This is a genomic window from Actinoplanes sp. ATCC 53533 (assembly GCF_003947245.1).
Window position 1 is genome coordinate 1 of sequence record NZ_QHHV01000104.1, and the last position, 56700, is coordinate 56700.

Annotated in this window: 50 protein-coding genes and 1 pseudogene (1 of these 51 only partly in view); 30 read left to right on the forward strand and 21 right to left on the reverse strand. The window is 73.1% G+C overall.

The features are described from left to right. From DMB66_RS30510 to DMB66_RS62830, 7 genes are all read left to right on the forward strand, one after another. Positions 1 to 357: transposase (locus DMB66_RS30510; protein ID WP_199752701.1), on the forward strand; the 357-nt coding region annotated here is incomplete at its 5' end. Next, positions 354 to 554, forward strand: a complete 201-nt coding sequence (locus DMB66_RS30515) for a hypothetical protein (protein ID WP_125807570.1) — start codon at positions 354 to 356, stop codon at positions 552 to 554. The genes DMB66_RS30510 and DMB66_RS30515, both read left to right, overlap by 4 nt. A 648-nt stretch (positions 555 to 1202) precedes the next feature. Beyond that, positions 1203 to 1451: a hypothetical protein gene (locus DMB66_RS30525; RefSeq protein ID WP_125807572.1), complete on the forward strand. Its 249-nt coding sequence runs from the start codon at positions 1203 to 1205 to the stop codon at positions 1449 to 1451. A 298-nt stretch (positions 1452 to 1749) separates the two neighbouring features. Beyond that, a complete protein-coding gene (locus DMB66_RS30530; protein ID WP_125807573.1) occupies positions 1750 to 2532 on the forward strand; it encodes a class I SAM-dependent methyltransferase in 783 nt (260 codons plus the stop codon). Positions 2533 to 2665: 133 nt separating this feature from the next. Beyond that, the gene (locus tag DMB66_RS64170) at positions 2666 to 3010 is read left to right on the forward strand and encodes a sigma factor (RefSeq protein ID WP_233624951.1); all 345 of its coding nucleotides are present in this window, start codon (positions 2666 to 2668) and stop codon (positions 3008 to 3010) included. Then, positions 2970 to 3710, forward strand: coding sequence for an RNA polymerase subunit sigma-70 (locus DMB66_RS30535; RefSeq protein WP_233624969.1), 741 nt, complete (start codon positions 2970 to 2972; stop codon positions 3708 to 3710). The genes DMB66_RS64170 and DMB66_RS30535 overlap by 41 nt, the downstream gene beginning before the upstream one ends. 95 nt (positions 3711 to 3805) lie before the next feature. After that, entirely contained in the window at positions 3806 to 4438 is a 633-nt protein-coding gene (locus DMB66_RS62830; RefSeq protein WP_233624952.1) for a DUF6069 family protein, read from the forward strand. Between the two features lie 229 nt (positions 4439 to 4667). Here DMB66_RS62830 and DMB66_RS30545 read toward each other — a convergent pair whose 3' ends face one another. From DMB66_RS30545 to DMB66_RS30555, 3 genes are all read right to left on the reverse strand, one after another. Then, positions 4668 to 5276, reverse strand: a complete 609-nt coding sequence (locus DMB66_RS30545) for a hypothetical protein (RefSeq protein ID WP_125807575.1) — start codon at positions 5274 to 5276, stop codon at positions 4668 to 4670. Positions 5277 to 5700: 424 nt separating this feature from the next. Next, entirely contained in the window at positions 5701 to 7035 is a 1335-nt protein-coding gene (locus DMB66_RS65615) for a jacalin-like lectin (protein WP_125807576.1), read from the reverse strand. Positions 7036 to 7038: 3 nt separating this feature from the next. Beyond that, entirely contained in the window at positions 7039 to 8271 is a 1233-nt protein-coding gene (locus tag DMB66_RS30555) for a YncE family protein (RefSeq protein ID WP_125807577.1), read from the reverse strand. Between the two features lie 138 nt (positions 8272 to 8409). On the opposite strand from DMB66_RS30555, the gene DMB66_RS30560 reads away from it, so the two are divergent. The 3 genes from DMB66_RS30560 (at position 8410) to DMB66_RS30570 (ending at position 11107) form a co-directional block, all read left to right on the forward strand. Further along, positions 8410 to 9606, forward strand: coding sequence for a CdaR family transcriptional regulator (locus DMB66_RS30560; protein WP_125807578.1), 1197 nt, complete (start codon positions 8410 to 8412; stop codon positions 9604 to 9606). A gap of 77 nt (positions 9607 to 9683) precedes the next feature. Beyond that, positions 9684 to 10352, forward strand: coding sequence for a DUF6230 family protein (locus DMB66_RS30565; protein ID WP_125807579.1), 669 nt, complete (start codon positions 9684 to 9686; stop codon positions 10350 to 10352). Positions 10353 to 10387: 35 nt separating this feature from the next. Beyond that, the gene (locus DMB66_RS30570) at positions 10388 to 11107 is read left to right on the forward strand and encodes a hypothetical protein (RefSeq protein ID WP_125807580.1); all 720 of its coding nucleotides are present in this window, start codon (positions 10388 to 10390) and stop codon (positions 11105 to 11107) included. A gap of 7 nt (positions 11108 to 11114) precedes the next feature. On the opposite strand, the gene DMB66_RS30575 is transcribed toward DMB66_RS30570, so the two are convergent. Further along, positions 11115 to 11720, reverse strand: a complete 606-nt coding sequence (locus tag DMB66_RS30575) for a TetR/AcrR family transcriptional regulator (protein WP_125807581.1) — start codon at positions 11718 to 11720, stop codon at positions 11115 to 11117. Between the two features lie 302 nt (positions 11721 to 12022). Between DMB66_RS30575 and DMB66_RS30580 the strand changes: the two genes are divergently transcribed. Beyond that, positions 12023 to 12571: an RICIN domain-containing protein gene (locus tag DMB66_RS30580; protein WP_158647416.1), complete on the forward strand. Its 549-nt coding sequence runs from the start codon at positions 12023 to 12025 to the stop codon at positions 12569 to 12571. A gap of 96 nt (positions 12572 to 12667) precedes the next feature. On the opposite strand, the gene DMB66_RS30585 is transcribed toward DMB66_RS30580, so the two are convergent. Continuing rightward, positions 12668 to 14272 carry an alpha/beta hydrolase gene (locus DMB66_RS30585; RefSeq protein WP_125807583.1) on the reverse strand — a complete coding sequence of 535 codons (1605 nt, stop codon included), beginning with the start codon at positions 14270 to 14272 and terminating at the stop codon, positions 12668 to 12670. A gap of 274 nt (positions 14273 to 14546) precedes the next feature. On the opposite strand from DMB66_RS30585, the gene DMB66_RS30590 reads away from it, so the two are divergent. From DMB66_RS30590 to DMB66_RS30595, 3 genes are all read left to right on the forward strand, one after another. Beyond that, the gene (locus DMB66_RS30590; protein WP_233624953.1) at positions 14547 to 15173 is read left to right on the forward strand and encodes a VCBS repeat-containing protein; all 627 of its coding nucleotides are present in this window, start codon (positions 14547 to 14549) and stop codon (positions 15171 to 15173) included. Next, positions 15170 to 15463, forward strand: a complete 294-nt coding sequence (locus DMB66_RS64185) for a hypothetical protein (RefSeq protein WP_233624954.1) — start codon at positions 15170 to 15172, stop codon at positions 15461 to 15463. Before DMB66_RS30590 ends, DMB66_RS64185 begins: the two co-directional genes overlap by 4 nt. A 187-nt stretch (positions 15464 to 15650) precedes the next feature. Further along, positions 15651 to 16709, forward strand: a complete 1059-nt coding sequence (locus DMB66_RS30595; RefSeq protein ID WP_125807584.1) for a pectinesterase family protein — start codon at positions 15651 to 15653, stop codon at positions 16707 to 16709. A 12-nt stretch (positions 16710 to 16721) separates the two neighbouring features. Here the strand turns inward: DMB66_RS30595 and DMB66_RS30600 are convergent, their stop codons facing one another. Then, a complete protein-coding gene (locus tag DMB66_RS30600; protein WP_125807585.1) occupies positions 16722 to 19574 on the reverse strand; it encodes a glycoside hydrolase family 3 protein in 2853 nt (950 codons plus the stop codon). Between the two features lie 278 nt (positions 19575 to 19852). Then, on the reverse strand, positions 19853 to 21034 hold the full coding sequence (locus DMB66_RS30605) for an ROK family transcriptional regulator (protein ID WP_233624955.1): 1182 nt from the start codon (positions 21032 to 21034) through the stop codon (positions 19853 to 19855). A 227-nt stretch (positions 21035 to 21261) separates the two neighbouring features. Here DMB66_RS30605 and DMB66_RS30610 point away from each other — a divergent pair, with 227 nt between their 5' ends. Genes DMB66_RS30610 through DMB66_RS30625 form a run of 4 tightly spaced genes read left to right on the forward strand, consistent with a single transcriptional unit; the run spans position 21262 to position 26891 of the window. Beyond that, entirely contained in the window at positions 21262 to 22935 is a 1674-nt protein-coding gene (locus DMB66_RS30610) for an extracellular solute-binding protein (RefSeq protein WP_125807587.1), read from the forward strand. Continuing rightward, positions 22932 to 23960 carry a sugar ABC transporter permease gene (locus DMB66_RS30615; RefSeq protein ID WP_125807588.1) on the forward strand — a complete coding sequence of 343 codons (1029 nt, stop codon included), beginning with the start codon at positions 22932 to 22934 and terminating at the stop codon, positions 23958 to 23960. Before DMB66_RS30610 ends, DMB66_RS30615 begins: the two co-directional genes overlap by 4 nt. Continuing rightward, positions 23957 to 24874 (forward strand): carbohydrate ABC transporter permease, encoded by a 918-nt coding sequence (locus DMB66_RS30620; RefSeq protein ID WP_125807589.1) that lies wholly within the window; start codon positions 23957 to 23959, stop codon positions 24872 to 24874. The genes DMB66_RS30615 and DMB66_RS30620 overlap by 4 nt, the downstream gene beginning before the upstream one ends. A 4-nt stretch (positions 24875 to 24878) precedes the next feature. Beyond that, entirely contained in the window at positions 24879 to 26891 is a 2013-nt protein-coding gene (locus DMB66_RS30625) for a beta-galactosidase (RefSeq protein ID WP_125807590.1), read from the forward strand. A 135-nt stretch (positions 26892 to 27026) separates the two neighbouring features. Here the strand turns inward: DMB66_RS30625 and DMB66_RS30630 are convergent, their stop codons facing one another. Beyond that, on the reverse strand, positions 27027 to 27728 hold the full coding sequence (locus DMB66_RS30630; RefSeq protein ID WP_125807591.1) for a hypothetical protein: 702 nt from the start codon (positions 27726 to 27728) through the stop codon (positions 27027 to 27029). Between the two features lie 221 nt (positions 27729 to 27949). Between DMB66_RS30630 and DMB66_RS30635 the strand changes: the two genes are divergently transcribed. Next, the gene (locus DMB66_RS30635) at positions 27950 to 29068 is read left to right on the forward strand and encodes a glycosyl hydrolase 53 family protein (RefSeq protein WP_125807592.1); all 1119 of its coding nucleotides are present in this window, start codon (positions 27950 to 27952) and stop codon (positions 29066 to 29068) included. A gap of 121 nt (positions 29069 to 29189) precedes the next feature. On the opposite strand, the gene DMB66_RS30640 is transcribed toward DMB66_RS30635, so the two are convergent. After that, the gene (locus DMB66_RS30640) at positions 29190 to 31499 is read right to left on the reverse strand and encodes a bifunctional diguanylate cyclase/phosphodiesterase (RefSeq protein ID WP_158647417.1); all 2310 of its coding nucleotides are present in this window, start codon (positions 31497 to 31499) and stop codon (positions 29190 to 29192) included. Positions 31500 to 31607: 108 nt separating this feature from the next. Here DMB66_RS30640 and DMB66_RS30645 point away from each other — a divergent pair, with 108 nt between their 5' ends. The 3 genes from DMB66_RS30645 to DMB66_RS30655 all read left to right on the forward strand — a co-directional run bounded on the left by DMB66_RS30645 (position 31608) and on the right by DMB66_RS30655 (position 35848). Further along, complete coding sequence (locus tag DMB66_RS30645) at positions 31608 to 32564, forward strand: LLM class flavin-dependent oxidoreductase (protein ID WP_199752702.1); 957 nt, start codon at positions 31608 to 31610, stop codon at positions 32562 to 32564. A gap of 51 nt (positions 32565 to 32615) precedes the next feature. Then, positions 32616 to 34766 (forward strand): penicillin-binding protein 2, encoded by a 2151-nt coding sequence (locus tag DMB66_RS30650; protein WP_233624956.1) that lies wholly within the window; start codon positions 32616 to 32618, stop codon positions 34764 to 34766. 71 nt (positions 34767 to 34837) lie between these two features. Continuing rightward, positions 34838 to 35848 (forward strand): LacI family DNA-binding transcriptional regulator, encoded by a 1011-nt coding sequence (locus DMB66_RS30655; RefSeq protein ID WP_125807595.1) that lies wholly within the window; start codon positions 34838 to 34840, stop codon positions 35846 to 35848. A 45-nt stretch (positions 35849 to 35893) separates the two neighbouring features. Here DMB66_RS30655 and DMB66_RS65620 read toward each other — a convergent pair whose 3' ends face one another. Further along, positions 35894 to 37468 (reverse strand): serine/threonine-protein kinase, encoded by a 1575-nt coding sequence (locus DMB66_RS65620; protein ID WP_125807596.1) that lies wholly within the window; start codon positions 37466 to 37468, stop codon positions 35894 to 35896. Positions 37469 to 37571: 103 nt separating this feature from the next. Between DMB66_RS65620 and DMB66_RS66070 the strand changes: the two are divergent. Continuing rightward, a pseudogene (locus DMB66_RS66070) lies at positions 37572 to 38546 on the forward strand (RNA-guided endonuclease InsQ/TnpB family protein); the annotation flags it as partial. A gap of 382 nt (positions 38547 to 38928) precedes the next feature. Here DMB66_RS66070 and DMB66_RS64195 read toward each other — a convergent pair. The 3 genes from DMB66_RS64195 to DMB66_RS30680 form a co-directional block, all read right to left on the reverse strand. Then, positions 38929 to 40293, reverse strand: a complete 1365-nt coding sequence (locus DMB66_RS64195; RefSeq protein WP_125807597.1) for a transaminase — start codon at positions 40291 to 40293, stop codon at positions 38929 to 38931. A 75-nt stretch (positions 40294 to 40368) separates the two neighbouring features. Continuing rightward, complete coding sequence (locus DMB66_RS30675; RefSeq protein ID WP_233624957.1) at positions 40369 to 41391, reverse strand: 5'-3' exonuclease H3TH domain-containing protein; 1023 nt, start codon at positions 41389 to 41391, stop codon at positions 40369 to 40371. Between the two features lie 9 nt (positions 41392 to 41400). Continuing rightward, positions 41401 to 42345: a YafY family protein gene (locus DMB66_RS30680; protein ID WP_125807598.1), complete on the reverse strand. Its 945-nt coding sequence runs from the start codon at positions 42343 to 42345 to the stop codon at positions 41401 to 41403. A gap of 92 nt (positions 42346 to 42437) precedes the next feature. Here DMB66_RS30680 and DMB66_RS30685 point away from each other — a divergent pair, with 92 nt between their 5' ends. The 4 genes from DMB66_RS30685 (at position 42438) to DMB66_RS30700 (ending at position 45572) form a co-directional block, all read left to right on the forward strand. Beyond that, positions 42438 to 42866, forward strand: coding sequence for a VOC family protein (locus DMB66_RS30685; protein ID WP_125807599.1), 429 nt, complete (start codon positions 42438 to 42440; stop codon positions 42864 to 42866). Between the two features lie 125 nt (positions 42867 to 42991). Then, entirely contained in the window at positions 42992 to 43186 is a 195-nt protein-coding gene (locus tag DMB66_RS30690) for a hypothetical protein (protein WP_125807600.1), read from the forward strand. Between the two features lie 146 nt (positions 43187 to 43332). Continuing rightward, positions 43333 to 44712, forward strand: a complete 1380-nt coding sequence (locus DMB66_RS30695) for an MFS transporter (protein WP_125807601.1) — start codon at positions 43333 to 43335, stop codon at positions 44710 to 44712. Continuing rightward, the gene (locus DMB66_RS30700) at positions 44709 to 45572 is read left to right on the forward strand and encodes a P1 family peptidase (protein ID WP_125807602.1); all 864 of its coding nucleotides are present in this window, start codon (positions 44709 to 44711) and stop codon (positions 45570 to 45572) included. The genes DMB66_RS30695 and DMB66_RS30700 overlap by 4 nt, the downstream gene beginning before the upstream one ends. 109 nt (positions 45573 to 45681) lie before the next feature. Here the strand turns inward: DMB66_RS30700 and DMB66_RS30705 are convergent, their stop codons facing one another. The 4 genes from DMB66_RS30705 to DMB66_RS30720 all read right to left on the reverse strand — a co-directional run bounded on the left by DMB66_RS30705 (position 45682) and on the right by DMB66_RS30720 (position 49967). Continuing rightward, on the reverse strand, positions 45682 to 46908 hold the full coding sequence (locus DMB66_RS30705; RefSeq protein ID WP_125807603.1) for a glycosyltransferase 87 family protein: 1227 nt from the start codon (positions 46906 to 46908) through the stop codon (positions 45682 to 45684). A 120-nt stretch (positions 46909 to 47028) separates the two neighbouring features. Then, positions 47029 to 48096, reverse strand: a complete 1068-nt coding sequence (locus DMB66_RS30710) for a hypothetical protein (protein ID WP_125807604.1) — start codon at positions 48094 to 48096, stop codon at positions 47029 to 47031. After that, entirely contained in the window at positions 48093 to 48785 is a 693-nt protein-coding gene (locus DMB66_RS30715) for a sigma-70 family RNA polymerase sigma factor (RefSeq protein ID WP_125807605.1), read from the reverse strand. Before DMB66_RS30715 ends, DMB66_RS30710 begins: the two co-directional genes overlap by 4 nt. A 111-nt stretch (positions 48786 to 48896) precedes the next feature. Continuing rightward, positions 48897 to 49967, reverse strand: a complete 1071-nt coding sequence (locus DMB66_RS30720; protein WP_125807606.1) for a hypothetical protein — start codon at positions 49965 to 49967, stop codon at positions 48897 to 48899. Positions 49968 to 50040: 73 nt separating this feature from the next. Between DMB66_RS30720 and DMB66_RS30725 the strand changes: the two genes are divergently transcribed. Both DMB66_RS30725 and DMB66_RS30730 read left to right on the forward strand, forming a co-directional pair. Then, positions 50041 to 50589 (forward strand): vanadium-dependent haloperoxidase, encoded by a 549-nt coding sequence (locus tag DMB66_RS30725; RefSeq protein ID WP_233624958.1) that lies wholly within the window; start codon positions 50041 to 50043, stop codon positions 50587 to 50589. Between the two features lie 115 nt (positions 50590 to 50704). Continuing rightward, positions 50705 to 51691, forward strand: coding sequence for a lamin tail domain-containing protein (locus DMB66_RS30730; RefSeq protein ID WP_125807607.1), 987 nt, complete (start codon positions 50705 to 50707; stop codon positions 51689 to 51691). A gap of 85 nt (positions 51692 to 51776) precedes the next feature. Here the strand turns inward: DMB66_RS30730 and DMB66_RS30735 are convergent, their stop codons facing one another. The 3 genes from DMB66_RS30735 to DMB66_RS30745 form a co-directional block, all read right to left on the reverse strand. Further along, on the reverse strand, positions 51777 to 53300 hold the full coding sequence (locus tag DMB66_RS30735) for a glycosyltransferase family 39 protein (protein ID WP_158647418.1): 1524 nt from the start codon (positions 53298 to 53300) through the stop codon (positions 51777 to 51779). A 409-nt stretch (positions 53301 to 53709) separates the two neighbouring features. Further along, the gene (locus DMB66_RS30740) at positions 53710 to 54333 is read right to left on the reverse strand and encodes a maleylpyruvate isomerase N-terminal domain-containing protein (protein WP_125807609.1); all 624 of its coding nucleotides are present in this window, start codon (positions 54331 to 54333) and stop codon (positions 53710 to 53712) included. Positions 54334 to 54493: 160 nt separating this feature from the next. Further along, the gene (locus DMB66_RS30745; RefSeq protein ID WP_125807610.1) at positions 54494 to 54826 is read right to left on the reverse strand and encodes an STAS domain-containing protein; all 333 of its coding nucleotides are present in this window, start codon (positions 54824 to 54826) and stop codon (positions 54494 to 54496) included. A gap of 108 nt (positions 54827 to 54934) precedes the next feature. Here DMB66_RS30745 and DMB66_RS30750 point away from each other — a divergent pair, with 108 nt between their 5' ends. After that, complete coding sequence (locus DMB66_RS30750) at positions 54935 to 55525, forward strand: dihydrofolate reductase family protein (RefSeq protein WP_125807611.1); 591 nt, start codon at positions 54935 to 54937, stop codon at positions 55523 to 55525. Here the strand turns inward: DMB66_RS30750 and DMB66_RS30755 are convergent. Next, positions 55515 to 56700, reverse strand: partial view of an NAD(P)/FAD-dependent oxidoreductase gene (locus DMB66_RS30755; RefSeq protein WP_125807662.1) — the 3' portion only. It continues 239 nt past the right edge of the window; 1186 of the gene's 1425 nt are visible here — the last part of the coding sequence; its start codon lies beyond the right edge, outside the window — the gene reads right to left on this strand; the stop codon is at positions 55515 to 55517. The genes DMB66_RS30750 and DMB66_RS30755 overlap by 11 nt on opposite strands.

Here is a 56700-nt window from a genome sequence, read left to right on the forward strand (position 1 = left end):
CTCCTCGACTCGGTCAGCCGGTCCCTGCCCAAGGTCGCCGAACACCTCGACGACGCCCGCGCCGATCTGCTCGCCTTCACCGGCTTCCCACAGCAGATCTGGCGCCAGATCTGGTCGAACAACCCCAACGAACGCCTCAACAAGGAGATCCGCCGCCGCACCGACGTCGTCGGGATCTTCCCCGACCGCGACGCGATCATCCGCCTCGTCGGCGCTGTCCTGGCCGAACAACACGACGAATGGACCGAAGGCCGCCGTTACTTCGCTCTCGACGTCCTCGACCGCGCCCGCACCACACCCACCACCATCGTGTCCACCGCGACCGCCCAGGAACTTCAACTGGAGCCAGCAGCATGACCCACCCGACCGGCGAGCACACCATCCCTGACCCGGCCGAACGCGCCGCCCTCAACACCGCTCTGATCAACGACAACATCGAAACCGGCTGGTGGGACGACCAAGGCCGGCCCGCACCCTGGCCCGACGACATCGACCAATGGCAACCCGCCACCGGTGAACCCATCACCGGCGAACCCGGTCAACCCCTCTTCTAACCAAGATCAAATCGGAAGATCACCCAATACACCACATCCAGGGACTTGACCGATGGGTGGCGGAGTCCATCTCCCCGGCCGGCCGGGGAGATGAGATGGCAGGAAACACGTACTACGCAGCGTCGGCTGAGGAACAACTCCGCGATGCGCAGCGCGCACTCGATACGCACGTCATGTCCAGTGCCACGGGCCGTTGCCTGGAGTGCGGCACCTTGGGTCCGTGCTGGCGACGGGAAAGCGCCGTCGTGCTCTTCTCCCGGGCCCTGCGGCTTCCGACTCGTCAGCCTGGGGCCAGTCAGCCGGAGTTGATCAATGCTCGACGGATGCCCGCCGCGCGGCTTCCGCTCGCGGTTTAGTGGTGCTCGGATGTCGGAGCCGGCGGCCGGGCACATGCCATCGCGGCCCGACTGGAGCTGCAAGGCGCCGGGTTGCGCAGAGCCATGGCCTTGCTCGACGCAGCGCGCGGAACTGCTGAGGACGTACCGACAAGCGCGTTCCCCGCTACGGATCTACATGGCCTCCTACATGTACGACGCGATCGAGGATGCCCTTCGGTATCCCACGGTGGACGACATCGACCTTTGGCCCCGGTTCATGGGTTGGGTGTGACGGGAGCCAGCCGCCTCAAACGGAAGGGAACAACTCGCGATGATGCGGGACGAGCTGTTGCAACGGATCGCGGCTCTGCCGGCGGACTCCGACGTGGGCGTGCAGATCGGCGACGATCACCTCGACATCGCGGAGGTCATCCGGTGGGGTAACGGCACGTTCGGCGCGCTTCGATGTCATTCCAGCGATCTGCACGACATGGTGGTGGCGTGGGAGTTGCCCCAGGACTTGCGCGAGCGACTCCTGCCCGGCGGCGCCTCGACCACGAAGGTTCGCAACGCGGAATGACCAGCGGTCCCGACCTTGCGGTGCCATCGCATGGAGCGTTCGGGCAACCAAGACCGGCGATCAGTGCTGCGGCGAGCGTAGCCCTGCTCGTAAGCTGGCGTGGAGCTGGAACGGGCTGTTCGAATCGTGAGGAGTGACGAGCGATCAAGCGCGGACTGTACCTGACGCCGTTCGACCGGCCGGCTGATCCGCGGCTCCTGGCCGCGCCTCCGCGGTTCGGGCCGATGGTCACTCTGCCGGCCAGCTTCGAGCCGCAGCCGCCGGAAGATGTGGTGCGTGAGGCCATCGGGGCCGGCCGGTGACCGGCGGCCCGGTTGATTTCGACGCCGAGCTGATCAGGTACGGCGCCGTGCTGCGCCGATCCTGGGCGGTCCAGCCCCACGACCGCATCCTCGACGTCGGTTGCGGCGCCGGGCAGACGACCCGGGCGGCTGCGGGCATGGCCGCGGCGGGGAGTGTGCTCGGCGTCGACGTGTCCGCAACCGCCATCGAGCGGGCCCGCATGATCGCGCGGGCCGAGGGGCCGCACAACGTCAGCTTCGAGCACGCCGACGCGCAGGAACACGGCTTCGCGCCGGGCTCCTTCGATCTGGCGATCAGCCGGTTCGGCACGATGTTCTTCGACGACCCGGTCGCCGCCTTCGGCAACATCGGCCGGGCGCTGCGCCCGGCCGGACGCCTCGTGATGGTGGTCTGGCAGGCCCACGACCGGAACGAGTGGGACGTCGCCATCCGCCAGGCGCTCGCCGGATCCGACGGGCCGGCGGCGGTCGCCGGCGCCCGGCCGGATCCGTTCTCGCTCGCCGATCCGACGACCGTGGAGGGGATCCTGCTGGCCGCGGGGTTCGCCGAGATCAGCTTCACCGACGTCCACGAACCGGTCTACTACGGTCCGGATGCCACTGCCGCCCTCGCCTGGGTTCGCCGCTTCGCGAGCACGGACGCATTGCTCAAGCGGCTCGATCCTGCCGGCGCCGCTCGTGCCCTCGCCCGGCTGCACGACACCATCGCCGCGCGCGTGACTGACGAGGGCGTCTGGTTCGAATCCCGGGCCTGGATCGTCGCCGCGCGTCGCCGGTGAGCGCGGGCGGTACGAGCTTCCAGCGGCACCGCCACCTGGGCTGAAGGCCGTCCGACCGTGATCGAGTGATGAGTTGTCGCGCCCGCACCCGTCATACCTACGACGGGACATGACGAGACGGAAGGATGACGTGATGGATGCGGATACGCGGCCGGAGGAACTGGGCGTGAGCGGGCTGGGCGTGAGCGGGCTGGGCGGCAGCGGGCTGGGCGGCAGCGGGCTGGGCGAGGTCGACGAGCCGGCGTTCTCGGGGCTGGCGGAGCGGCACCGTCGGGAGTTGCACGTGCACTGCTACCGGATGCTCGGGTCGTTCGAGGACGCCGAGGACACCGTGCAGGAGACGTTCCTGCGTGCCTGGCGGCGGCGGGAGACCTTCGAGGGGCGGTCGACGTTCCGGGGCCTGGCTCTACCGGATCGCCACCAACGCCTGCCTGGACCTGCTCGCCAAGTGCCGCCCGGAGCCCGCGACCGGCGGTGAGGTGCTGTGGCTGCAGCCCTACCCGGACCGGCTGCTCGACGAGCTGCCCGCGGGCGGCGCGGACGAGCCGGAGACCGTCGCCGTCGCGCGGGAGACGATCGAGCTGGCCTACCTGGTCGCCGTCCAGCATCTCGCGCCGCGCCCGCGGGCCGTGCTGATCCTGCGGGACGTGCTCGGCTGGCCGGCGAAGGACGTCGCGGAGCTCCTCGGGGACTCCGTCAACTCCGTGAACAGCGCGCTGCAGCGGGCCCGCGCCGGCATGCGGGAGCACCTGCCCGCCGAGCGGCAGGACTGGACCGGCGGCGAGGAGGACGCCGGGACGCGCGAGCTGGTGCGCCGTTTCACCGAGGCCAGCGTGGCCACGGACATCGACGGGCTCGCCGCGATGCTGCGCGACGACGTCCGCTGCTCGATGCCACCCACGCCGGGCCTGCACATCGGCCGCGACACGGTGGTCAACGACTGGGTCGAGAGCGGCTTCGTGGGCATGACGGGCCTGCGCGCGGTCCCCACCGCCGTGAACCGGCAGCCCGCCGTCGCCTTCTACCACTGGCGGCAGCAGGAGGGCGCGTACCTGCCGCTGACGATCGACGTCCTGCGCGTCACCGGCGGGAAGATCACCGAGATCGTCACGTTCCACGACGACCAGTTCCCGCGGCTCGGGCTGCCGGAGCGCCTGCCGGCGGACGGCACGGAGTAGTCCCGGTGCGGACGCTCGCACTGCGCGGTGGCGCGCGTGCCGAGGTCGTCGCGGCGGAGTGGGACGACGCGTTCGGCGTCGTCACCCACGGGCGGGTGCAGCTGGAGCTGCGCGACGGCGAGCCCGGGCCGGTGCTCGGCCGCGACGCCGGGTTCTGGCTGCGCGGCACCGGCGTGCGCGCCCTGCGCAACCCCGGCCGTCGCACGGCGAGGGTGCGCATCGTCACGCCCAGGGCCGGGACCGACACATGCCAGTCAACACTTCCCTGGAGGAACGACATGAACAGCTTGAATGACGCCGGCGTCGTCGCAGGCCCGGCATCGGGCCGGACGACCCACCGACTTCGCGGGCTCGCCGGCATCGGCCTCATCGCCATGCTCGCGGCGGTGGTGGCCACCACCCTCGCCGCCGCGCTTGCCCGGGCCGTCGGCGTCGACTTCGAGGTGCCCGATGGTGGCGAGACGATTCCGCTGTCCGGCTTCGCCGTGGTGACCGGCTTCTTCTCGGTCGTGGGTATCGTCATCGCCGTCGCGTTTCTGCGCTGGAGCGCTCGCCCGGCCCGGCGATTCGTATGGACGGCGGTATCGCTGACCGCGATCTCGTTCGTCCCGCCTCTCCTCTCCGGGGCGAATACCGCCACCATTATCGCACTCCTCGGGTTGCACCTCGTTCCCGCGGCGGTGATGATTCCCGCCCTGGCGCGGAGTCTCCGCAGCCGGACCGATTGACGATTCCGCGACGGGACAATGCGCAACACCCTCAGCGGCACCGGTGCTGCCGTCCGGCCGGGCAGGGGAAAAGGCAAAATGACGCACTGTCGAAGCGAGGCCGGACCGAATGGCGACGGCACCCCGAAGCGGGAATGAGCAGAAAGCGGTCGCACCCGGTGGAGATGGGGGGCCGGGTGCGACCGCTGGTCAAGGGAGCACGGTGATCAAGGGAAGGCCGGGATCAGGGTCAGCCGGTGACCCTGACGCAGGCCCGCGCCGTGCCGAACCGGTCGTCGGCGGCGAGGACGCCGCAGACCTGCGATCCGTCGGCCACGTTCCGGCGGGGGGTGAAGGTCGCGGTCGCGGGGTCGGCGCAGGGGACGGTGTCGGTCAGGGCGCTGCCCTGCTGGGTGGTGGCCCGCAGGGTGACGCTGCCCCGGCAATCGCCCGGACTCGTGAGGCTTACCCGGACGCGGTCGACGCGCAGTCCGGTGCGCCGCACCGTGGTGCACAACCGGGCCTCGTCGTCGCCCTGGGCGTCGCGCACCTGGACCGCCACGCAGGCGCTGGTGTCGGCGGCTGCCCGGTCGGCGTCGACGTTCGGGTCGGCGTCGGGGTCGAAGGGGGACGGCGACGCGTCGGGATCGGCCGGCCGCTGCGTCCCGTTCGGGTCGGCCGCCCCGTTCCGGCCGGCCTGCCGGTCGGCGTCGTCGCCGCGCTGCTCCGCCGAGTTGCCGCCGGTCGCGGCGCCGTCATCGGTACGCGTGCCGGCCGAGGCCACCATTGTGCCGACCCCGGTCAGCGCGCCCAGGGTGATTACCACAATGACACCGTTGCGCAGCGAACGTTTTTTCATCGGAGTCCTTTCGGGGACTGATCGTCGACAATGCGGTTCCGGAAACCGTTGGGGTTGTGCGGCATTACCCTCGATACCGAAGCTGTGCGCACCATAAACCTGAGCTGTCAAAAACCTATGGCGCGGTCGCACTTTCGGTAAGGTCTCGGATCCGGACCGTGGTATCCGGCCCGCATATTGTCGCGGGTCAGTGACCGGCGGTCATATCGACAAGGCGCACATCGCCCGGGATGCGGACAAGCTCGAAATAACGCACGCGGCCTCGGTGCGGCGTTTGTGCGCCTGTTCCACAGCTTCCGCACAGAGCCTTCGGCCGGAATATCCCGAACGAATGTGCCGCGCCAGTGCCAGTCGTCAATGTCGACCGGGAGTGGAAACAGCGGAACCGGGTGGCGCCCGCCACCCGGTTCCGTACGGCTTCTCCTCAGCGGTTGGTGAAGATCGGGCCGATCTTGTCGAGCTCGGCCCCGGCCCGGCCGTGGAATCCGGTCAGGTGCCGGCCCGCCGGCGCCGTCCAGGTGACGCAGTCCGCGGTCGTCGTGCCGCCGGCCACGCTCGCGCCGAGGTTCGTGGTGAGCCGGGCGGAGAAGATCCGGGTGTGGCCGCCGTACTCGCCCCGGCACAGGGTCGCCGACACCACATACTCACCCGCGCCCAGCGTCAGCGACCGGGCGGTGCCGCCCGTGCCGCCGTGCCGCAGCGTGGTGCCGCCGGCCAGGGTCAGGCCGATCTGGTCGACGCGGCTGCCGGCCCGCAGCTCCACCGACGTGGTACGGGCGTCCGCCGGCACCGCGCCGATGTCGTTGAAGTGGTCGCCGTGCGGCCCGCCGAACTGCGCGCCCAGGTGGTACGCCGGGTTCGCCGTCCAGTCCAGCCGGACCGAGACCGGGTCGTGGTCCGACAGCCGGAGCCCGTCGGCGGTGAGGAAGGCCGCGCGCTCGTTGTGGTACGCCGTGGCGGTGAGGTTCACCGACCGGCTGCCCCGGTAGAGCACCTTGTCGACCACCTCGCAGGCGTCGGTCACCGCGCCCTCGGGGCAGACCAGCGCCGGGCTGCCGGCGGCCGGGGCGACGCCGCCGCGTTCGAGCTGGAGCCACGCGTCGGTCAGCCCGTTGTCGGCCGCGAACGCCCGGATGGTGTCCAGCTCCCGGGTGTAGCGGGTGTTGGTGTCGCCCATGACCACCACCGCGTTGCCCGCCGAGTGGGTGCCGATGAACGCCGTGAGCTGGCTCAGGTTCGACGCCCGGGACTCCTGGTCGCCCGCGCTCGTGCCGGCGTTGGTGTGCAGGTTGTAGACGTCGACGTAGACGCCGTCCGCGACCCGGGTCCGCAGGAAGGTGAAGCCCTTCGGGGTCAGGCAGTCGCCTGAGTCGAGCTGGCAGGAGGTCCAGCGCCCCCGCTCGAAGTCATCGGTGTCGTACGGGTACGACGACAGCGTGTTCAGCCCGCTGCCGATGCCCGCCCCGCCGCTGGTCGGCGTCCGGTACGGATGGCCGTCGGCCGCGTACAGGGCCGCGTGGTAGTTGAAGTCCTCCTGCACGTTCACGATCTCGTACGCCGACAGCCGCTGCCCGATCGCCGTCGTGCTCGACGCGCGGGGCGTCCCGGCGCTCGACAGCCCTTCCGGGAGCCCGGCGATGTTGTAGGTCAGGACGTCGAAGGCGCCGGACGGGGTGGCGGCCGCCGCGGGGGCCGCGGCGACCGGCACCGCGGCGGCGACGATCGCCGCCGCGGCGAGGTAGCTCAGCAGGGTGCGCAATCCTCAGCCCGCCACGGGTGAGGTCCAGCCGGCGGCCACGTGGCCGATCCGCACGCGCTGCGGGTGGTCGCCGACGGCCACCGTGGCCACCCGGCGGCCGGTGGCGAAGCTGATCGCCGAGACCTGGTCGGCGCCCGACTCGGAGATGACGCAGTCGCGGCCGTCGCCGCTGACCGTCGCCCAGTACGGCTTGCTGGCCGGCACCTGCGGCCCCTCGGCCAGCGTGCCGCGGTCGACGACCATGGCGTAGTCGTCCATGGTCCCGGCGACGCAGAGCTTGCCGCCGTCCGGGCTCATCGCCAGGCCGTGGTGCCGGGAGTCGTTGACGTAGGTGGTGCGGTCGTCGCTGGTGGCCGGATTCTTCGGCAGGGTCTTCACCCGGGTGATCTTGTCAGTGGCCACGTCGTACTCGATGAAACCGTTGAAGAACGAAACCTGAAAATACAGTTTCGAGCCGTCGGGGCTGAACACCGCGGGACGGATCGCGTTGGACAGGTCCTTACGGCCGAAGGCGTCGAGCCGGGCGCGCATGTCGATCGTGCGTACCGTCTGGAAGGTCGTGGTGTCCACGACCGTGATCCGCCGGTTGCCCTTGGTCCAGTCCCAGATCGGGTCGTCGAGGGCGGTGTTGACCTCACCGATGGACATGTTCCACAGGTAGCGGCCGCCGTCGGTGTAGACGTTCTCGTGCGGCTTGTCGCCGGTGCTGAAGGAGCCGAGCTGCCGGCCCGTCCTGATGTCGAGCATGTGCACGGTGTTCGAGGTCGACGCCGAGACCGCGACCTGGGTGCCGTCCGGGGAGACGGCCATGTGGTCGGCGCGGAAACCGGAGACCGGGAAGCGCCAGTTCACCGCGCCGGTGCGCAGGTCGAGCGAGACGACGTCGGCCAGGCTGGGCCGGGAGGCGACCAGCGCGGTGCCGTCCGGGGTGGTGTACATGTCGTCGACGAGCTGGTCGTGTCCCTCGCCCGGGCCGGAGCGGATGCCGAGGAAGAACGCCAGTTTGATCGGGTTGAGGTAGATGTCCAGGAGCCGGGCGTCGAGGTCGGGGACCACGTTGAGCCCGCCGATCTTGGCGTAGTTGCCGCTGGACCGGATCACGTCCACCGTGCCCGCCCAGTTGTTGCCGACGAACATGACTTCCTGCAGATCCGGCGCCGCGGCCGCGGCGGGCATCGGGGCGCCGGCGAGCAGGGCGGCGGCGATGGCGGTGAACGCTAACAACTTTCGGGCCATGGGGACTCTCCTGGGGCAGGGAGCGATGTTACTTTGCGGTAACGCACAGGAAACAGCGGATCGTTGTCCGTCGATAGGCGCCGGGGTCCAACGTCCGGGGCCTTCGTTGTGTGACAGCCACAACCGCCGGGGAGAGAGATGACACAGACCGCGCGCGGCGAGGTGTTCGTCAAGGTGCTGTGGGCCATGGCGGCCGACGAGCGCATCGTGGACGACCTGGTCGAGGCGGCCCGGGCCGGGGCACCGGAGATCGCCCGGCTGCCCCCGGCGGAGACCCGCCGGCACGTCGCCATGCTCTTCTCCGCCGGCCTGGCCTCGTTCGAGGGCGCCGGTGACCCCAGCGAGAGCGACTTCGCGGAGGCGGCCCGGCTCGGCGCGGACCGGGCGGCGCAGGGCATCTCCATCGGCGGCCTGCTCTGCGCCGTCCAGGCGGGGCGCAACCGGGCGCTGGAGATCGCGATCCGGCGGGCCAGGGCGGCGGCCATCCCCGACGGCGTCCTGCTGGAGGTGCTGCTGGACCTGGACCGCTACCTCGGCGCCATGGAGCGGCACGTCATCGCGGGCCACCGCGCCGCCGAGCAGGACCTCGCGCACAGCCGGGTGGAGGCCGGCGACCGGGTGCTCCGCGGGCTGCTGCTCGGTGACCAGCCGGCGCCGTCGCCGGCCGACCTGGCCCGCAGCGGGCTGCGGCCGGAGGGCCGCTACCACTGCCTGGTCTCCGAGGTGACCGACCCGGGCCTGCTGCGCGCGGCCGGCCGCCGGCTGGCGGGCGGCGGCGGAGTCACCGGTACGGTGCAGGGCCGGCTGGCCGTCCTGACGCCCCGCCTGCCCGCGGCGGAGGCGCTCGAGCCGGGCGTGCTGATCGTGGCGGCTCCCGCCTGGCCGTTGCGCGACATCCGCGGCGTGTACGACCTCTGCCTGGCCGCCCTGCCGATCGCGGCCCGCACCGGCCGGCCCGGGCTGCACCTGCTCGTCGAGCACGCCGGCGACCTCGCGCTGAGCGCCCAGCCGCTGCTGGCCGGCCTGGCCGGGGCCGCCGTGCTCGGCTCGCTGCGTGCCGACGACGACTTCCACCGGGAGCTGGTGTCGACCGCGATGGCCTACCTGGACCACGGCCAGCGGCTGGACCACACGGCCGCGGCGCTGCACGTGCACCCGAACACGGTCCGTTACCGGTTGCGCCGGCTGCACGAGCTCGCCGGGGTGCCGCTGGTGCCCGGCGAGCCGGGGGACGGGCTGACCGTGTTGGCCACCGTGGGCCTGTGGTGGGCGCTTCGCACCTGGCGGGATTCCCCGCCCGGCACCCGGCCGACCACCGTGGAATTCGACGCTTGACGATGGCTCTTGGCCGGGGTTAGCGTGCCTCCCATCCAGAACAACAGCCTTTTCTGGATTAAGTGGGGGAGATTCCCATGCCAACCTGTCAATGTCCCGAGGAGCACGAGCACCCGGTCCAGTTCGGTCGGACCCGGTGGCGCCGCTTCGGCATCCTCTTCGGACTCAGCGCCGCCACCGTCGGCGGCCTGCTCACCCTGATGTCCAACGGCGCCCTCGCCGCTTCCTTCTCGGTCTCCGGCCAGCAGTTCAAGGTCGGCGCCGACAAGCTTGTGGCCACCGGCTTCGTGCAGTACGGCTCGATCGACGCCCGCACCGAGCCCGGTGCCGGCTCGCAGACGCCGGAGCCGGTGGCCGTGGCGGTCATGAAGACGGCGACGCTGAACAACCTCTGCCAGTCGGTCGTCACCGACCTGGGTGACTTCGGCTCCGTCACTCTCAAGATCAACGCGGGCGGCGGCGACCGGCCGGTCACGGCCAAGAACATGGCCATCGACATGACGTCCATGGACGGCGACGCCAAGTTCGAGACGATGGAGATCGGCCGGGACGCCGCCACCCTCGACAAGGGACCGACCAACGATCCGGCCGAGGTGGCCCAGCGCCGCGAGGGCTTCTTCAGCCAGCAGGCCGACAAGGTCACCATCACGAACCTCAAGCAGACGGCCTGGGCGACCACGGCCGGCGAGTTCAACCTCACCGGGCTCTCGCTGCGGCTCAAGTGGGGCAAGGACGAGTGCTTCTGAGCCCGTACCGCAATCCGTGATCAAAGGAGATCGAGATGACCCGCTCCCACACCGTCCGCCGGTCGGCACTAGTGGCGACGGCTGTCGCCGCCAGTGCCGGACTGGTGATGCTCCCCGCCGGACCCGCCCTGGCCGCGTCCTCGACCACGGTCGGCCCGGCCGGGCACAGCTACACCGCCTCGCTGGTGACCGGCACCACGGCCACCTTCCTGGTCGGCAGCACTACGGTCACCTGTAACCAGTCGGCCAACGACGGCGCGGTGCCGGCCGAGCCGGACAACACCAGCGCCGCCGGCCCGGTCGTGTCGTCGCTGACGCCGGCGACCTTCTCCAACAACGGCGGCGCCTGCCCGACCAACGTGCTGTTCACCACCGCCCGCACGGTCTCCAACTCCACCAACGGCCCGTGGACGATCGCGTTGCAGTACGAAGAGGCCGGCTCGGTCGGCACCATGACCATCCCGCAGGCCGGCGTGGTCACCACCATCTCGGGCCTCGCGTCCTGCGTGGTGACGGTGGCGCCGGACGGACCCGCGTCGTTCAGCGGCCCGTGGGTGCCCGGCACCGCGACCAGCGGCCCGGTGCTGGACTTCTCGGCGGGCGTGTCGCTGCCCATCAAGGTGACCGGTGGCCTGGCCTGTCCGACCGGCGCCACCGCGGCCACCTTCAAGGCACGTTACACGGTCGCCGACACCACCGACGCGACCCAGCAGATCACCGTTTCGGGCGCCGCCGTGGTGGAACCCACCGAGTAGCACCGCTTCATCCTGGTTCCCCGGCGGCCACCCGAGCGGCGGCCGCCGGGCCCAGGTACGGCACCAGCACCAGATAGGTCAGATCGCCCAGGCGCTGCGGCAACTCCGCCGCCCGGCCGGTCGACACGAAGTCGTAGATGACGCCGTACACGCCCGCGATCACCGCGTCCACCACGCCGTCCGGCACCGGCGGCGTCCCGGCCCGGCGCGGTGCCGCCGTGAAGAACACCGCGTACGCGTCCAGCAGCTGCCGGCGGCAGGCCCGCGCGCGCGGCCCGGCGGCGAGCACCTCGACCACGGCCAGGGCGGCGAAGGCCGGCTCCGCCGCCAGGATCCGCAGCAGGGTGTCCAGGCCCCGGTGCATCCGCTGCGGCCAGCGCGCCGGCCGCGAGTACGCCCCGGCGACCGACTTCTGCATCAGGCTGACCCCGCGGTCGAAGGTGGCCAGGAAGCACGCCTCCTTGTCCGCGAAGTGCTCGTAGAAGGCGCGGGTGGAGACCCCCGGCGGTGGTGCACACCTCGCCGAGGGAGGCGTTGGCGTAGCCGCGCTCGGCCACCGTCGTGGCCATCGCGTCGATGAGGCGGTCCCGTTGGGTGCGGCTGACGAATTCACGGGTGAGATCGTGCCGTCCGCGGGGCAGCAGCCGTTCGGGATCGGTGGCCGAACGCGAGCCGGGAATGCGCTCGTCGGAGTGCGCCGACTGGGTCACCGTCCACCTTCCTTCGCCGTCTGGGCGGGGGCCCCGGAATGGTCGCGGCATCGCTGCCGCCAGCCTAGACGGCGTACGCACGCGGTGGTGAACCGCCGCGACGCGATGGGTGATTCGCGCGGATATCCCCGAGCGGAGCGGGCGCGGCGGCTACCTTCTTGTCGGCTGTGGAATGAATGGTGAAGTCTTATGTGAAAGGTGCGTCATGTCTGTTCGCCGCCGTATTCTCACCACCGGTTCGCGCCTGCTGGCCGCCGCTACGGTCGCGGCCACGGTGCTGGTGCCGGCGGCTCCGGCCCAGGCGGCGCCGGCCTTCCCGTTCGTCGGCGGGTTCCAGCTGTTCAACGTGCGCAGCGACAAATGCCTCACCGTCGCCGGTGGTGGCACCGCCGACAACGACGTCGTCGTGCAGAGCGCCTGCCGCGACGAGCGGTCGCACCTGTGGCGGATGCGGCTGGTGACGCTGACCGGGCTGTTCCAGGTGCAGAACGTCAGGTCCGGGCGCTGCCTGTCGGCCAATGAGGGGAGTGGCCGCGTCGTGCAGTACCGGTGCGACGACGCCGTGTCGCGCCGCTGGCGGCTGTGGGACGCCAAGGGGACCGGCTTCTACATCCGCGGCGCCGCCAGCGGCCGGTGCCTGACCGTCGCCGGCGGCGGGGTGGACGAGAACGCCGCCGCGCTGCTCTCCACCTGCGGCCCCGCCCGCTCCCGGCGCTGGGACGCGCGCCTGAGCGGCAGCACCGAGCGGGCCTGAGCACCGAGCGGGCCTGAGCAGCGAGCGGGCCTGAGCAGCGAGCGGGCCTGAGCAGGGGGCGCGGGCACCTCGCCCGCGCCCCCTGCTACCCGGTGGTCAGCGCAGGACCGTGGTGTCCTGCAGCACCCGGCTGGAGCCGCCGCCGGGGGCGGACAGGCTCTTGGCCGCCGCAGCCGTCGGGTCCGGCTGCGGCAGGGGCTCGCACTGCTTGTCGGAGCGGTTGCCACGGACCCGGGCCGGCAGCGTGCCGTCGGACAGGTACGCCGCGATCGCGTTGTCGGTGCACGCGATGCCGTTGAGCGAGCCCGAGTGCGTCGTGCCACCCACGCCCTCCAGCAGCACCGACTTCGGGAAGAGCTTCCGCACGTGGAGGCTGCCGGTGTACGGCGTCGCCGCGTCGTTCGTCTCGCTGATCAGCAGGATCGGCGGCGCCTTCTTGCCGTTGACGTTCACCGGCTTGCCGACGTCGCCCTTCCAGTACAGGCAGGGCGCGTTGAACCAGGCGTTGCTCCAGGTCAGGAACGGGTGCTGGGCGTAGGTCCGCCAGTTGTCGCGCTGCCACTTGCTCCAGTTCTTCGGCCACTGCACGTCGGAGCACTGGGTGGCCAGGTACATGGCGTAGCCGTTGTCGGTGCCCGGCCCCTGCGGGTAGCCGCCGTCGTACAGCGCCTTGGCCGGGGCGAAGTCGCCGTCGTTGACGTACGCCGCGAACGCCTCGGCGATGTCCGTCCACTCGAAGATGTAGTAGGCGGCGGAGGTGAAGATGTCGGTCCACTCGTCCGGGCCGATGACCCCGCCGGCCGGCGCCTTGCGCAGCTTCTGCAGCGTCGCGTAGTACTTCTTCTCGACGGCCTTGCCGGTCGTGCCGAGGTGGTAGACGGAGTCGTACTTGGCGATCCAGGCGAAGTAGGTGCCGATGTTCTTGTCGAACGCCACGTCCTGGGCCAGGTTGGCGTCGTACCAGACGCCGCGGGGGTCGACGTTGCCGTCGAGGACCATCCGGCGGACCCGCTCCGGGTGCAGCGTGCTGTAGACCTGACCGAGGTAGGTGCCGTACGAGAAGCCGTAGAAGTTGATCTGCTTGGCGCCCAGCGCCTTGCGGATGCTCTCCATGTCGGCGACGGTGTCGGTGGTCTTGACGTGGTCGAGCAGCGCGCCGCCGGCCTTCGCGCAGGCCTGCGCGTACTTCTTGGACCGGGCCAGCCACTCCTTCTCGAGCGACCGGGTCACCGGGACGTAGTACGGCCGGTTGTACGCAGTGGTCAGTGAGCCGTCGCAGGACAGGGACGGCTCGCTGGCGCCGACGCCGCGCGGATCGAAACCGATCCAGTCGTAGTCGAGGCCCACGTCGTCCGGCACGTACTCGCCGAGCACCGACAGGGTCAGGCCGGAGCCGCCGGGTCCACCCGGGTTGGTCAGCATGACGCCCTGGTAGTCGGCCGCCGACGACTTGTGCAGGATGCGGGAGACGGCAAGCTTGATCTTCGTGCCGCGGGGGCGCTGGTAGTCCAGCGGCACCGTGAGCATGCCGCACTGGGCGCCGCGGCGCTGCAGTCCGGGGCTCTCGCACGTGCCCCACGCGATCGGCGCGGGGGTGTAACCGGATTCGCCGCGAGCGGGCGTGGCCTGCGCGGGCGCCGACGCCACCGCGCCACCGGCTGCCAGGCCGATGACGACAACAGCCGTCAGGAGTCTTCTCATGTCGTGCCTCTCGGTCCGTTACGCCCGGCGGGGCGCGGCGATCGGATCGCGACAGCACGCATTAGCCGGGCGACGGAGAGCTTAGGCCCGATCAGACCGGGCCGCGAGAGGAGATAAGCGTGAAGGCCGCGCCACCCTACTCCTTTCATCGGCGTTACGTGGCCTTTGCCCGAGCTGGACGGTAAGCGGACTGAAAGATCACAACGGCGGCTTTTGAAGCTAGTTTTTGGAGCGGCAAATCCGTGCCGTCAGCGTTACCAGAACGGGGAGAAACATGGAGAAGAACCGGCGCCTGCTGGCGCTCGCAGCGGTCACGGCCATCACGATGGCCGCGCAGATCACGACCCTTCCGGCGGCCGCCGCGCCGCCCGCCGGTGGCGGTTTCAGCGGTGTGGCCGGCGACTTCAACGGCGACGGCCGCGACGACATCGTCACCTTCACCCGGGGCCCGGCGGCGGATGTGTACGTCGCGCTGTCCACGGGTGCGTCGTTCTCGGGCACCGGGTGGAAATGGCACGACTTTTTCGCGGTGGGCGCGGAGACGCCGCTGGTGGGTGATTTCAACGGCGACGGCAAGGATGACATCGCGACGTTCACCAAGGGCCCGGCCGCCGACGTCTTCGTCGCATTGTCGACAGGTTCCTCGTTCTCGGGCACCGGGTGGAAATGGCACGACTTTTTCGCGGTGGGTGCCGAGACGCCGGCGGTGGGTGATTTCAACGGCGACGGCAAGGACGACATCGTGACATTCACCCGGGGCCCGGCCGCCGACGTCTACGTCGCGCTGTCGACCGGCTCGTCGTTCTCCGGTACGGGGGTGAAGTGGCACGACTTCTTCGCCGTCGGCACGGAACTGGCGTCGGTCGGGACTTCAACGGCGACCGTAAGGACGACATCGTGACGTTCACCCGCGGCGCGCCCGCCGACGTCTACGTCGCGCTCTCCCGGGGGTCGTACTTCGCCGGTACCGGGGTGAAGTGGCACGACTACTTCGCCGTCGGCGCCGAGATCCCGGGCACGGGCGACTTCACCGGCGACGGCCGCGACGACATCGCGACGTTCACCCGGGGCGCCGCCGCCGACGTCTACGTCGCCCGCTCCACCGGCGTGGCCTTCGCCGGCACGGGGGTGAAGTGGCACGACTTCTTCGCGGTGGGCACCGAGATCCCGCAGCCGGGCATCCTCTGGTGACCGCGCACCGCCTCTGAACAAGCACCGCATCTGAACGCTCACCGCCTCCTCTGGGGTGCGGCGCCGGGCCGGGTCTCTCGCAGACCCGGCCCGGCGCCGTCACCACAGGCATTGACGGACGTCGCTGCGGCTTCTACGGTCGGCGGGAAAGCGCTTACCTCAGGCGCTCCCTTCCGGCAGGAGTCCCATGGATCGCCGAAATCTGATCAGGCTCGCGGCGGGCACCAGCGCGGCGATCGCCGCCGGTTCGTTCGCCGGTGCCCGTCCCGCCCAGGCCCGCCCCGGGCCGCGCAGCACCGTGGCCGAGGACGGCAGCGGCGACTTCACCAGCATCCAGGCGGCGGTGGACGCCGTGCCGCCGGGCAACACCGCCCGCTTCACCATCGACGTCGAGCCCGGCACCTACCGCGGCCAGGTGATCATCCCCGCCGACCGGCCGCACATCCTGCTGCGCGGCCGGGGCACGCGCCCGGAGCAGGTCGTCATCACCGACGACCGGGCCAACGGCACGCCGCGCCCGGGCGGCGGCACCTGGGGCACCTCGGGCAGCGCCTCGGTCACCGTGGACGGCGCCGGCTTCGCCGCCCGCAACCTGACCCTGGCGAACTCGTTCGACGAGGCGGCCCACCCGGAGATCACCGGGCGGCAGGCGGTGGCCGTGCTGACCCGGGCCGACCGCATCGAGTTCGACACCGTGCGGTTCCTCGGCAACCAGGACACGCTCTACCTCAACAGCCGGGCCGCCGACGTGCCCGCCCGGATCTACCTGCGGCGCTGCTACGTCGAGGGCGACGTGGACTTCATCTTCGGCCGGGGCACGGCCGCGTTCGACCGGTGCCGGATCCACTCGCTCGACCGCGGCTCGGCCACCAACAACGGCTACGTGACCGCGCCGAGCACCAGCGTCGGCAACCCGCACGGGCTGCTCTTCTCGGCCTGCGCGTTCACCTCGGACGCCCCGGCGGCCAGCGTCTACCTGGGCCGGCCCTGGCACCCGAGCCAGGACCCGAACGCGATCGGCCAGACGGTCATCCGCGACTCGGTGCTCGGCGCGCACATCGGCGCCACGCCCTGGAGCGACTTCGGCACCTGGCCGTGGCGCGACGCCCGGTTCGCCGAGTTCCACAACCGGGGCCCGGGCGCGCTGGTGACGCCGGACCGCCCGCAGCTCACCCGCGCCGAGGCGGCCGGCTACACCGTCGGCGCCTACCTGGCCGGCGCCGACGGCTGGTCGCCGCACTGCTGAGCACGGCCGGGCTCAGCCCGCCGCGGTGAAGTGCACCGTGCTCACCCGGGCGCCGGCCCGGGGGAAGACGAGGTAGAGGTCGCGCCGCCCGGTCGCCCCGGCCAGCGGCGCGGCCACCTCGGTCCAGTCGTGCCGGCCGGCCGTCGCGGGCACGTCCAGCACCGCCGCGACCGGGCCGGACAGCGGCTCGTCGAGCCGGACCTCGATCCGGGTTCCCGGGTCGGCCGCCGCCGTGGCCGCGGTGATCCGGTGTCCGCCGGTCCCGAAGTCGACGCGGTCGAAGGCCAGCCAGGCGCCGTCGCGCACGGCGACCACCGCGTCCCCGCGTTCGAGGCCCTCGTCGGTCAGCGCCGTGCCGTACTCGCCGTCCCGGCTCGCCGCCCGCAGCCCGTCGCCGGCCTGCCGCTCCGGGAGTTCCTCGCCGTGCACGGTCAGCGTCGTGGTGGCGGTGATGTCGGTGCAGGACCGCCCCGCGCTCACGGTGTGCCGGGCCGTCTCGATGACCGGCCGGCCCCGCACGACGTCGAAGAACGCCAGGTCGTCCACCCGCAGCCGGATCGTCACGGTGGCGCGTTCGCCGGGCGCCAGCCGTACCCGCCGGAAGCCGCGCAGCTGGCGCAGCGGTTGCTTGACCCGCGAGCGGCGTTGCCGGGTGTAGAACTGCACGACCTCGGTGCCGGGCCGGTCGCCCACGTTGACCACGTCGACGCTGAGCTCCACCTGGTCGCCCGGTCCCGCCTCGGCGGCGCTCAACCGCAGGTCGTGGTGCTCGAAGCGGGTGTAGCCCAGGCCGTGGCCGAACGGGTACAGCGGGCTGCCCCGGAAGTAGAGGTACGTCGCGTCGCTGCCGATGATGTCGTAGTCGAGCAGGTCCGGCAGTTCGTCGGCGCCGCGGTACCAGGTCTGCGGCAGCCGGCCGGTCGGTTCCACCGGGGCGCCGTCGGCCGTCTCGCCGAGCAGCACGTCGGCGAGCGCGGCGCCGAACTCCTGGCCGCCGTGCGCGGACCACAGCAGCGCCGGCAGGTGCTCCTGCGCCCAGCCGGCCGCGTACGGGTAACTGCTGGTCAGCACCAGCACGGTCCGCGGGTTGGCCGCCCGCACGGCCCGCAGCAGCGCCTCCTGCCGCGGTGGCAGCGCCAGGTCGATCCGGTCCTCGGTCTCCCGCCCCGCCACCATCGGATGGTTGCCGAGCACCACCAGCGCGACGTCCGCGTCCCGGGCCAGCGCCGCGGCCGCCGCCACGCCGTCCTCGGCCAGTTCCAGGGTGAAGGCGGTGGCCGCGTCCTCGGTCAGGGCGTCCGCGCGCAGCACGCCGTCCGGGCCCGCCGCGACGTACCGGTCGCTGGCCAGGTGCCGCAGCACGACCACGTCCCGGTGCCGGATCGGCTCGAAGGTCTCCCGGACCACCCACTCGCCCGGCTCCGGCCGGTCGTTGACCAGCACGCCGCTCTCGTCGGCGCGCACGTACCGCCGGTTGGCGGCCGACCGCAGCGTGATGGTGCCGCCGCCCCAGTCGACCAGGTCGAAGCCGGCCAGGAGGCCCGCCGGGGACTCGCCGAGGCGCAGCGCGGCGCCGTCGGGCCCGTCGCCGCCGAGCACCGTTCCGGCCGGGGTGCGCAGCCGGATCCGGTCGACCCCCTCGGCGGTGCGGACGGCCTGCTCGCCGAGCCGCTCCGCGAGGCCGGCGCGGGCCGTCACCGCGTACGGCAGGGTGCCGCTGTACCAGTCGGCCAGGACGGTGTCGGCCAGCGGCCCGAGCACCGCGACCGTGCCGCCGGGACGCAGCGGCAGCACCGCGTCGCTGTTCTTCAGCAGCACGACGCTGCCACGCGCGGCCTCCCGGGCCAGCCGCTGATGCTCGACGCAGTTGACCACCTCGGCGGTCGTGGCGGCGTACGGGTTGGGGCCGTGCGGATCGAACTCGCCCAGCCGGAACCGGATCGCCAGGATGTGCCGCGCCGCGGTGTCCACGTCGGGCCCGGTGAGCAGCCCGCGCTCCAGCGCCTCGTGCAGCCGCGCCAGGGTCGCCTCGGCGTCCTCGGTGAAGCAGTCCACCCCGGCGCGCAGGGCGGCGGCGAAGCCGGCGGCGTGGTCGGGGAGATAGCCCTGCTCGCCGGCCAGGTTGGTGCAGGCGCCGGCGTCGCCCACGACCAGGACGTCGTCGTCGGTCCAGGTGCGCAGCGCCGCGCCGAGCAGCGGGCTCAGGTGGGTGGGCCGCCCGTTCACCAGGTTGTACGACGCCATGACCGCGACCGCCGCGCCGGAGGCGATCGGCTCGCGGAAGGCCGGCAGCTCGTACTCGTGCAGCACGCGCGGCGGCAGGTCGCTGGAGGTGAGGTGCCGTTCGGTCTCGTTGTTGTAGCCCAGGAAGTGCTTGAGCGTGGGCGCGGTCCGCAGGTAGCGCGGGTCGTCGCCGCGCAGCCCCCGGGCGTACGCGGCGCCCAGCACCCCGGTGAGCCAGGGGTCCTCGGCGTACCCCTCCTCGTTGCGGCCCCAGCGCGGGTCGCGCAGCGGATTGACCACCGGTGCCCAGACGTTGAGGCCCACGCCCGCGGGGTCCTTCTGGTGCAGCCCGCGCACCTCGTCGCCGACCGCCGCGCCGACGCGGCGCACCAGCTCCGGGTCCCAGCTGCTGCCCAGGCCCACGGACTGCGGGAAGACGGTGGCCTCGCCGAGCCAGGCCACCCCGTGCAGCGCCTCGGTGCCGGTGCGGAACGGGCCGATCCCGAGGCGGGGGACCGGGGCCTGGTGCTGGTGCAGCAGCGCCACCTTCTCCGGCAGGGTCAGCCGGGCGAGCAGGTCGGTGACCCGGTCGGACAGCGGCGTGCCCGGGTCCTGGAAGGTGCCGCGGACCGGGTCGGTCATGGGGGCGTTCTCCTCGGCGTGGGATCGGAGCGGGACGGACCCGAACCGTGGCTGCGGCCGGACCGTCGAAGCGCTTCGATGAGGATGCGGAAAAGGCTCCGCCGGAACGATGTAGTTACACCCGTGTTACGGCGGAGCCTTCTGAGGTTGGCACCAGGCATCGACGCCGGTCAAGAGGAACGGCGAGATCAGTCGATGCCGGCCGGTGGACTCGCCCGCCGTCACCTCGGCCGGCGCTCCGGTGCCGGTATTCGACAGGCACAGGGTTGACGGCTCGCTCACGCGGCCGGCGCCGGCAGCTTTCCGTCCTCGAGCCGGTCCAGCGCGAGCATCGCGCCGCCCAGCGCGGCCGCGTCCGGGTGCAGGGTGGAGGCGGTGACCCGGCAGCCGGGGTCGCCCGGGACGGCCACCCGGGATGCCAGCTCGGCCTCCACCGCGGGCAGCAGCCAGCGCGCCAGCGCGGCGAAGCTGCCGCCGAGCACGACGACCTGCGGGTCGAGCAGCTCGGCCAGCATCGAGACGCCCCGCCCGAGCAGCCGGCCGGTCTCGGCGAGCGCCGCGGTGACGTGGGCGTCGCCGTTGCCGGCGAGCGCCGTGATCCGTTCCAGCTCGGGGGCGAAGTCGGTGACCGGGCCGTCCCGCACCGTGTCCGGCAGCGCGCGGCGGACCAGGGCGGGCAGCCCGGCGACCGCCTCCAGGCAGCCGTGCCGCCCGCACCGGCACCGCGGGCCGGCGCAATCCACCTGCAGGTGACCGGCCTGACCGGCGAAGCCCCGGGCGCCGCGCAGCGTCCGGCCGTCGGCGACGATGCCGGCGCCGATCTCCACGTCGCCGATCAGGGTGAGCATGTTCGGGGTGTCGGCCTCGGCGCCGATGCGATGCTCGGCCAGCGCCGCCAGGTTGGCCGCGCTGTCGATCACCACGTCGTACTCGGGGTGGCGCAGGCCGCGCTCCAGGGCCGCGCCCAGCTCCAGCTCGGTGCGGCCGAGGTGCGGCGCGAACCGGACCCCGCCGCCCGGCGCGACCAGGCCGGGCGCGCCGACGGTCAGCCCGAGCACCCGGCGCTCCTGGGCGGCCATCTTCGCGACCACCCGGCCCGCCAGCGCCGCGACGGCGGCCTCGGCGCGCCCGGCGGTGCCGTCCAGCCCGGGGTACGCGCGCCGCCAGGTCAGCAGCCGCTCCCCGGTGAGATCCACGGCGATCGCGACGAGGTGGTCGGCGGCCAGCTCGATCCCGATGGCCGCGTACGGCCGGCTCTGCAGGGTCAGCATCGACGCCGGCCGGCCGATTCTGTTCTCGGTCAGCCCGGTCTCGCGCAGCAGCCGCCGCTCCAGCAGGTCGGTGACCAGGCTCGAGACGGTCGCCTTGTTGAGGCCCGTGGACGCGGCGATGTCCGCTCGCGAACAGGGCGCGTGGGTCCGGACGAACCGCAGCACGACCGCCAGGTTCGTCGTTCTCACGTCGGACAAGTCCGCCGGCCGCGTCATGCCGTGCGTACTGATCACGTCAGTCCTGCCTCTCGCCGCCGGCCTTCCCCGGCCGGCCCGCTCATCATGCCGCACCGCCCCGCCCGGGGCTGGGCTGCTCTTGTGGGTCCATCGACGGTCGGCTAATTTGTTTGGCTATAAGCCAAACAAACTCTAGCGGGAGGCCATCGCTCCCGTCGACTGTTATAGAGGAGCGCGCCGTGACATCACCCACGGGCCCGTCCGCCGACCGCCGGGGCTTCCTGAGCCTGCTGGGTCTGAGCGCCGTTGCCGTCGCGAGCGGGGGAGCGCTGGCCGGGTGCGGCGACAAGGCCACCCGCGGCGGCGCCACGCAGAGCCTGGACAAGCTCTCCGGCCTGCTGCCCGAGCAGAAGACCTTCGCCGGCATGCCCAAGCCGGACATCATGGGCACCCGGCCGGTTCCCGACGGCTACACCACCTTCCCCGCCCAGCTGGTCGACGCGATCGCGGAGAAGCCCGGCACCGGCGGCCCGGCGATCCGGGCGATGACGCCGGTCTGGGGTCCCGCGCCGCCCACCGGGGCGAGCAACTCCTACCTGGCGGCGATCAACGCCGAGCTCGGCGCGACCGTCGACTTCAGCGTGCAGGACGGCAACACGTACGCGGACAAGCTCGGCGCGATCCTCGGCGCCCGGGACGTCCCCGACCTGCTCTGCGTGCCGAGCTGGGAGGTGGAGAAGCTGCCGCGCTTCGCCGACGCGGTCGGCGCGCTCTTCGAGGACCTCACCCCGTACCTGCAGGGCGGCGCGGTGTCGGCGTATCCCATGCTGGCCACCTTCCCGGCCGGGGCCTGGCGCGAGTCGTGCTGGAACGAGCGGCTGATGGCGGTGCCCAACCCGACCGACGGCCCGTTCCCGTGGGCGCTCTTCCAGCGCAAGGACCTGCTGGACAAGGCCGGCCTGGCCGCGCCCAAGACGATCGACGAGCTGTTCTCGATCGGCAAGGAGGTGACCAACCCCGGCAAGGGCGTCTGGGCGTTCACCGACATCTTCGCCATGGTGCAGATGTTCTACAAGGCGCCGGGCACCAATCAGGGCTGGCGGCTCAAGGCCGACGGCACCCCGGAGTTCAAGTACGAGACACCGGAGTACCGGCAGGCCGCCGAGTTCATGGCGAAGGTGTACAAGGCCGGCCTGGTGCACCCGGACATCGTCGCCAGCAAGGGCGCCGACGCCAACGTGCTGCTGCAGGGCGGCAAGATCCTGTTCCACCAGGGCGGCCCGGGCATGTGGCAGCCGATGCAGGCCGAGCAGCAGAAGATCACCCCCGGCTTCAACCTGCAGCCGGTCCCGCTCTTCTCCGCCACCGGCGGCGACCCGCTGGCCTGGGGCGACGACAAGCCGATCTCGTACCTGTTCATCAAGAAGGGGCTCGGCAAGGAGCGCGTCCAGGAGCTGCTGCGCATCATCAACTGGTGCTCCGCGCCGTTCGGCACCAAGGAGTACGACCTGCGCGAGTACGGCGTCGACGGCAAGCACAGCACCCGCGGCGCCACCGGCCCGGCCAAGACCGAGCTGGGCTTCAAGGAGATCGCGAACCAGTACTTCTTCATCAGCGGGCGCAGCCCGGTCGTGCAGCCGTACCCGCAGACGCCGCAGTACGTGCCGCAGGTGATGGCCTACAACAACGAGACCGTGAAGTACCTGGAGAAGGACCCGTGGGACGGCCTCAAGTTCGAGATGCCGGCCAAGTACAAGGCCGGCGCGGTGCCCACCGAGGACAAGATCACCGACATCGTCCGGGGCCGGCGCCCGCTGACCGACCTCGACGCGGTGGTCAAGGAGTGGCGTGCCGGCGGCGGTGACGAGGCTCGCCAACTGCTGGCCACGGCGCTGTCCAACGCGGGTCGATGAGCGCAGACCAGGCGAGCCGGCCGGCTCCCGCGGTGCCACCGGAGCCGGCCGGGCCGTCCCGGCCGGCCCCGCCCGCCCCGGCCCGCCGGCGCAGCCGCGCACCGTTGCGCGCCCGGCTGCGCCGCGACTGGCCGCTGCTGGTCATGGTGGCCCCGGGCGCCGTGGTCCTGCTGGTCTTCCACTACCTGCCGGTGCTGGGCAACGTGGTGGCGTTCCAGGACTACAACCCCTACCTGGGCGACAGCGCGCTGCAGGCGCTGCTGTCCAGCCCGTGGATCGGCCTGGACAACTTCCGGGACCTCTTCGCCGACCCGGCGTTCTGGGACGCGCTGTGGAACACGCTGTCCATCACGGCGTTCCAGCTGGTGTTCTTCTTTCCGCTGCCGATCGCCCTGGCGATCCTGCTGAACGGCATCCTGTCGCGGCGGCTGCGGGGCTTCGTGCAGACCGTGGTCTACCTGCCGCACTTCTTCAGCTGGGTGCTGGTGGTGACGTTCTTCGTGCAGATGCTCGGCGGGGCCGGGCTGTTCTCCCAGGAGCTGCGCGACGCCGGGATCACCCCGCCGGAGATCATGTCCAACCCGGACACCTTCATCGTCCTGGTCACCGCCGAGGCGGTATGGAAGGACCTCGGCTGGGGCACGATCGTCTTCCTCGCGGCGCTGGCCGCGGTCGACCCCAACCTGTACGAGGCCTCGGCGGTCGACGGGGCCGGCCGCTGGCGCCGGCTGTGGCACATCACCCTGCCCAGCCTGCGCCCGGTCATCGTGCTGCTGCTGATCCTGCGGCTGGGTGACGCGCTGTCGGTCGGCTTCGAGCAGTTCCTGCTGCAACGCGACGCGGTGGGCCGGCAGGCCGCCGAGGTGCTCGACACCTACGTCTACTTCCAGTCCATCGCCACCGGGGACTACGGCTTCGGCGCCGCGGCCGGGCTCTTCAAGGCCATGGTCGGACTGGTACTCATCCTGGCCGCCAACAAGTTCGCCCACGCCCTGGGCGAACGGGGGGTGTACTCCCGATCATGACAGAGACCCTGCGTCCCGTACGGCGGCGGCACCCCGAGCGACCGGCCTGGGAGGAGGACCCCGGGGTCGCCGGCCAGACCGCCAAGGGGGTGGTGCTGACCGGCGTCGTGCTGGCCGTGCTGGTGCCCCTCTGGGTGGTGCTGGTGACCAGCCTGTCCTCCCGGGACACCATCAACACGGCCGGTGGCCTGGTCGTGTTTCCCCGCGAGCTGGACTTCTCGGCGTACCGGATCATCTTCTCCGGTGGCCAGATCAGCAAGGCGCTGCTGGTCAGCACCCTGATCACCGTCGTCGGCACGGTGTTCAGCCTGGTGCTGACCGTGCTCGCGGCCTACGGGCTGTCCCGGCCGGGCTCGGTGCTGCACCGCGGCCTGCTCTTCTACTTCCTGCTCACGTTCCTGATCTATCCCGGGCTGGTGCCGAGCTATCTCGTGGTGACCGGGCTGGGCCTCAAGGACAGCCTCTGGTCGCTGATCCTGCCGGGCGCGGTGAGCGTCTTCAACCTCGTGGTGGTCCGGGCGTTCTTCCAGAACATCCCCGCCGAGCTGCTCGACAGCGCCCGGATCGACGGCGCGGGGGAGTTCCGCATCCTGGCCCGCATCGTGCTGCCGCTCTCGCGGGCGGTCATCGCCGTGGTCGGCCTCTTCTACGCCGTCGGCTACTGGAACATCTGGTTCAACGCGCTGCTCTACATCGACGACAACGAGAAGTTCCCGATCCAGCGGATCCTGCAGAGCTACATCCTGGCCGGGCAGTCGCCGCAGACCTCGGGCTCGGTGATCGCCAACCTGCCGCCCACCCTGGCGATCAAGATGGCCGTGGTGGTGGTGACCGTGGCGCCGATCGCGCTGGTCTATCCCTTCGTGCAGCGGCACTTCACCCGCGGCGTCATCGTCGGGGCGGTCAAGGGCTGACGGCATGCGACAACTGATGTACGGCGGGGACTACAACCCGGAGCAATGGCCCGCGGACGTGCACGTCGAGGACGCCGAGCTGATGCGCCGGGCCCGGGTCACCACCGCGACCGTCGGCGTCTTCGCCTGGTCGAGGCTCGAGCCGGCCCCGGGCCGGTACGACTTCGGCTGGCTCGACAAGGTGCTCGACCGGCTGGCCGGCCACGGGGTCGGGGCGGCGCTGGCCACCCCGACCGCGTCCCCGCCGCCGTGGTTCAGCCTGGCCCACCCCGAGGCGCTGCCGGTGAACGCCGACGGCGTCCGGCTCAGCCACGGCAGCCGGGACACCTACTGCGCGAGCGCGCCGGCCTACCGCGCGGCCGCCCGCCGCATCGCCGCCGCCCTGGGCGAGCACTACCGCGACCACCCGGCGCTGGCGATGTGGCACGTGCACAACGAGTACGGCACCACCTGCCACTGCGAGCTGACGGCCGAGGCCTTCCGGGGCTGGCTGCGGCGGCGCTACGGCGACCTCGACCGGCTCAACGACGCGTGGACCACGGCGTTCTGGGGCCAGCACTACACCGGCTGGGCGCAGATCCGGCCGCCGCGCCGGACCCAGTACCTGCCCAACCCCGCCCAGGTGCTCGACTTCCGCCGGTTCACCTCGGACGAGTTGCTCGCCGCGTACACCGAGCAGCGCGACGTCCTGCGGGCCGCGACCCCCGGCGTGCCGGTGACCACGAACTTCGTGCTCGGCGGCTGGGTGCCGGTCGACCACGCCCGCTGGGCGCGCGAGGTCGACCTGGTCGCGATCGACCACTACCCGTCCGACCCCGGCCCCGGCGCGGAGGAGCAGGCGGCGTTCGCGGCCGACCAGGCCCGCGGCTGGGCCCGGCAGAGCCCCGGCGGACCGGGCTGGCTGCTGATGGAGACCGCGCCGAACCTCATCTACGCGGCCGGCCGGATGCACACCAAGGAGCCGGGGCGGATGGCCCGGCAGAGCCTGGCCGCCGTGGCGCGGGGCTCGCGCGGCGCGCTGTTCTTCCAGTGGCGCGCGCCGCGCGGGGGAGCCGAGCTCTTCCACTCCGCGCTGGTGCCGCACGCGGGCCCGGACAGCCGGGTCTACCGCGAGGCGGTCGCCCTCGGCGAGCAGCTGGACCGGATCGGGGAGACGGCCGAGGGCACGGTCGCGGCGCGGGTGGCGATCGGGTACGACGAGCCGTCGGCGTGGGCGCTGCAGGCGGCCGGGCTGCCGTCCGACCGGCTGGACCACGCCGAGGAGGCCGCGGGCGCGCACCGGGCACTGTGGCGGCGGGGCATCATGACCGACGTGATCGGTGCGCTGGAAGGGCTGTCCGCGTACCGGATGCTGATCCTGCCGGGGCACTACCTGATGACCGACGCGCAGGCCGCGGAGCTGCGGTCCTGGGTCGAGGGCGGCGGCCGGCTGGTCGTCACCTACCTGACGGGCGTCGCCGACGAGTACGGCCGGGTGCGGACCGGCGGATATCCGGGGGCGTTGCGCGGGTTGCTCGGCGTCCGGGTGGAGGAATTCCACCCGCTCGGGCCGGATGACCGGGTCGCGCTCGCGCCGGCCGCGGCTGCTTCCGCGGTGCCGGCGGGCCTTCCCGCGGTGACCGGTGAGCTGTGGAGCGAGACCGTGCACCTTGCCGGGGCGCAGCCCGTTCTCCGGTACGCCGGTGGGGTTCTCGACGGCCGGCCGGCGGTGACGCGCCATCCCGTCGGGGACGGCGTGGCGTACTACGTCTCCACCCGCCTCGACCCGGACAGCTACGGTGACCTGCTCACCACGGTCGCGGCGTCGGCCGGTGCCGTCCCGGAGCTGGCCGGGTTGCCGCCCGGTGTGGAGGCGGTGCGCAGGCGGGCCGGCGACCGGTCGTGGCTGTTCCTGCTGAACCACACCGGCGACGGATGCGAGGTGCCTGCTGACGGCGTCGATCTGCTGACGGGTGCCGCGGTGAGCGGCACGGTCAGGGTGCCGCCCGGTGGTGCCGCGGTCATCCGGGAGTCCTGACCGCGGCCGCTGGACGGCCCGCGGATCGCCGGGCAGTAGCGGCCGGGGCACCGGCGACCTTGTGACGCCCGGGCGATCGCAAGCCCCGAAGCGCCACAAGATCCGCCGAGGGCGGCGGGCCGACCGGATGGGCGCTCAGCCGGTGACGGAGAACGAGTTCGTGACGAAGTCCTTGCCGCCGGACGACGAGGTGATCTCGTAGCCGAGCTGCACGTTGCCGATCGTCACGTCGCCGAACCAGCCCCGGGCCCGGATCCACTGGGCGATCGCCCTGATGTCCACGGTGCCGGCGCTGGTGTTGCTGGTCCGGACGAACGAGTACACCTGGTTCGAGCCGTTCGAGCCGCGGTAGATCGCCCAGGTGTGGCCGCCGACCGACGTGGTGGTCTGCAGGCTGCCCAGCGGGCCGACCGCGCCGTACTTGTTCATCCACAGCATGATCTCGTGCGCGTTGTCGGACGACCAGATGTCGTAGGCGGTGGTGAAGGCGACGCCGCTGGTCGGCACGCTGACGTTGAAGCTGCTGGTGGTGGTGCCCAGCGCGCTGACCCGCTTGCCGAGATAGCGGGTGGCGTTCGGGTACGACTTGATGCCGCCGGTGTTCGGGTGGTTCGCCCACACGCCCCAGTTCGAGGTGGAGTTGGCCCAGATCGTCTGCGGCCCGTAGCCCGAGCCCCAGACGTTGTTGTACAGCGTGTAGCCGTTGCTCGACCAGGTGCCCCACCGGTCCGACGACGACCACACGGCGGCCTGGGCCGGTGCGGCGATCACTGTGGACGCGGCGGCCAGCAGCGCGGCGACGAGCGTCCCGGTGAGCACCCGCAGGGAACGTCTCATGATCCCTCCTTCGTTTGTTTGGAGTCACAACTAAGTAAAACGATACATGTCGATTGGCCATGGTTGTGGGAGGTGGACGGGCTGTGAGCGCTCCCAATTCCTGATCCAGCGGGGCTGAGCTGGTTCTTTAACTTCCCGGCAACATATTTACAACCTCGCTGTGGGCGCACTACTGTGAGCGCTCCCAGTATCGAGCAGATTCGATCGACAGGCGGTCGCGCATGTTTCTCCGTGAAGTCCGGAAGCGGATCGGTGTCCTCGGCGCCTTTCTCGCCGTCACCCTGCCCGCCGCGGCGCTAGCCGTGCCCGCCGGTGCGCAGGCCGCCACGCTGTCGATGCGCGGCGCCGACGTCTCCACCCTGCAGCGCGCCGTCGACCTGGGCGCGAAGTACTACACGGCCGCGGGCGCCGTCGCCGACCCGCTCGACATCCTCAAGGGCGCCGGGGTCAACTACGTCCGGCTGCGGGTCTGGAACAACCCGGTCAGCGGCTACAACAACGCCGCCAAGGTGCTGGCGTACGCGAGGACCGTCAAGGCCAAGGGCTTCAAGCTGCTGATCGACTTCCACTACTCGGACACCTGGGCCGACCCGGGCGTGCAGACCAAGCCCGCGGCCTGGTCCAGCCACGGGATCAGCGCGCTGACCAAGGACGTCTACGACTACACGTACGGGCTGTGCACCAGCCTGAAGGCGCAGGGCACCACGCCGGACAGCGTGCAGATCGGCAACGAGATCAACGTCGGCATGCTGTGGAACGACGGCAAGGTCGTCAACAACGACTTCACCAACCTGAGCCTGCTGCTCAAGTCGGGCTACAACGCGACCAAGGCCTGCAACTCCTCCACCCAGGTCATCATCCACACCGCCAACTCCGACAGCGACGCGCACGCCCGCTGGTTCTACGACGGCATCAAGGCCAAGGGCGTCGCCTGGGACGTCACCGGACTGTCGTACTACTGCAACTGGCACGGCACGATGGCCAACATGACCAGCGTCATCGCGGACATGATCTCCCGGTACGGCAAGCCGACGATCCTGGCCGAGACCGCGACCCCGTTCACCACGAACAACGCGGACAGCACCGGCAACAGCATCAACACCGCGTGCCCGGGCTACCCGGCGACCTGGGCCGGCCAGGCGGCGGCCTTCACCGCGGTGCAGAACGCGGCCAAGGCGGGCGGCGCCATCGGCGTCTTCTACTGGGAGCCGACGTGGACGGCGGTGCCCGGCAACGGCTGGAACCCGGCGAACATCGCGACCTCGGGCGACGGCTGGGACAACATGGCCGTCTTCAACTGGACCAACGTCTTCAACGGCTCCGTGAAATGGATCAGCTGAGCCGCTCCGCCGCTCCGCCGACCGGCCGGCTCGCGCACCGCGCGTCCGGCCGGTCTGGGGTCGCGGTCTGGGGTCGCGGTCTGGGGTCGCGGTCGGGGTCTGGGGTCGCGGTCGCCGTTTCCTATCCGGAAGCAGAGCGGGGGCCGGCCGGGCCGGCGGCCTGCGGCGTGCTCCACCAGTCGGCCGGGCCGTTGTCCGGCCCGGCGCCGTCGCGGGACTGCCGCAGCAGCGCCTCGATCTGCTCCGATCCGGCCGGCCGGGCGAAGAGATAGCCCTGGCCGTACGTGCAGCCCAGCGCGCTGAGCAGGGAGTGCTGGTCGACGTTCTCGATGCCCTCGGCCACCGTCTGCAGCCGCAGGGCCCGGCCCAGTTGCACGACCGCCTCGGCCAGGGTGGCGTCGTCCGGGTCGGTCGCGATGCCGTCGATGAACGCCTTGTCGATCTTCAGGATGTCGATCGGGAAGCGCCGCAGGTAGGACAGCGACGAGTAGCCGGTGCCGAAGTCGTCGATGGCGATGTGCACGCCCAGGTCGCGCAGGTCGCGCAGGGTGCTGATGGTGGCGTCCGTGTCCTGCATCAGCAGCGACTCGGTGATCTCCAGGACCACCCGCCCGGGGTCGATTCCCGAGTCACGCAGGACCGCGGCGACGTCGGCCACCAGGTCGGTGTGCTGGAACTGGCGGGCGGACAGGTTGACGCTCACCCGCAACCGCTGCGCCCCCGGCACCTCCCGGTGCCAGGCGGCCGCCTGCCGGCAGGCCTCGGCCAGCACCCAGTGCCCGAGCGGCACGATGATCCCGGTCTGCTCGGCCAGGCCGATGAAGGTGTCCGGTCCCAGCAACCCGCGCTCGGGGTGCTGCCAGCGCACCAGCGCCTCGACGCCGATCAGCTCGCCGGACGGCAGGTCGACGATCGGCTGGTAGTGCACCAGGAACTCGTCGGCGGCCAGGGCCTGCTCCAGCCGTACCCGGGCCTCGGCCTCCTGGACGGCGTCGGCGTACATCGACTCGTCGAACACCACGTAGCGGTCGCGGCCGGCGGTCTTGGCCGCGTACATGGCCAGGTCGGCGTCGCGCAGCAGTTCGTGGGTGTCGGCCTCGGACGAGGTATGGGTGATCTTGGCCGAGGCGATGCCGATGCTGGCGGTGGTGATCAGGTCGCGGTGGCCGACCCGGACGGGCAGCCGGACGATCTCCAGCAGGCGTTCGGCGAGCGCCGCCAGTTCCAGGTCGTCCAGGCCCTCCACGAGCACCGCGAACTCGTCCCCGCCGAGCCGCGCCAGCGTGTCGGACGGCCGGATGCAGCCGTTCATCCGTTCCGCGACGGCCCGGATGAGCTCGTCACCGGCGACGTGCCCGAGGGTGTCGTTGACCTTCTTGAAGTCGTCCAGGTCGACCAGCAGCAGCGCCACCCGGCCGTTGCCGCGCAGGTTGCGGGCGACCGCCTGGTTCATCCGGTCGCCGAGCAGCGCCCGGTTGGGCAGCCCGGTGAGCGAGTCGTGGAACGCCTGCCGGGTGAGCTCACCCTCGAGGGCCTTCTGGTCGCTCACGTCGCGGATGGTCAGCACGACCGCGCCGATGTGCGGGTCGTGCAGCCGGTTGGTGCCGGTCACCTGCACGTTGATCCAGCGCCCGTCGGCGTGCCGGCACCGCGAGTCGATCCGCGCGGTGTGACCCGGCTCCGCCGCGCGCAGGTCGGCCATCCAGGCGGACACCATCGGGAGTTCCTCGGGGTGGGTCATCGCCACCAGGGCCTCGGTGGTGAAGCGCGACGCGTCCTGGCCCAGGATCCGGCCGGACGACGAGCTGGCGAAGACCACCCCACCGTCCGCGACCGCCAGCACGGCATCCGAGCCGTTCTCCAGCATCGCCTCGTTGCGGTGGTCGGCGACGGCCCGCTGGAGGTCCTGCTGCCGGCGGTTGTTCGCGGTCAGCACGCACAGCCCGGCCACCACGGTCAGCACCATGGACAGCGACATCACCAGGGTGGGGTCCGGCCGCACCGTGGTGACGGCGAGGATGACATACCCGGCCTGGCCGAGCACGCCCAGCCCGAGGACCGTCCGGGGCCGGCACACCGCGGCGGCGGACACGACGATCACGATCGCGCCGGCCGGGTAGATCACCAGGCGGTCGGCGTCGAGCTGGCTGAAGGCGTACAGGCCGGCCAGGGTGGCCCCGTACCAGGCGGTGAGCCAGCCGTGCCAGTCGGCGCGCCCGGCGATCCGGGTCCACGGCAGCGCGCTCGCGGCCAGCAGCAGGACCAGGCTCAGCCCGAGCGGTACGAGCCACCACCGGTGCTGCGGCGCCCAGGCCACCTCGACCCGGACGGTGCCCAGGAGAGTGAGCGCGGCGATGATCCACAAGTCGAGCCGGATCTGCCGCGCACGATACTGCGCCAAGGAGGCGTCGGGTCCGGTCCAGAGTTGCACGCCCCACATGTCGGACGGCGGGCACCGGACCGGAGACAAACCGCCGACTTTTGTTTCTTCCGGAGGCACGCGAGGATGGTCGGCCGGCGCTGGGAGAAGGAGAGCGTAGTGACCGATCGGACCGGAGTCATCGGCGTGATGCTGCCCCGGGACCTGCCTCGCGACCAGGTGCTGCCGTTCGCCCGGCGGGCCCGGGAGGTCGGCTTCAAGCAGCTGTGGGTGGTCGAGGACCTGGGCTTCCGGGGTGGCATCGCGCAGGCCGCGGCGGTGCTCGCCGCGACCGGCGACATCCACGTCGGCATCGGCCTGTTGCCGGTCGGCGCGCGCAACGCCGCCTTCGCCGCCATGGAGTGCGCCACCCTGGCCGAGCTGTTCCCGGGCCGGATCTCCGTCGGCGTGGGACACGGCATGCCGCACTGGATGCGCAGCGCCGGAGCCTGGCCGCCGAGCCCGCTGGGGCTGCTGGAGGAGTACGTGCGGGCCCTGCGCGCGCTGCTGCGCGGGGAGCGGCTCGACGTCGAGGGGCGCTACGTCCGGCTCTCCGGGGTCGCCCTCGAGACGCCGCCGGCCGTCGTGCCGGACATCCTGGCGGGCGTCCGCGGGCCCCGGTCGCTCGCGGTCTCGGGCCGGGTGGCCGACGGCACGATCCTCGCCGACCCGGTGACCCCGGAGTACGTACGCGCCGCACTCGGGCAGGTCGCGGCGCCCCGCCCGCACCGGCTGGTCGCCTACAACGCGGTCGCCGTCGACGCCGATGCCGACCGGGCCCTGCGGGCGGCGCGGCCCGCCCTGGCCTGGGTGGGCGAGCCCGACCTGGCGGCGCACGTCGAACCGCTGCCGTTCGCGGACGGGCTCGCCGCGCTGCGGGCGCGGTGCGCGTCACGGGAGGAGTTCGCGCAGCGGTTGCCGGACGACTGGGTACGCCGGCTGACCCTCGCCGGGACACCGGCGCAGGTCCGGGCGCGCCTCGACGAACTGTTCGCCGCCGGGGTGACCAGCGCGGTCCTGAGCCCGGTCGGCCCCGACCCGGCGGCGGCGCTCGACACGCTGGCGGCGCTGCTGTAGCGGCGGTGCTGGCCGGCGGGTGGAACGGGCCTGACAAGATCCTCGTCATCGATGCCGCTGATGCGAGGGACCGCCGCCATGCCCCGCGAACGCCCGTACCTCCCGCGAGACCAGGCCGCGCCCCGCGGCGGCCCCGGCGATCCGGTGCGTGACGCCCTGGACCTGTTCGGCACCCGCCGCGCGACCCGCCGCCCGGCCACCCCACCGGCCGCCACCACGGATCGGCCGCCTCCGGAGCCGCCGCCACGGCGACCGTCCGCTTCCTCGCGGCAGCGGTCCCGCGAGGAAGCGGCTCCTGAGTCGCGGCCGTCTGTTCTCTCGCGGCAGCGGTCCGGCGAGGAAGCGGCTCCTGAGTCGCGGCCGTCCGTTCTCCCGCGGCAGCGGTCCGGCCGGGAACCGGGTCCGGCGCGCCGGCCGGCCGGCGCGGCGCCCACGCCGCCGTCGTCCCGCAAGCGGCTGGCCGGCAGCCGCCGCCGGATCCGGCTGGCCACCGTGTTCGTCCTGGCGCTGTTCACCGTGATCGGGATGCGGCTGGTGGTGCTGCAGGTCGGTCAGTCACCAGAGGCGCTGGGAGTGCTCCTGGAGCAGCAGCGCAGCCGGCTCGTCGAGATCACGCTGCCGGCGGCGCGCGGCAGCATCGTGGACCGGTCCGGCGCCGTGCTGGCCCGCAGCGTCGAGTCCCGGTACGTCTACGCCGACCCCGAGCTGATCAAGGACGCCCCGGCCGCCGCCGCCCGGCTGTCCCCGCTGCTCGGCGTCGCCCCGTCTCGGCTCGCCGCGCTGATGGCGAAGCGGCAGCGGTCCGACGGCACCCCCTCGCGCTTCGAATACCTGGCCCGCGGCATCGACATCTCGCGCGCGCACGGCGTCGCCGGTCTCGGCCTGGCCGGCATCGGCACCGGCCGAGACGAGCGGCGCGACGTGCCCGGCGCCGACCTGGCCGCCAACCTGATCGGCTTCACCGGCGAGGACCGTACCGGGCTGGAGGGCCTGGAGGCCCGCTACGACGGCCCGCTGCGCGGCCGGGACGGCCGGCTGGTGTACGAGCGCGGCAACCCCCGGGTCGACCAGGGCCGGCTGGCCAAGGAGATCCCCAGCGGCTACCACCGGCTGACCCCGGCCCGCCCCGGCGCCACGCTGCACCTGACGATCGACCGGGACCTGCAGTTCGAGACGCAGCGCGCGTTGTGCCCGCCGCTGGCGAAGGCGAACGCGACCGTCGGGGCGGCGGTGGTCATGGACGTGCGCACCGGCGAGGTGCTGGCCCAGGCGAGCTGCCCGGGCTTCAACGCGGCGAAGCCGCTGGACTACCCGCCCGCCAGGCGGGCCGACGCCGCGAGCGGCGTCGCCGCCGAGCCGGGCTCCACCCACAAGGCCTTCGTCGTGGCCGCCGCGCTGCAGGAGGGCCTGATCACCGCGGACACGACGGTTCCGGCGGGTGCGTCCCTGGTGCGCGGCGGTACGACGTTCACCGACGACCACCCGCAGCCGGCCGGCACCCACCTCACGATCCCGCAGGTGCTCGCGTACTCGTCGAACGTCGGCACGATCGCGGTCGCCGACCGGCTCGGCCCCCAGCGGATCTTCGCGTACCAGCAGCGGTTCGGGCTCGGCAGCGCCACCCAGGAGGGCATGCCGGGGGAGAGCGCCGGCCGGCTGCTGCCCCCGGCGAACTGGAGCCCCTCGGCCTCGGGCTCGGTGCCGATCGGCGCCAGCGTGGACGCGACACTGATCCAGCTGGCCGCGGGGTACGCGGCCATCGCCAACGACGGCGTGTACGTCTCGCCGAGCCTGGTCCGGTCCACCGTCGACGCCGACGGCGTGGTGACGCCCGGCGCGGCGCCGCGGACCCGGCGGGTGCTCAGCCCCCAGGTGGCCGCCCAGGTCCGGACGATGCTGGAGGCCGTCGTCGTGCTGCCCGGTGCCACCGGTAGCCGCGCGGCCGTGCCCGGCTACCGGGTGGCCGGCAAGACCGGCACGGTGGACCGCCTCGTCAACGACCACTACACCACCGCGAACACGGTCTCCTTCATCGGCATGGCGCCGGCCGAGGCGCCCCGCTACGTCGTCGCGGTCTCCGCGGCGGTGCCGCAGGGCACCGGCGGTGACCTGGCGGCGCCGGTCTTCAGCGGCATCATGGGACTCACCCTGGGGCGGTACCGGGTGCCGCCCTCGACGACCCGGCCGCCGTCGTTCGACTGACGTGCAGGGTAGGTTGTGGCTGGCGTGGCAGGGATGCGAAAGGACGACCACATGCTCACCGGGGAGGACCGATGACGACAGACCGGTCCCGGTCCACCGGACGCCCGACCCTCGACCAGGTCGCGGAACGGGCCGGGGTCGGCCGCGGCACCGTGTCCCGGGTGGTCAACGGGTCGGCGCAGGTCAGCCCGGGCGCCAAGGCCGCGGTCGAGGATGCGATCGCCGAGCTGGGCTACGTGCCGAACCGGGCCGCCCGCACGCTGGTGACCCAGCGGACCGACTCGATCGCCCTGGTCATCTTCGAGTCCGGGGAGCGGTTCTTCGCCGAGCCGTTCTTCGGCCGCATCGTGCAGTCCATCGCGTCCGTCCTGGTGGAACGAAACCTGCAGATGGTCCTGATGATCTCCCAGTCGGCCCAGGAACGGGAACGGCTGGAGGGCTACCTGACCCGCCAGCACGTCGACGGCGCCCTGCTGCTGTCGCTGCACGGCACCGACAACCTGATGGCCAAGCTGGAGCAGCGGGGCGTGGCCACGGTCCGGGCGGGCCGGCCGACCCAGGCGGAGCAGGGCTGCTTCGTCGACGCGGACAACCGCGGCGGCGCCCGGGAGGCGGTGGACTACCTGCGCCGCTCGGGGCGCCGGCGGATCGCCACCATCACCGGGCCGATGGACATGGCGCCCGGCCTGGCCCGCCTCGACGGATACCGCGACGTGGTGGGTGAGGGGATCGTCGTGCACGGCGACTTCAGCGAGGAGAGCGGCGCCGCGGCGATGCGGGAGCTGCTCGACCGGCACCCGGGCATCGACGCGGTCTTCGCCGCGTCCGACATGATGGCCGCGGGCGCGCTGCGGGCCATGCGCGAGCGCGGGCTCTCGGCGCCGGGGGACATCGCGGTGATCGGCTTCGACGACTCGGTGATCGCCCGGCACACCGATCCGCCGCTGACCAGCGTGCACCAGCCGATCGAGGAGATGGGCCGGCAGCTGGTCCGGCTGCTGCTCGCCAAGATCGACGGCAACGATCCCGGGCCGGGCGGGCCGGTGCTGAGCACCCGCCTGGTCCTCCGCGGCTCAGCCTGACCATCCCGCCGGTGGGCCGGATGAGCCACCGGCTGCAGGCCGGGGTCAGCCCGAGCTCAGCGCCGCGTGCAGGTCGGCCAGGCGGGAAAGCAGGACCTCGCCCCGGGCGCCGTCCACACTGCCCTCGTCGACCCGGTCGCGCAGCTTGCGCCGCAGCTCGGCCACCTGGTCGTCCGCCTCGCCCGGGTCCGCGCGGCCCAGCGGCCGGAGCAGGTTGAGCAGGTCGACCGCGACGTCCGGCCGGATCTGCCCCTCGTCCCGGCCGGCCTCGACCGCCGAGCGGACCCGGGCGAGCGCGACGTCGACGTCCAGCGGTTCGGCCGTCCGAAGGGCGGTCCGCGGGGTCGCCGTGGCGGGCGGCGAGGATGGCGGGCTCGACAGGGGCGGGCTCGACGGGGGTGGGGTCGCCGCGGGGGAACGCCCGGCCTCCACGGTCGGCCGCGAGGAGCCCAGCGCCGCGAAAAGGGCGAGCGCCGAAACGGCCAGCGCCACGAGCGAGGACCAGAGCACCAGCCGCCGGCGACGCGAGCCCGGCCGCGCCCCGCCGCCCGACCCGGGAGCCGACCCGCGCACCGGCCCACCGCCGTCGGCCGGATCCCGCGCCGGGTGGCCGGTCCCGGTTGGCGGGTCCTGGGTCGGCTGTGCGGGCCAGGCTGCCGGGCTCTGGGTCGGCTGCGTGGCCCTGGCTGCCGGGTTGTGCGCCGGGTGACCCGTCCCGGTTGGCGGGTTGTGCGCCGGGTAGGCGACGCCGACCGCCGGGTTGAGCGCCGGCTGCCGGGCGGCCGGCGGCGGCGGTGTGACCAGGTCCGTCAGCCCGTCGCCGACCGCCACGGCGGTCGGCCGCCGCTCCGGCTCGTCGACCAGGCAGCGCCGCACCAGCTCGCGCAGCGCCGGGGGCAGCGTGGACGGCAGCCCCGGCGCCCCGCCCGCGCGGGCCGCCGCCAGCTCCTCCCAGGTGTCCACCGGGTACGGTGGCTGCCCGGTCAGCATCTCGAACAGCAGCACGCCCAGGCCGTACACATCGGTCGCCGGTTCGGCGGGCTTGCCGTCGAGCCGTTCCGGGGCCACGTACGCCGGGGTGCCGAAGGTCGCGCCGGTCTCGTCGTCGTCCGGCTCGCCGGTGACCGCGCTGATGCCGAAGTCGAGGATCTTGACGCCGGTCGGGGTCAGCATGACGTTGCCCGGCTTCACGTCGCGGTGCACGACCCCGCTGGCGTGCGCCGCGATCAGCGCGCCGGCCACCGCGGCGCCGATCGCGGCGGCCTCGGGCCACGGCAGCGGCGCGCGGGCCAGCCGGGCCGCCAGGGTCTCGCCGGTCAGCAACTCCATCACCACGAACGGCGCCACCGAGCCGTCCGGGCGGACCGCCTCGTCGTAGTCGTGCACCGCGGCGATGTTGGGGTGCGACAGCCGCGCGCCCATCCGGGCCTCTCTCCAGGCGAGCTGGAGCACGTCCGTGCGGGCCCGGTCCAGGCCGGTGGGCAGCTTCAGGGCGACCGGCCGGGCCAGCAACTCGTCCTGGGCGTGCCAGATCTCGGCCATGCCGCCGGTCTCCAGGCGGCACACCAGACGGTAGCGGAACGCCAGAATGGTGCCCGCCGCCGGCCAGTCGTCGCTCATCGGATTCCTTCCGTGGATACTCCGGCTCTCAGGCCGGAGCGGAAGCGGAAGCTACGGCCGTGCGGCGCGTCGCCTCGGTCGGCACTAGCGGGGTGACTAGTCTATGGTCGTGTCCAGGGCGGTGAAGCGGGCGTTCCGGTACCGGTTCTACCCGACCGCCGGGCAGCCCGCCGAGTTGGCCCGGACCTTCGGTTGGGTCCGGAAGGTCGACAACCTGGCCCGGTCCGCGCGGACCGAGGTGTGGACGCTGCGCCAGGAAAGGGTCCCCCACAACGCCACCAGTGCGTTGCTTACCAGTTGGACGAAGTTCGCCAAACGCGCCCGGTGCCCGAGGTTCAAGAGCCGGAAACGCTCGCCCAAGTCGGCGGAGTGCACCACCAGCGCCTTCCGCTACCGCGACGGTCGGCTCATTATCGCAAAGATGGCCGCATCGCTGGATATCGTCTGGTCCAGGCCTTTGCCCGAGGGTGCGTCGCCGTCCACTGTGACCGTTGGCCAGGACGCTGCCGGCCGTTGGTTGGTGTCCTTGCTCCGCGACGACGTGATCCCGGAAAGCGCCGCGATCGGGGCGGTCGGCATCGACGCCGGTCTGGACCATCTGCTCACCCTGTCCACCGGGGAGAAGATCAGCAACCCGCGGCACGAACGCGCCGACCGGGGCCGGCTGGCCCGCGCCCAGCGGAGCCTGTCGTGCGAGGAGAGAGGCTCCGCGAACCGGGCCAAGGCCCGGCTCAAGGTCGCCCGCGTGCATGCCCGGATCGCCGACCGGCGCCGTGACCATCCGCACAAGCTGACGACTCGGCTCGTTCGTGAGAACCAGACGATCGTGATCGAGGATCCGGCCGTCCGCGACATGGTCGAGAATCGCGGCCCGGCCCGTGCTATCGGTGACGCGGCCTGGCGGGAGTTCCACAAGGCTGAGTGGCAGGGTCGCGTGGTGGTCGCGGCGGACCGTTGGTGCCCGTCGTCCAAGCCGTGCTCGGCCTGCGGCGCGCTGGCCGAGACGATGCCGTTGACCGTCCGCGAGTGGGCGTGTCGGTGTGGCATCGTGCGTGACCGGGACGTGAACGCGGCGCGGAACATTCTCGCGGAGGGGCTCTCCGTGTCTGCCTGTGGAGGCGGGGTAAGACCTCAACGGGAGTCCTCCCGGACGGGGCAGTCGCCGGTGAAGCAGGAAACCCGGCGGGTGGAGGAAGTCAACTCGGAACACTCGCCCAGCGCACGTGTGGTGTCAACTCGTGGTGACACCACACGTCACCCGTCTCCGACCACCGACCCGCCCCATCTACGCCCGGTGGACGCCACCCCGGTTCCGTGCGGCACGTCCCGGCCCGCCACACAGCGATCCGCGCCGGCCGAGATGGCAGGGCAGCGTGCTGCTGGCCCGCCTGGACCGCAAGGACGAGAAAACCCGCCGGTTCGGCGACCTCGCCGGCGCGTCCGGCAGGGGATCGAGTCGGTCAACCGAGCAGCTCGCCGAGGGCGGCGGCGAAGACCTCGTGGTGGCGGTCCACGTCGCCGGTGGTGGTCTGCGGGCACATCAGCGCCATGTTGTGGAACGGGGTCAGCAGGACACCCCGGTTCATCAGGTACGTGTGCAGGAAGTCCTCCAGCCCGGCGTCGGCGGTGGCGGCCGAGGCGGTGCCGGTGCGCGGTGCCGGGCTGGTGAAGCGGTATTCCACCCGCGCCCCGAGCTGGGCCACCGACCAGGGCAGGGCGTGGTCGGCGATGATCTTCCGCACGCCGTCGGCGAAGGCGGTGGCCACCTCGATCATCCCGGTGAACGCGGCGTCGGTGAGCACCTCCGCCAGCGTCGCCCGGGTGGCGGCCATCGACACCGGGTTGCCCGCGAGGGTGCCGCCGACGCCACCCATGTCGATCAGGTCGAGGTCGGTGCGCCCGGTCAGCCGCTCGGCGAGGGCGGCGCTCAGCCCGTACGCGCCGACCGGGATGCCGCCCCCGATGGCCTTGCCGATGGTGATCACGTCCGGGTCCAGGGACCAGGCGGCGGTCGCGCCGCCGGGCCCGGCGGAGAAGGTGTGGGTCTCGTCGTTGACCAGGTAGGTGCCGTGCTCCCGGGTCAGCGCCCGGACCCCGGCGAGGTAGCCCGGCTCGGGCAGCACGATGCCGATGTTGGTCAGCGCCGGCTCCATCAGCACCGCGGCGACATCGCCGTGCGCCAGCTCGCGGGCCAGCCCGGCCAGGTCGTTGAACTCGGCGACCCGGCTGGTCAGGGTCACGTCACCGGGCGCGCCGACGTTGCCCTCGCGGCTGCGCGGCCGGCCGTCCGGGCCGACCACGATGAGCGACTCGTCGACCGAGCCGTGGTAGCAGTAGCTGTTGACCAGGATGCGGCTGCGGCCGGTGACCGCGCGCAGCAGCCGGATCGCCCAGCGGTTGGCGTCGGTGGCGGTGAGCGCGAAACTCCAGGCCGGCAGGCCGAACCGGCGGCTCAGCTCGGCGCCGACCAGCGCGGCGTCCTCGGTCGGCACCATGGTGCTGGCTCCGCCCAGGTCGGCCAGGCGCCGGGTGACCGCGGCGACGACCGGCGCGGGGGAGTGCCCGGCCATCGCCGCGGTGTCACCGAGGCAGAAATCCACGTACTCCTGGCCGTCGATGTCGGTGAGCCGGGCCCCGCGGGCCCGGTCGAGGTAGACCGGGAAGCCGGCGGCGCTCTTGTTCATCCAGGTCATCGGCACCCGGCCGAACAGGTGGTCGGCGCGGGCGTAGGCCGCTGCCGACCGGGGGTGCCGGTCGGCGAAGGCGGCCCGCTCGCGCTCCGTCAGCACCCGCAAGCGGCTACGGTCGATGGAATCCGTCGGCATGGCGCGACGTTACCAACGAACCATGCCCGCGGAGACCCACCGGACGACCGATTCCACGATCCGGCCGCCGGGTGATCAGAAGAGCGAGAGCTGGCCCGGGGTGGGATCCCGGCGGCTCGTCAGCCCGCCCCGCAGCCGCCAGGGCTGCAGCTCGGGCATCGACTCGGTGCTCACCGCCGGCGGCCTCCCGCCGGTCAGGGCCCACAGCGACGGCCCGAAGTTGATGCCGCGCCCGGACAGGACGGACCGGACCGCGCCGAGCCGCAGCGGCAGCCGGGCCGCGTGCAGCTCCGGCATCGGCAGGTCGGCGCGCATCCGCATGAGCCGGCGGTTGCGCTCGACGATCTGCCGGGTCTCCGGCCGGCCCAGCTCGTCGGTGGCCTGGGCGCCGACGACGTCGCGCACCGACTGGGCGTCGCCGGCGTCGATGGCCGCCCAGGCGGCGTCGACGGTGTCGAAGGCGGCCAGCAGCCGGGCCGCGGTGGCCGAGCCGAACCGGCGGGCCCCGGGCAGGTTGTCGGAGGGGTCGCCGCGCAGGGCCGCATAGTCGCGGTACTGCGCGGCCCGGACGCCGCAGAGCGCCAGCAGGCCCTCGGGGTCGACCAGGACGGCCTCGTCGAAGCCGCCGTTGCGGACCCGCAGCACCGAGGTGGTGTCGTCGATCAGCGCGAAGGCGTCCCGGTCGCTGGTCATCAGCACCGACCGCCAGCCGTGCCGGCGGGCGTGCGCGGCCGAGCTGGCCAGCACGTCGTCGGCCTCGTACGCGGGCGGCACGACCGTGCACACCCCGGCCGCACCCAGCAGCCCGGGCGCACCGGCGATCTGCTCGCTGAGGTCCGCCGGCTTGTCCGGCCGGTGCGCCTTGTACGCGGGGTAGTCGACGCGCCGCGCGGAGTCGTCGGGACAGTCGAAGCCGACCAGCACGGCGTCCGGGCGCAGGTGCGCGGCCGCGCGGGCGAGGTAGCCGACCAGCCCGCGCAGCGCCCAAACCGGCCGGCCCGCCTGGTCCAGCAGCCCTTCCATGGCAGCGGCGTGGTAGGCGCGGTGCAGCAGGCTGTTGCCGTCCAGGACGAGCAGCAGGGGTGCGGGGGGTGACACCCGGACAGCCTATGCCGGGCCGTAGCGGGCGACGAGCTCCGCACCGAGGCGGGCGAGCTCGGCCCGGACCGGCTCCGGCTCGATCACCTCGACGGCCGCGCCCCAGCCGGCGAGCTGCTCCGCGATGGACAGCGCCATCGGGGCCGCGACCCGCACCCGGACCCGGCCGTCGGGCAGGGTCTCCAGCGGCTCGCAGTGCCGGCCGAAGTGGTCACGCAGCACCGGCAGCAGGCGCCCGGCGATCAGCACCGTCGCGGAGAGCAGCGAACGGCGTTGCTCCATCTCGCCGACCACCCGTTCCCACTCGCGGGCCAGGTCGAAGCCGGCGGGCCGCTCGGCGACCTGGCCGGTCACCTCCGCGGCCGCGATCCGGTCCACCCGGAAGGTCCGCTGCCCCTGCCCGGTGCCCGCCACCAGATACCAGACGTCGTCCTTGTCGACCAGCCCGAGTGGATCGACGAGGCGCCGCGACACGCCGCCGCGGCCGGTGTAGTCCAGCACGACCTTGCGGCGGCGGACGACGGCGTCCTGGAGCAGGTCGACCAGCTCCGGGCGTGGCTTGTCGCGCTCGCCCCAGCGGGCCGGGTCGACCACGACGACGTCGGCGGCCGCCTCGGCGTCGGCCCGGAAGGTGTCCGGCAGGGCCCGGATCAGCTTGCGCAGCGCCGACCGGATCGGCGGCGCCACCGCGGCGGCCGGCCCGGCGAGCAGGAAGAGCGCCCGGGCCTCGGCCGAGGTGAGCCCGGTGAGATCGGTGCGGGCGCCGCCCACCAGCGACCAGCCACCACCGCGGCCGGGCTGCGGATAGACCGGGACCCCGGCCGTGGACAGCGCCGCCAGGTCGCGCCGGGCGGTGGCCACGGACACCTCCAGCTCGTCGGCCAGCTCGGCCGCGGTCACCCGGCCCCGGGCCTGCATCACCAACAGGGTGGCCACCAACCGGTCCGCGCGCATGCCGCGATCCTGTCAGGAAAAGTGCTCACATGGTGAGCACTTCAACCCCGCATGATGAGGGTGTTCACCGAGCAGAGCGCAGGGAGAAACCGATGTTCCGAGGATTCGCCACGATCAGCTTCTACGCCGACGACCTCGCCGCGGCGGCGGACTGGTACGCCGAACTGTTCGGCACGAAGCCCTACTACGCCTTCCCGCCGGCACCCGCGGAACCGGCGTACGTCGAGTTCCGGATCGGCGACGACCAGGACGAGCTCGGCCTGATCAACCGCCGGTACGCCCCGCCCGGCGCGGCCACCATCCCCGGCGGCGCGGTCATGCACTGGCACGTCGACGACCTCGCCGGCACGGTGCAGCGGCTGCTCGCCCTGGGCGCGACCGAGTATCAGCCGATCACCCACCACGGCGACGGCGAGGGCTTCGCGACGGCGTCCGTGATCGACCCGTTCGGCAACGTGCTGGGCGTCATGCACAACCCGCACTACCTGGAGATGCTCGCCGCCCGGGCCGGGGCCGGCTGACCTCACGACGGAGAAGGGCTCAGCTCCGGCGGCGGCCGTCCGATTGTCGGGTCCGACCGCCGGAGCAGAGGAGCCGACATGCACCGTACCCGTATCCGCACCCGTACCCGCGCCGGCGGCCGCTGATGGCCGCGGCAACCGACACCGTCGCCGGCGTCATGAGCGGCTTCGTGAGCCTGGGCGTGCCGTGGTGGGGCTGGGCCGCCCTGGCGGTGATGATCTTCTTCGGCCTGCTGGTGCCGCACCAGCAGACGACCGAGGCGGAGGCGGAGGTCTACCAGCGCCGCCAGGAGATCGAGGATTACCTGAGCCGCCGATGACACCCGAATTGCCTGGCGAGCCCGGCCGCCGGCGCATACCATCGCCGCATGACGTGGCGATGTTGATCCACCCGTAGGGGCCACCCCCGCGGGCCGCCGCGGGCGCCGTTCATCCGGTGCCCGTCGCGACCCTGGGGAAAGGCCTCATGACCATCGACTCCGCCCGCGTGCGCCGGCTGGCCGCCACGCTGTACGCGTACGCGTTCCTCGCCGACCTCGTCCTGCTCTATCCGGTGTATGCCCTGCTGTTCACCGACACCGGCCTGCCGGTCTGGCAGATCTCCTCGCTCTTCGTGATCTGGTCGGCCGCCAGCACGCTGCTGGAGGTGCCGTCCGGCGCCTGGGCCGACGCCGTCTCGCGGCGCCTGCTGCTGTGCCTGGCCCCGTTGGTGACCGCCGTCGCCTTCGCCCTCTGGGTGCTCGTCCCGTCGTATCCGGCGTTCGCCGTCGGCTTCCTGCTCTGGGGCGCCGGCGGGGCACTCGCCTCGGGGTCCCTGGAAGCGCTGGTCCACGACGAGCTCGACCACCTCGGCGCGGCGGGCCGGTACGCCCGCACGATGGGCCGGGCCCGGACGGCCGGCACGGCGGGCGTGCTGGCGGCGATCGTGCTGGCCGGCCCGGTGCTGGCCACCGGCGGCTATCCGGCGGTGGGCGCGGCCAGCGTGCTGGCCTGCCTGCTCACCGCCGCCGTCGCCTTCCGCTTCCCGGAACACCGCGAAGCCGCCACCCCGCCCGGATCCGGCCCGGATCAGCACGGAGCGGCCGCTAGCCTGCCCGGATCTGGCCCGGATCAGCACGGTGCGGCCGCTAGCCTGCCCGGGCCCGGCCCGGATCAGCACGCTGTGGCCGGGCCGGTGCGGGACGAGGAGCCGGAGCTGGGCTGGTGGGCCAGCCTGCGCGGCGGGCTTGCCGAGGTCCGGGCCGACGGCAGGGTCCGCGCGGCGGTGCTGCTGCTCGCCGTGGTGACGGCGATCTGGGGTGCGCTGGACGAATACACCCCGCTGCTGGCCGGCGACACCGGCGTCGCCCGGGAGACCGTGCCGGTGCTGCTTCTCCTGCTCTGGCTCGGCGTGACGGCCGGCGGCCTGCTCGCCCCGCTGGGCGAGCGGCTGACCACCCGGGGGTACGCCGCCCTGCTCGCGTGCTCCGGCGTCGCCCTGGCCGCCGGCGCGCTGTCCGCCCGGCCGGCCGGGTTCGTGCTGGTGGCGGCCGGCTTCTGCGGCTTCCAGCTGGCCACTGTGCTCGCCGACGCCAGGCTGCAGGCCCGGATCACCGGCACCAGCCGGGCCACCGTCACCTCGCTCGCCGGGACAGCCACCGACCTGGGCACCATCGCCGTCTACGGCGGCTACGCGCTGCTCGCCACCGGGGCGGGCAACGGCGCCGTCTTCGCGGTGCTGGCGGTGCCGTACCTGATCGTCGCCCTGGCCCTGGTGGTCCGCCGGCCCGGTCCGGCGGTCCCGGGCGAGCCGCACCGGGCTGTCGCCGGGAAAGCATCGCCGTCGGCGAGCAGGATGGAGTCATGACCGAACCGCAGTTGTTGTCCGCCTGGGCCGGGCACTGGACCGGCCCCGGCACCGGGGTGACGGTGATCCTGCCGCCCGCCGGCACCGTCGGCTCCGGCGAGGTGCGCGGCGGCGCCCCCGCCACCCGCGAGTTCGCGCTGCTGGAGCCGACCCGGCTGGTGGACCGGGTCGACGCGGTGGTGCTCTCCGGCGGCTCGGCGTTCGGGCTGGCCGCCGCCGAGGGAGTGATGTCGCTGCTGCGCGAGCGGGGCGAGGGCTTTCCCACCCCGGCCGGGCCGGTGCCGATCGTGATCGGCATGTCGATCTTCGACGGGTCGGTGCGGACCGGTCCGCCGGACGCGGCCGGCGGCCGGGCCGCCGCGTTGTCCGCGTACGCCGGCACCGCACTGACCGGCGGCCGGGTCGGCGCCGGCACGGGCGCCTCGACGGGCAAGTGGCGCGGCCGGCTCGACCCGGGCGGGCTGGGCCTGGCGGAACGCGAGGCGGGCGCGGTCCGGGTGGCCGCCGTCGTCGCCGTCAACGCCTGGGGCGACGTGCTCGGCCGCGACGGCGACCCCCTCTTCGGCGGCCCGCCCGGCCAGACGCGACCCGCCGGGCCGTACGCGATGCAGAACACCACCGTGGCGGTCGTGCTGACCGACGCCCGGCTGTCCAAGAGCGACTGCTTCCTGCTCGCCCAGAGCGGCCACACCGGATTCGCGCGCGCGATCCACCCGGCGCACTCGCGGTTCGACGGCGACGCGGTCGTGGCCCTGGCGACCGGCCTGTCCGCGGCGGAGGCCGACCTCGACCTGCTCCGGGCGGTCACCGTCGACACGGTCGCGGCCGCCGTCCGCGCAGCCGTCATCCCGCCGGGCTAGCAGCGGCCCGGCCCAGGCCCGGGGCTGCTCCGCTCCCGCGTGGCCGTCATCCCGCCGGGCTAGCGGCGGCCCGGCGCAGATCCGGGGCTGGTCCGCTCCCGCGTGGCTGTCATCCCGCCGGGCTAACGGCGGCCCGGCCCAGATCCGGGGCCGGTTCGCTCCCGCGCGAGGGGACCCGCCACGGCAGGGTGGCGACGAGGACGATCAGCATCAGCGTGAACGTGTTGGACAGAATCAGCGCACGCCCGCCCCCGGGCTCGGCCGGGGCGAGCCAGATGGGGGACACGACGCTGAGGGCGTACACCGCGGCCGCGGCCACCGCCGGCAGCGGATCGCGGCGCCGGGCCGCGACGTCCGCCAGGATCAGTACCGCGACCGGCAGGAACACCAGGTGGTGGGTCCAGGACATCGGGCTGACCAGGTTGGCGGTCAGCCCGGTCAGGGTCAGGGCGGTCACCTCGTCGCCGGCCGCGTGCGCCAGCCGGGCCCGGCGCAAACCCAGCACCAGCACCAGCAGGCACCCGGCGAGCCACCAGCCGGCCGGCGCCGACGGCGTGCCGGCCAGCCGGGCGAGCAGCCCGGTCAGGGCCTGGTTGGTCAGTGCGTCCGCCGCACCCACCCGGCCGGTCTGCCACAGCAGGTCACCGAAGTAGCGCAGCGACTCGGCCGGGGCGAGCAGCACCGCGCCGCCGGTCAGCGCGGCGGTCGTCACCGCGGCCGTGCGCGCCGCTCGCCACTGGCCGGTGACCAGCAGATACACGATGAACAGCCCGGGGGTGAGCTTGATCGCGGTGGCGATGCCGACGCCCACGCCGGCCCACCGCGAGCCGCTGCGGCCCAGCACCATCAGGTCCAGCAGCACCAGGGCGAACAGCCACAGGTTGACCTGCCCGAAGCCGAGCGTCTGCCGGACCGGCTCGGTGCACAGCGCCAGCGGCACCGCCGCCACCAGCACGTGCCGCAGCGGGCGGCCGTGCCGGGCGGCGACCGGGGCGGCGAGCACGGCCAGGACCACGGTCAGCGCCAGCACGCTGCCGGCGGCGTTCAGCCAGCCCGCGGTCGCCGCGGGGACGCGGGCGACCGGCATGAGCACGAACGCCGCGAACGGCGGGTAGGTGAAGCCGAGCTCGCCGCGGACCGGGGCGGCGTAGTCGTACAGCTCGCCGCCGTTGCTCCACCAGCGGATCGCGTCGTGGTAGATCACCATGTCGAAGAACCGGTAGTGCGCGTCGAAGGCGCGGACGGCCAGGCCACCGACGGCGGCCAGACCGCAAACCACGAGGGTACGGGCACAGCGTCGGCGGGTGCGGGGCACGGGTTCGGCGAGCAGTGTCAAACGGGTCTCCGATGCTCAGGGCAGCGTCGAACGGCCGGCCCGCGCGATCGGCCCGGCTCGTCGCTTCGGGTGACGGCGGTGCCGTCTACGGCTTGTCGTTTCGGGTGATGGCGGTGCCGTCTACGGCTTGTCGCTCCAGGTGACGGCGGTGACGGCGGTGCTGTACTGCACGGCGCCGGCCGGCAGGCCGGCGTTGGCCGGGCCTGGTTGCCGGATCACGGCCTGGGTGTAGGTGATCCGGTCGGAGTCCGGGCCGAGATACACCTGCCACTCGACGAGCCCGTACCGGGGCGTCGCCGCGGTGTACGCCAGCGCCCGCGCGGGCCGGCCCAGCGGATCCGCCTCGGCCTCCAGCGTCCGCACGCCGGTCAGCCCGGCCAGCATCCGGTAGATCTTCGCGCGGTCGGCGCCGGCCGCCACGTCGGTGAACGTGTCGAGCAGCTTCGCGCCGGTCCGGAACAGCCAGCCCTGCGGGTCCGCGGGCGCGCCCAGCCCGGCCTCGGCCAGCCAGGCGAGCATCGCGGCACCGGTGCGGGCGGGGTCGTCGGGCAGCTCGCCCAGCACACCCGCGTAGGCCTGGTCGCCGGCCAGGTCCGGATACAGGGTCTGCCCGCCGTCCCGGGGCAGCGCGGCCGGCCCGGGTGAGCCGTCCGCGGCATACGCGGCGGCGTCGGCGGCGGTCAGCGGCCGGACGCTCGAGCCCTGCTCGCCGATGGTCAGCCAGCCCTCGCCGGGCAGGCCGTCCGCGGGCTGGACACTCCGGACCGAGTCGACCCGGATGACGTCGTAGCCGGGCCCGGGCCCGAGGTGCACGATCCGGGCCACGGTGCCGGTGGCGTGCACGAACTGCCCGCGCCGGCCCTCGTGCTCGGCCCGCGTCGCGGCCTGCGCCAGGATGCTCTGCGGGGTGGCCCGGCTCGCCACGACCCGGGCCGGGGGCCGGGGCGGGCCCGACTGGTGCACGACGGCATACCCGGCCAGCGCCACGGCGGCGGCCGCGGCCGGGATCAGCCCATACCGCCACGTCGGACCGGTGGCGAGGGCGAGCCGGCGACGCGGGCCGCGAGGCTGCGCCAGCACCTGCCGCTGGAGGAGGAGCGCACGCGGCGAGGCGGCGCTGTCGCGGAGGCCGGCGTCGGGCACGGGGTTGGCGGCGGCCAGCCGGGTCATGGCGTCCTGGTCGGTCATGCGGACCTCCCCCTCGGGTTCGCGGCGCTGGGCAGCCTCGGGTTCGCGGCGCTGGGTAACCTCGGGTTCGCAGGGCTGGGTAACCTCGGGTTCGCGGCGCTGGGCAATCTTGGGTTCGCAGGGCTGGGCAATCTCGGGCTCGCGACGCTGGGCAGCTCGTCGGGTGCCGGCGGCGGCGCCTGGCCCTGGACCTGGCCCTGGTCTTGGTCCGCCGCCGCGAGCAGCCGGGCCAGCCGGCGCCGGGCGCGGTGCACCCGGACCTTGAACGCCACGGCCGTGCAGCCCAGCACGTGCGCGGCGGCGTCGTGGTCCAGGCCCTCCCAGCCGATCAGCAGCAGCGCCTCCCGGTCCAGCCGGGACAGCCGGCCCAGCGCCTCCCGCAGCCCGGCGTCGGCCACGACCGAGACGGCGTGGTCGGGCGCCGGCGGCACGCCCCCGCCGGCGAGCCGGTCGAAGAGCCGGGCCTGGCGCCGGGCGGCCCGTTCCTGGTTGGCCAGGCTGTTGCGGGCGACCCGGTAGAGCCATGGCAGCGGCTCCGCCGGCAGCCGGGCGAAGTGCCGCCAGGCGGTGGCGAAGGTGTCGGCGACGACGTCGTGGGCCTGCGACTGCCCGGTGCGGCGGGACACGAAAGCCAGCACGCGGGGATAGTGCCGGCGGAACAGCGCCGTGAACTCCTCCTCGTCGCTCACGCCGGCCTTCTCCCCTCGTCGCGCGGCCTCGTCGAAACGTTCAGGTCCGGCAGGCGCCCCGGGGTTACCGCATCGACCGACTTTTTCTTCCGTGCGCCGGTCGGGCGGCGGTCAGACGGTGCGCAGATCGAGGGCGTGCCAGACGATCGCGTCCAGGTTGCCGGTCGACCACCACAGCATCCCGCCCCGGTACGACACCGAGCCCGCGTCCGGGCTGATCTCCACCGTGCGGCGGGTGGCGATCTCCACCGCGATCAGCTCGTTGTTACCGGTCAGCTCCGAGTTGGGCCCGATCCGGGAGAGCACCTCGAAGCGGTCCAGCGGCGCCACGTCCACGATCACCGTGGCGGCGGTGTCCCCGGCGAGCCGTTCCCGGCCGCTGCCGTCGGGGCGCATCAGCTCGATCCGGTTGAGCCCGCCGGCGGTCAGCGACGCCATCCGGCACCAGGCCGGGCTGCAGGCCGTCGTGGCCCGGTCGCGGGCCCCGCGCACCGGGCTGTCCCGGCCGGTGCTCAGGTTGCGCAGGACGGTGCTGCCGGAGGTGTCGTTGACGCCGTTGACCAGCCACGGGTAGGCCGACAGCTTCCAGGTGCCCGGCTCGCTGCGGGTCCGCACCGGCCCGCCGGTCAGCGCGACCGAGCGCACCTGGGTGACGTCGCCTTTGGCCGCCGCGACCCAGTGCACCCGGCCGTCGGCGATCACCAGGTCGTACTGCGACTGGTAGAACTCGGCGCGGCCCAGGTCGGCGGTCAGCTCCCGGGGCGCCGGGGCGCCGCTCAGGCCGGCGGTGAAGAGCTGCAGCTTGCCGCCGTCGGTGCTCTCCACCCAGGCCAGCACGTCACCGGCGGCGGTCAGGGCCTGGAACGAGGGATGCCGGGCCCGGGGCAGCCGGCGCAGCTCCCGGGCCGAGCCGTCCGCGGCGACGCGGACCAGGCGCAGATAGCGGTCGTCGGTGGAGGCCGCGGTGCCGATCGAGGTGCGGGCGTCGAGGAAGAGCCCCGGCCGGTATTCGGCGCCATCGTCCAGGGTCGCCTGCACCGCGCCGCGCTGGGCCTGGGGCCAGGCGACCGCCGCGGTCACCGGCGGCGCGGGCGGGGCGTTGCCACCGGCCGGCATCGCCAGCAGGGCGGTGCTCGCCAGCAGCGCGGCGACGAGGCCGAGCCGCGTGCGGGGGGTGCTCATGCGCTCGACCTCCACCGGCGTCCGTGGCTGCCGATGATAGCCACGATCCCGATCCCACCGTCCGGCCGCACGGTTGCCCGACCCATCCGGGGGTTCGGGTAAAGAGCCATTCGGCCCCGAGGCTGACAAGCGCGGCCTGGCGCGCAGCCGGCACCTCGGCACGCTGCAGACCGCCCGGATGTTCGCGATGGCCGACATCGCCAACGCCGACGCCCTGACCGCCTGCTTCAACGAGAAGAAGCACTGGAACTTCTGGCGCCCGGTGACGGCGGTCCAGCTCGCCGACACCGACGGCAACCCGGCGACCACGGCCGACCCGGCCTGGATGCCGCTGGTGGTCACCCCGCCGTTCCCGGACCACACCTCCGGGCACACCTGCTCGACCTCGGCGATCATGCTGGCGCTGCGCACCTTCTTCGGCCGCGACGACCTGTCGTTCAGTGCGTACAGCGCGGACTCGGGGACCACCCGGTCGTTCAGCAGCTTCTCGCAGGCGCTGGCGGAGGTCGTGGAGGCGAGGATCTGGGCGGGTGTGCACTTCCGCAGCGCGGACGTCCAGGGCGTGCAGGTGGGCACGAGGGTGGCCCGCGACGTGCTGGCCCGCGAGTTCCACCGCCGGTAGGCGAACATCAGGCGGCTCCGGCCGGTTCGCGTTGGCTTTGGTGGTTCTGGCCGGGCTCTCCGGAGGGGCGGGGGCGAACATCTCACCCAGCGGCCCGGGCCGCCGATGGACAGGCATGCTGGGTCGCCTCTTCTCCGTCCTCGGCGCTACGGCGGTGGCCGGTGCCCTCGCGGTCGCCCCGGCGGCGCCGGCCGTGGCCGCGACAGCGCCGTGCCTGCCCACCGGCCCGAGCCCGGTGTGCCAGGTCTGGACCGGCACGGTGGTCCGCGTCAACGACGGCGACACCCTGTCGGTCGACCTCGCCGGTGACGGCACCAGCACGCCGCGCTCGATCCGGCTCATCAACGCGCAGGCCATGGAGCTGACCGTCTACTCGTCCGTCCCGCAGCGCCGCCGCGGCGAGTGCCACAGCCTGCCCGCCACCGCCCGCCTGGAACAGCTGATCAAGGCGGGCGGGGGAGTGGTCCGCCTGACGGCCCAGCAGGCGTCCAGCAGCAGCCGCGACCGCCCGCTGCGCAGCGTCGCCGTCAAGATCAATGGCAGCTGGCAGGACGTCGGTCTGGACCTGCTGCGGCGCGGCCTGGCGCTGTGGCAACCGTTCGGCGCCGAGTGGGCCTGGAACCAGCGGTACCGGGTGGCGCAGGCTCAGGCCGCGCGCGACGGCCTCAACCTCTTCGACACCGACACCTGCGGAACGGGCCCGGCGCAGAGCACCCCGATCGGCGTGGTGGTCAACTACGACGCGGCGGGCTCCGACGAGCAGAACCTCAACGGCGAATGGGTCCGCGTCGAGAACCGCTCGGACGCCGCCCTGCCGGTCGCGGGATGGTGGGTACGGGATTCGGCCCTGCGCCGCTACACCTTCCCGCCGGGCACGGTCGTGCCGGCGCGGGACGCGCTCTACGTCCACGCCGGTTCCGGCGCGGCCACCGCCACGCACAAATATTGGGGCCAGACGGCACCGGTCTTCGACAACCCGACGGCCGACGACCATGCCAGGGGCGACGGCGCCTACCTGTTCGACCAGCGGGGCGACCTGCGCGCCTGGATGCAGTATCCGTGCGTGTTGTCCTGCCCGGTGACCCCCGCGCGCCGACCCTGACCTCCGCGCTCCGACCCTGATTCCCGCGCCCGACCCTGACCCCGCGCGCTCCGACCCTGACCTCCGCGCGCCGGGCGGGTGGTGGTCAGCGTCGTTCGAAGAGGATCAGGTTTGCCTTGGTGGCGCGCCAGACCCCCGCTACGCGGTATTGGCTGGTCAGGACCGTGCCGAGCCCGCCGGCGTCGGCCAGCGGCGCCTCCGAGGTCAGCTCCTTGCCCGGCGACTGCCAGCGGAAGAACCAGACCCGCCGCGATGTGCCCAGGCAGGCGACCTTGTCGGCGCACTGGACCGCGTCCAGCTCGCCGACCTCGGCGGCCGGGGTCCGCAGCAGCACGTCGCGGGGCTTCGCCCGGCCGCGCAGCTGATAGTCGATGCCCGCGCGCAGCGACCAGGCGCCCGAGGAGCCGTACACGATCACGTCGCCGGGCTGCTGGTTGCGTTCGAGTTGGCGGCCGACCGTGCGGAAGTCCGGGCCCATGTGGCTGGTCTGGCCGCGCAGCCGCTGCTGGGCCGGATAGCCCACCCCGGCCAGCAGCAGCAGCGCGGCGACCGCCCGCAGCGGCACGACCCGCAGCGACACCGCCGCGCACAGGCAGACCACCGGGACGACCACGAGGACATACCGTGGCACCCACAGCGACGAGGTCACGAACGAGACGCCCATCAGCACCGCCGGCGGCGCGACCGCCAGCACGGCGAACTCGCGCAGCGCCCGGTCGTCGCGGTGCCGGGCCACCAGGGCGAGCCCGATCAGCAGCAGGCCCACCGCCGCGGCGCCGAAGATGTCGCCGGGGGCGTCCAGCACCTGACGCACGGTCATCGGCGGCAGCCAGTCGAGCTGGGAGCCACGCTGGGTGAGGCCGAGATAGACGAACGGCAGCACGGGCAGCACCGCGACCGCGGTCACCACCAACCAGTGCAGCGGCCTGGCTCCCGCCGCGTCCCGGCGGGCGCGGGTGAGCACCGCGTAGCCGTGCCCGATCAGCACCAGCAACGCCAGGATGTGCGAGAGGCCGAGCAGGGTGACGGCGACGCCGTACGCGATCCAGCGGGGCCAGGACGGCTGCCGGAGGGCGCGGTGCAGCAGGAGGGTCGCGAGGGTCGCGAAGAGGAAGGCCAGGCCGTAGGCACGGGCGTCCTGGGCGTACCGGGAAAGCTGCGGCACGGTGACCAGGAGCAGACCGCCCAGCAGGCCGACCGCCGGGCCGAACAGCCGGCGGCCGAGCTCGGCCGAGATGCCCACGCCGGCCGCCACCGCGATCAGTGACGGCGCGCGCAGCCAGAACTCGGAGTCGCCGAAGACGGACGTCCAGAAGTGCATGAACATGTAATAGGGCGAGATCACCCCGTCGAAGTGCCGGGCCTGGTCGACGATCTGCCCGACCGTGCGCCGGCTGACCAGCCAGGTCGCGTTCTCGTCCCAGCCGACCGCGGGCCGCCGCAGGCCGATGCGGCCGACGACCAGCATGAGCAGCGCGGGGACCAGCGAGGGCACCCACACCAGCAGCGGCCGGGGGATCGCGACTCCCCGCACCCGCACGGCGTCGTCGGGCTCCCGGGGCGGTGCCTCGGGCGCGCCGTCGGAAGCAACCGGTGCCACCAGGGTCACGTCTCTCCTCGTCTGCCGGAGACCGGATCGAGCCGGATCGAACTGCCACTCTAGAGCCAGCGCGATCGGCATGGATCCCCCCGGGACACCGTGAAGTGTGCACCTGGTCACTCTTGACCGGCCGTCCGTCGCCCACCCCCGGCCGCAGGCCCCACTGTCCATTTTGGCCGCATATCCCAGCGCGGACAAAGCCGGCAATCCGGCGATGGTGCCGCATTGCGGGACGGGGCAGGGGTTTCTGGCCGGCCGCGCCCGGAGCCTTGCCCCGGGGTGTCCGGTGTGTTCCGTCAGTAACCGATCTCAGTGACAGCGAGTCGTCGGAGCGGCTGGGACTGTGCGGCTCGCCGGGTCCAGCGCACCGCCGGGTGGGCACTCCGTCCCGCACTCCGGCATCCAACCCCCGCATCGCTCAGACGACGGTGAAGTGCTCCGGGAGCGCTCCGCGGCCGGTAAGGGCGCGCAGCACCAGCCCGCCGTCACCGACCGCCACCGCGACCCGCGAGGCCAGCATCACGGCCTCGGCCTGCACCTCCGGCGGCAGGTCGAAAGGCACCTCTGCGGCGGCGGCGAGATCCAGGCCGTGCACGACCAGCTCGAAGGTTCGGGTGGGCAGCCAGTCCCGGACCCGCATCCCGCCGGCCGGGGTGGTCACCACGGCGTCGTCGCTGGCGGCGGCGAGCGCGGCGGTGGCGTGGCCGGTCAGCTCGCCGACCCGGGCGGCGGCGTCGTCGCCCAGCCACTTGCCGGTCTCGCGGGCGTCGACCGAGGATGCGGCCGTCGCCGCGGCGTGCAGCTCCGGCGGCGCGGATCTGGCGAACGCCCAGTAGTCCTGCGGCGCGTTGAGGGTCAGGGTGGCGCCGGTCGTGGCGAGCACCGGCGGGACCTGGCGCAGCGCCGAGCTGACGGTGTGGCCGACCAGCTCGCGCAGGTTCCAGTCGCCGAGCCCGGGGCCGTCCCAGCGGTCCGCGGGCAGCCGCGACACGAGGTCGGCGAACGACACGGCGGCGGCCCGATACGTCCGGCGATAGTCCATGGCCCCAATCTGCCACCCGGCTCGCGATCCGTGCCACCCGGCCGGAGGGAACCTACCTATCCTCCTAGGATGCCCAAGGCGGGGTGCCGACCGTCACCCAACGCGGACGGAGTGCGACGAGAGCGAAGCGCGATGAGGTGGAACGCGGGGCGGGAGCGGATCAGGTGGTGGCGGGCAGCCCGAACACGTGATTGAGGCCGGTCACCTGGATCGCCTTGCGCACCGGCTGCGAGGGGCTGGTCAGGGTCAGCGACACCCCGTGGCTCGCCGCCGTGTTGCGGGCGCTGACCAGCGCTCCCAGCGCGTACGAGTCGATGAAGGTGACCTCGCCGACGTCCACGTTGAGATATCGGCATTCGCTGCTCGCCGCGGCCGTGGCCAGGCTGTCCCGGATCGCGTCCGCACGGTCGAGGTCCAGCTCTCCGGAGAGCACGGCGATCACCAGACCATCGGCATCGACCTGCTCGTATGTGACCACGGCGTCGTTCGGCATGCCCCAGACGATAGTCGGCGCCGGGGGATGTCGATCCGCCGGACGCCCGTTCGTGTAGCAGGTAACAGGTCCGCGCGGGTGCGGGCCCCGAGGGATGGGAGTACCGCCGTGGGTGAGCTCGTGGTCGTGGAGAACGTGACCCTGGACGGCGTCATGCAGGCGCCCGGCGGCGCCGAGGAGGACACCCGGGGCGATTTCCGGTACGGCGGCTGGGCCCGCCCCTACGCCGACCACGTGGCCGCCGCCACCATGGGCGAGGGCATGGCCGCGGACGGGGCGCTGCTGTTCGGCCGGCGGACCTACACCGACTTCCACGGTTTCTGGGCGGGGCAGGGCGACGGCAACCCGTACACCGAGGTGCTCAACCGTAAGGCCAAGTATGTGGTCTCCCGGACCCTGGCCGGTCCTTTGCCGTGGCAGCGTTCGACGCTGCTCGCCGGCCCGGTCGCCGACGCCGTCGCGCGGCTCAAGCGCGACGTCGCCGGTGACATCGTGGTGCTGGGCAGCGGGGTGCTCGTGCGGTCGCTGGCCGCCGCCGGCCTGGTCGACCAGTACACCCTGTCGATTCACCCGCTGATCCTGGGCGCCGGGACGCGGCTGTTCGACGAGCCGGCGTACCGGGAGATGTCGCTGGTCGGGACCGTGACCACCACGACCGGGGTGATCATCGCCAGCTATCGCCCGGCGGTCACGGCGTAGGGCGGCCGTAGGCCTCCAGCAGCCGCAGCCAGATCTCGCTGACCGTCGGATACGCCGGCACGGCGTGCCACAATCGGGCCAGCGGCACCTCGCCGACGACCGCGATCGTCGCCGCCTGCAGCAGGTCGCCGACGTCCGGTCCGGCGAAGGTCACGCCGAGCAGCACGCCGCGCCGCTCGTCGACCACCATCCGGGCGGTGCCGGTGTAGCCGTCGGCGTGCAGGCCCGCCCCAGCGACCCGGCCGATGTCGTAGTCGACGACGCGGATGTCGTAGCCGGCCGCGCGCGCGGCCGCCGCGGTGAGCCCGACCGCCGCGACCTGCGGATCGGTGAAGACGACCTGGGGGACCGCCCGGTGGTCGGCGGTGGCCACGTGGGTTCCCCACGGCGCGTCCGAGACGGGCGCGCCCGCCGCCCGGGCCGCGATGACGTCCCCGGCCGCCCGGGCCTGGTATTTGCCCTGGTGGGTGAGGAGCGCCCGGTGCGTGACGTCGCCGGCGGCGTACAGCCAGTCGAAGCCGGGGACCCGCATGGTGTCGTCGGTGGTGATCCAGTCACCCGGGGTGAGGCCCACGGTCTCCAGACCGATGCTTCCGGTACGGGGGGTACGCCCGGTCGCGACCAGCACTTCCTCGGCGGTGATCGGGGCGCCGTCCCCGGTGTGGATCTCGACGCCGTCAGCCGTCCGGGTGACCCGGGTCGTCGCGGTGCCGAGCAGGACGGTGGCACCCAGCTCGCGCAGCGCCGCGGCGACGAGCTCGCCGGCGAACGGCTCCACGCCGGTCAGCAGGCCGCTCCGCGCGATCAGGGTGACCTTCGCGCCGAGGCCCGCGTACGCCGTGGCCATCTCCGTGGCGACCACGCCGCCGCCGATGATCGCGAGGCTGGCCGGCACCTCGCGGGCGCTGGTCGCCTCCCGGCTGGTCCAGGGCTTGGCGGCGCGCAGGCCGTCGATGTCCGGCACGGCGGCGTCCGAGCCGGTGGCGATCGCGACGGCATGGCGCGCGGTGAGCACGGTCGTGCTGCCGTCGGCCGCGGTGACGGTGACCTCGCGGATCCCGCTGACGGCGCCGTGGCCCCGGACCAGCGAGATCCCGGCACCGGCGAGCCACTCCACCTGGCCGTCGTCGGCGTAGTCGCTGGTGAAGGAGTTCCGCCGGGCGAGGACCGCCGCG

Excerpts from the sequence above, each read along its gene's own strand:
- DMB66_RS30515 (WP_125807570.1), top strand. The coding sequence starts at position 354 with ATGACCCACCCGACCGGCGAGCACACCATCCCTGACCCGGCCGAACGC.
- DMB66_RS30525 (WP_125807572.1), top strand. The coding sequence starts at position 1,203 with ATGATGCGGGACGAGCTGTTGCAACGGATCGCGGCTCTGCCGGCGGAC.
- DMB66_RS64170 (WP_233624951.1), top strand. The coding sequence starts at position 2,666 with ATGGATGCGGATACGCGGCCGGAGGAACTGGGCGTGAGCGGGCTGGGC.
- DMB66_RS30545 (WP_125807575.1), bottom strand. The coding sequence starts at position 5,276 with ATGAAAAAACGTTCGCTGCGCAACGGTGTCATTGTGGTAATCACCCTG.
- DMB66_RS30555 (WP_125807577.1), bottom strand. The coding sequence starts at position 8,271 with ATGGCCCGAAAGTTGTTAGCGTTCACCGCCATCGCCGCCGCCCTGCTC.
- DMB66_RS30560 (WP_125807578.1), top strand. The coding sequence starts at position 8,410 with ATGACACAGACCGCGCGCGGCGAGGTGTTCGTCAAGGTGCTGTGGGCC.
- DMB66_RS30565 (WP_125807579.1), top strand. The coding sequence starts at position 9,684 with ATGCCAACCTGTCAATGTCCCGAGGAGCACGAGCACCCGGTCCAGTTC.
- DMB66_RS30570 (WP_125807580.1), top strand. The coding sequence starts at position 10,388 with ATGACCCGCTCCCACACCGTCCGCCGGTCGGCACTAGTGGCGACGGCT.
- DMB66_RS30580 (WP_158647416.1), top strand. The coding sequence starts at position 12,023 with ATGTCTGTTCGCCGCCGTATTCTCACCACCGGTTCGCGCCTGCTGGCC.
- DMB66_RS30585 (WP_125807583.1), bottom strand. The coding sequence starts at position 14,272 with ATGAGAAGACTCCTGACGGCTGTTGTCGTCATCGGCCTGGCAGCCGGT.
- DMB66_RS30590 (WP_233624953.1), top strand. The coding sequence starts at position 14,547 with ATGGAGAAGAACCGGCGCCTGCTGGCGCTCGCAGCGGTCACGGCCATC.
- DMB66_RS30595 (WP_125807584.1), top strand. The coding sequence starts at position 15,651 with ATGGATCGCCGAAATCTGATCAGGCTCGCGGCGGGCACCAGCGCGGCG.
- DMB66_RS30600 (WP_125807585.1), bottom strand. The coding sequence starts at position 19,574 with ATGACCGACCCGGTCCGCGGCACCTTCCAGGACCCGGGCACGCCGCTG.
- DMB66_RS30615 (WP_125807588.1), top strand. The coding sequence starts at position 22,932 with ATGAGCGCAGACCAGGCGAGCCGGCCGGCTCCCGCGGTGCCACCGGAG.
- DMB66_RS30620 (WP_125807589.1), top strand. The coding sequence starts at position 23,957 with ATGACAGAGACCCTGCGTCCCGTACGGCGGCGGCACCCCGAGCGACCG.
- DMB66_RS30625 (WP_125807590.1), top strand. The coding sequence starts at position 24,879 with ATGCGACAACTGATGTACGGCGGGGACTACAACCCGGAGCAATGGCCC.
- DMB66_RS30630 (WP_125807591.1), bottom strand. The coding sequence starts at position 27,728 with ATGAGACGTTCCCTGCGGGTGCTCACCGGGACGCTCGTCGCCGCGCTG.
- DMB66_RS30635 (WP_125807592.1), top strand. The coding sequence starts at position 27,950 with ATGTTTCTCCGTGAAGTCCGGAAGCGGATCGGTGTCCTCGGCGCCTTT.
- DMB66_RS30650 (WP_233624956.1), top strand. The coding sequence starts at position 32,616 with ATGCCGCTGATGCGAGGGACCGCCGCCATGCCCCGCGAACGCCCGTAC.
- DMB66_RS30655 (WP_125807595.1), top strand. The coding sequence starts at position 34,838 with ATGACGACAGACCGGTCCCGGTCCACCGGACGCCCGACCCTCGACCAG.
- DMB66_RS65620 (WP_125807596.1), bottom strand. The coding sequence starts at position 37,468 with ATGAGCGACGACTGGCCGGCGGCGGGCACCATTCTGGCGTTCCGCTAC.
- DMB66_RS64195 (WP_125807597.1), bottom strand. The coding sequence starts at position 40,293 with ATGCCGACGGATTCCATCGACCGTAGCCGCTTGCGGGTGCTGACGGAG.
- DMB66_RS30680 (WP_125807598.1), bottom strand. The coding sequence starts at position 42,345 with ATGCGCGCGGACCGGTTGGTGGCCACCCTGTTGGTGATGCAGGCCCGG.
- DMB66_RS30685 (WP_125807599.1), top strand. The coding sequence starts at position 42,438 with ATGTTCCGAGGATTCGCCACGATCAGCTTCTACGCCGACGACCTCGCC.
- DMB66_RS30690 (WP_125807600.1), top strand. The coding sequence starts at position 42,992 with ATGGCCGCGGCAACCGACACCGTCGCCGGCGTCATGAGCGGCTTCGTG.
- DMB66_RS30695 (WP_125807601.1), top strand. The coding sequence starts at position 43,333 with ATGACCATCGACTCCGCCCGCGTGCGCCGGCTGGCCGCCACGCTGTAC.
- DMB66_RS30700 (WP_125807602.1), top strand. The coding sequence starts at position 44,709 with ATGACCGAACCGCAGTTGTTGTCCGCCTGGGCCGGGCACTGGACCGGC.
- DMB66_RS30710 (WP_125807604.1), bottom strand. The coding sequence starts at position 48,096 with ATGACCGACCAGGACGCCATGACCCGGCTGGCCGCCGCCAACCCCGTG.
- DMB66_RS30720 (WP_125807606.1), bottom strand. The coding sequence starts at position 49,967 with ATGAGCACCCCCCGCACGCGGCTCGGCCTCGTCGCCGCGCTGCTGGCG.
- DMB66_RS30730 (WP_125807607.1), top strand. The coding sequence starts at position 50,705 with ATGCTGGGTCGCCTCTTCTCCGTCCTCGGCGCTACGGCGGTGGCCGGT.
- DMB66_RS30740 (WP_125807609.1), bottom strand. The coding sequence starts at position 54,333 with ATGGACTATCGCCGGACGTATCGGGCCGCCGCCGTGTCGTTCGCCGAC.
- DMB66_RS30745 (WP_125807610.1), bottom strand. The coding sequence starts at position 54,826 with ATGCCGAACGACGCCGTGGTCACATACGAGCAGGTCGATGCCGATGGT.